Below are 49822 nucleotides of genomic sequence, written 5' to 3'. Positions count from 1 at the left end.
GTGTCCATTCACGGGCCTGGGCGTCTGGGCCGCTGAGCTGGGTTGATGTGTTGGGGTGACACGCCGGGGCTGTTGCTTGATCGGGCCGGCGGTCTGGTGATGATCAGGGGTTGTGGCTGACCCGTCCGCGTCGTTGGAGTCGCGGGTTTCGGCTGCCGAAGAGCGGGTCGGCGAGCTTGCGGAGGAGAACCGGCGGCTGGCGGAGACGAACAGCCGGTTGCGGCGGGTGATCGCAGACATGGCGGAGCGGCACGAGGTGGAGCTGTCCGCGCAGCGCGCGGCGCGGGAGCGGCTGGAGTTGCAGGTCGCGGAGCTGGCGCGGCGGGTCGGGATGGACAGCTCGAACTCCTCGACCCCGTCGTCGAAGGAGCCGTTGGCGGCGAAGGAGCGCCGGAAGGCGGTGCGGGCGGCCTCGCAGCGGGTCCGGTCGAAGGACCGGAAGCCGGGTGGGCAGTCGGGGCGTGACGGTGCGCGGCTGGCCCCGGCCGAACAGCCGGACCGGACCGAGACGGCGGACCAGCCGGACCAGTGCTCGTCGTGTCAGGGTGACCTGTCCGGCGGGCGGGACGTCGGCGCGGGCTGGGCGCAGGTCTGGGACGTGCTGCCCGCGGTGCTGGAAAGGGTGCACTGGGTGCTGCCGCGGCGGCGTTGCGGCTGCTGCGGGAAGGTCACGACCGCCGGGGTGCCGTTCGCCCGGCCGGGCTGTGTGACCTACGGGCCGAACCTCAACGGCGCGGCGGTGCTGCTGGTCTCGGAGGGCAACGTGCCCGTCGAGCGCGCCGCGGCGCTGGTCGACGGGCTGGTCGGGGTGGCGGTGTCGTCGGGGTTCGTCGCCCGCGCGAACGCCCGCCTCGCCGAGCGGTTGGCCGCGGTCGGGTTCGACGCGGCGATGAGGGCGGCGCTGGGTGCCGAGCCGGTGCTGTGCGCGGACGAGTCCCCGGTCAACCTGTGGCACAAGGACACCGACGCCGCCGGCGTGGACCTGGCGGGCAGCCCGCACGTGGTGACGGTGCGCACTCCCGGGCCGGGGCTGGTCTGGTACGCCCCGGTCCACTCCCGCTCGTCGAAGGCGCTTCACGACCTGGGCGTGCTCGACGGGTTCACCGGCTACCTGGTCCGCGACGACTACTCCGGCTGGGCGCAGTTCGACGCCCAGCTCAAAGGCGTCCAGCAGTGCCTGGCCCACATGGTCAGACATCTCCAGGGCGTCTGGGACCTGCACCACGACGAGCAGCGCTGGGCCCGCCGCGTCCAGGACACACTGCGTGAGGCGCACGCCGCCGTTCTCGCCGCGATCACGGCGGAAGCCGACCAGCTCGACCCCGACCTGCTCGAAAGCCTGCGCGCCCGGTACGACAAGGACGTCGAGTGGGGCCGGATCACCAACCGCTGCCGCGACTGGCACGACGGCAACCACCCCGGCCTCAAGCTCGCCCGAAGACTCGCCGACAAGGCCGGACAGGTCTGGCTGTTCACGACCAACTTCGCCGTCCCCTGGACGAACAACCCCGCCGAGCAGGCACTGAGAGGACCGAAACGCCACCAGGCGGTCTCGGGATACTGGCACACCCAGACGACCCTGGCCGCCTACTGCCGCGTGCGCTCCTACCTCGTCTCTGCCAGAGACCACGGTGTCCGCGCCCTCGAGGCCATCCGCACCGCCCTCACCGGCAGCCCCTGGCTACCAGTCCCAGCCACCGCCTGAAACAACATCAACACGGTTACCCCCGTGAATGGACACGGGGCTATCCGTACACTCCTCGGCTGTGATCGGACTCCTCACCGGCTATGCCCGCTGCTCGACCGACACCCAGGACCTCACCGCCCAGCGGGAGATCCTGATCGGCCTCGGCGTCCCCGAGGACCGGCTCTATCTCGACCGCGGACTGACCGGCACCCACCGCAATCGGCCGGGCCTGGACCAGGCCCTGGCAGCTGTGCGCGCCGGCGACACCCTTGTAGTGCCCAAGCTCGACCGCCTCGCCCGCTCGGTGCCCGATGCCCGCGACATCGGCGACTCCCTCGTGGCCCGCGGCGTCAAGCTCTCCCTCGGCGGCACCCTCTACGACCCGGCCGACCCCATGGGCAAGCTGTTCTTCAACATCCTGGCCACCTTCGCCGAGTTCGAGGTGGACCTCTTGCGTCTGCGGACCCGGGAGGGAATGGCGGTCGCCAGGGCGAAGGGCAAGCTGAAGGGCAAGCAGCCCAAGCTGACGGCCCGGCAGCAGGCCCACCTGATCGAGCAGCACGCCACCGGCGAGCATTCCATCGCCGACCTCGCTGAGCTGTTCTCCGTCAGCCGGGCGACGGTGTACCGCGTCCTCGAACGCGCCGCTGTGGCGGCCCAACCGAAAACCCGCGTGTGACCGCCATCCAAGACGAAGCCGACGACACTCTCGGCCCCGCCTGGTGGGCCGAGGACCCCGAGCGCTGGGACCTCCTGTGCTTCGAGGCAGCCCACGACGAGGCTGGCCTGCCTCTGGACCGGTGGTGGAAGGACCGCAGCGACGTCCTGGAGGCCCTCATCCTCGCCCCAGGACCAGTCGACCACGACTTCGCCTGCTTCCTGCTGGACCAGGAGACACGGTTCCACCGCCACTGCTGGGGCTTCAGCCACAGCATCGAAGTCGCCGCGCTCCTACTCACCGAGCACCGCCGGTCCGACGATGTCTGGCGTCTGTGGCTGGCGATCACCGCCAGCTTCGACACCTGGTGCGGCCTGCCCCACCGGCTGCTGCTCGCCGGGGGAGGGACGGCCCGCACGGTCGCCCACGTTGCCGGCTCCGGCCACGACCAGCGGCACAACTTGCTGCAGCGCCTGCAGGAGATCCCGGAGGCGACCGACGACGATGTCACCGTGCTCATCGCCGAACGCCGCCGGTACTACTCCGACGCCCTCCGCGAGCTGGACGCCAGCCCGGAGCCGGACGATGAGTGAGGAAGGGACCCATGGAACCCCTGTGCCGTCTCCAGGCGATGTCGCCGCCTGGTTCGCACTCGGGTTCGGTTTCCGCGCGTACCCCGTGGTGGGCGGCGCAGTGGCTGGCCGACGGCCAGGACGGCGAGGCGCTTCGCGAGATGGCTGCGCTGAACAGCCGCGACGTCTGGGACATCCGCGACCTGCTGCCCGCGGTCCTCGCCGAGTTGGGCGCGGACCCCCTCCCAGGAACGGTTGAAGCAGCGGCGACGGTCTTTCAGAACCTCGCCGCGGACTGCCTGGCCGGACGGTTGGACGAGCGTGCGGTCGCACAGCAGGTCGAGGCAGTCGTCCTCACCTGCGACTACGCGTCCGAGATCCTCGATCTTCCGCTCGGGCAGCTCTACGGCCTCGACGACGAGTGGCAGGGCGGCTGGGGCGCCACCGTAGAAGAACTGCGCAAGACAGTCCGTGCGCGATGCGCTGACCAGCTGGCCTCGCCGCGACCGGGTCTCGCTGTTGACGAACACACCGGGACCACCGCCTGAATCCACAGGTCAACGAAGACGGGAGGCGCCATAGCGGCCGGTGACACGTTCGTCAACGGCACTCCAAGCAGGCCAGACCGCCGACGACGTTCTCGAGCCCCTGCACGAGGCCGGGTTCCACACCTACCGCCAGCGACCGGGCCGTTAGGCCGCCCTGCAGCCGCTATCGCCACTGACCGTTCGGTTGCTGCTCAAGCCCCGACTCCGCGGTCGAGTTCTCCCGGATGGGCGCACTCTGGCCAGCGCCGACGGCACGGTGCGGCTGTGGCAGCTCCCGTGGGCCATGCGCAGCGCGTGTCAACCTGAGTGGAACTGGTCTGCGGCGCTTGCTCAGGTGGATCGGACGGTTTCGTTCCGATGTTCCTCAGGCCTGGGGAATCGGATCCCCCCATGCCCCAGCGCCCGCGCCTCAGCCGCCATCACCAGCCGGCGCTGCCGCTCATCCAGATGCGGGAACTTCGCCCCGAGCACCCGCCGAACTCCTCCATGCAGGCCATACCTCGCCAAGACAGGCGAACCCGGAAGCTACGGGTTATTTTTCCGCAAACCCTGAACGGCATTGCTATCTGAGCCATCCCGGCGCGCTGGATGGTCAGGCGATAGCCCTACGGCTTGCGGGCGACGCCGATGACATGCGCGCTCGTTCCGAGCATCGACGGTTCGGTTTCGGTCAGGCGGACGGCCCTGAGCAGATCGGCGGGGTCGGTCATCCGCTGCGCCAGGTCTCCCAACAGCCAGGCGAAACCCTCGACCGCGACGAGGCGGATGTCTCGATAGCCGGCGAGGTCGAGCTCCGCGCGCAGTTCCTCAGGGTGGTGAAAGTAGGCCCAGAAGCTGCCATCGGCGGGCCGGTCCGGGTCCTGGCTGAGGCCGACACGCAGGTTGCGGTCAAAGTTGTCCCAGATCTCGCGGCTTCCCAGCAGGCCCTTCAACGTCGCGTCGAGGACCCAGGCGTGCCGGGCGATGACCTCGACCAGAACATCACCGCCCGGCTGAAGGACCCGGGCCGCCTCGCGCAGCGCCGCGACCCGGTCATCCCGCTGGACAAGGTGATAGAGCGGGCCCATCAGCAGAACGGCATCGGCCGTCTGATCGGGCACCGGAAGACGACGGGCCTCACCCAGCTCGGCTCGAAACGGCGCGTGCGGTTGCGCCCGGGATCGGGCCTGCGCCATCTCGACATGGCGGGCAACCGGGTCAACAAGGAGAACGTCATGGCCGCGCCCGGCGAGGTGCGCGGCGTGGGTCCCCGGACCGCCACCGACGTCCACGACGCGGCCGTGCCCGGGCAGGAACCGCGTGAAGATGTCCCAGGTCCGCAGCCGGACCAGGTCGCCCAGGCCCGGCCGCCACAGACGGTCGTCCTCGTCAACCCGCTCATACTGGGCCGTCATCCGGCTATCGATCTCCACCCTGCCCAGTATGAAAAGCCCGCCCCCGCCTGGCGATCAGTTTTGCCTGCCCGCCGCGACCGCAGCTTTCCGCTTCGCGACCATTGCCACCGCGACCTGCCGCAGATCCAATGACAGATCAAGACCTTCAGCCCTACCGGCCTATCTGAGGCATCGCAGCTCACGCCATGGCAGACCCGACCGGCGAGGTTGGAAAGATCACGAATCCCAGACCAGCCCGAGGAGACAGATCAATTGATCATGAACCGAGATGGTGACGCGCGGGAGCTGTTCGCCGCGACAGCCTGGTACTACGCGCGATTTCGACCCGACTATCCTTCGGCATTCATCGATGACGTGGTGCGGCGCTTCCGTCTCGACGGCACCGGCCGGCTCCTCGACCTCGGCTGCGGCACTGGACAGCTGACCCTCCCGCTCGCCCGTCACGTCGCCGAGGCAGTCGGCGTTGACCCGGAGGCAGAGATGCTGCGTGAGGCAGCGGCGCAGGCCAGGGCGGCCGAGGTCGCCAACGTGACATGGACGCTGGGCCGTTCCGACGACCTGCCGGGAATGTTCGGGCGGTTCCGGCTGGTGACGATGGGCCGGTCGTTCCACTGGATGAACCGGGACCAGGTCCTCGCCGCTCTTGCCGGCATGGTCACAGACGACGGCGGCATTGTGATCGTCGGTGACTCCTGCCTGGTCCAGGCGAGCACTCCCTGGCAGCGCACGGTCGACATGGTGCGGCAGCGCTTCCTCGGGCCTGACCGCCAGCCCGCGAACACCACGCCCACGCAGGCCGCCGAAGGCGCCGAGCCGGTCCTAGCCCGCTCCGCGTTCCGGCATGTCGAACGCCTTACCTATGAGTTCTCCCGGCACTGGACCATCGAACGGATCATCGGCTACCTCTACTCGACGTCGTTTCCCCTGCGCCATCTCCTCGGCGACCAGCAGCCTGCCTTCGAATGCGCCCTTACCGACGCCCTGCAGGAACTCCCCGACGCCGACCTCGTCGAAGCTGTCACGGTCCGGGCGCTGATTGCAATCAGGGCATAGCCAAACGACGCCACGGATCTCAGCCAGAGCGAGCACCTTCGACGAGGTGACGCGAAAGATCATGCTCTCCGGACCAGATCCAATAAGACAGGCCAATGGATCATGGGCAGCTTCAGCGGCCTGCGCAGCGGGTCCGAGCGCACCAAAGGAATCACGGCACATCGGGTTCGTCGCGGAAGCCCACAGAACCACGCCGCGTTCCTGGTGCGCTGGGCCGACGGCCCTGTTCTCGACCGTCATGGTGAGTAGCAGCGCTACCGGCATGCGCTGGCCGCCGCCGGGTTCGGCGTGGTCCGGGATTGAGGCGACGAGGGAAGGCCGTGGGTGCGGCCCGCCGGGGTTCGACCGCGCGTGCCGCGGCGCTGAGCGAGGATCGACAGCGTGACCGATCAGACTTCGGCGCAGGACGGGTTCGATGTGACCTTCTTCCTGCGGCTGCTGCTGGGCGTCGGGGGGATCCTCGGGACGGCCATATACCTGTTCGACGCGATGCTCATGGCCAGCAATTTTCCTCCATCCGACGAATTGCCGACCCGAGCCGCCATCCTTTCCGGCGATCGGGCCCTGATCCGCGCCGCCGTCATAGTGGCCGGCGCACCCCTGGCCGCGCTCGTGCTGGCCTGGTTGGTCCACAACCGGGGCGCCGTCAAGCGATGGACGGTCGCGTTCGTCCTCGGGCTGATAGCCGCCGGCCTGATCCTCGATAGCCGGCACGACTACCTGCACCAGTGCCTGTTGACAGCGACAGAAGACCGGCTGGGGAAGCACTGCGTCGAGTACACCGACGCCTGGAGGTATGCATCGTCGGGGTACGTAGACGGGGCGTCCGCCCTGGTCGCGAACGCTCGTAGCTCGATGGAACGGGTCGCATGACCGAGGTTGGGCTACGGCCAGCGACATCCGGTGACAGCGAGTTCTGCTTCGCGCTGCACCGCGACGCGATGGGCAGGTACGTCGAGCAGATCTGGGGCTGGGACGACGCCCTCCAACGCGCCCACCACGAGCGGACCTTCGACCCGGCGCGGACCCAGATCATCACGGTGGACGGCCACGACGCCGGCTCGATCAGCGTCGAACGCCGGCCGACCGAGACCTACCTGGGCCGGATCGAGATCCACCCCGGCTACCAGGGGCAGGGCATCGGCAGCCGCCTCATCCAGAGCCTCCTCGACGAGGCCGCTCGCCGCGGCCACCCCGTCACCCTCGACGTCCTGGCCGTCAACCAGCAAGCGCACGCCCTCTACCGGCGGCTCGGCTTCCACGACGTCGCTCGGCACGGCCAGAACAACATCAAGACCAGAATGAGCTCCGCCCGACCCCGCGAAGAATCGTCGTCCGTCGCGGCGAGGCGGCCGGATCGCAATCGCTCACGCGGTTAAGTATCGGACGTCCTGAAGGGCCACGATGACCCACCGGGGATCTTGTCGGCAAACGGTCGTCTGTCGACACCGGTGTGCCGTCTCACCGAACCTGCTTCGCGATCAAGGGCCTTGAGTTGGGCAGCGCGGATTCGCTGAGACAGTCCGTGGTGCGCCGTCTTGCTGAACCAGCTCTGCGACGCGGGTTCTGCGCGGACGTTTCACCAGATCTGCTCCCTGGAACGGGTCTGGAGGGCGGACCCGGCGACGGCGGTGAAGGCGCCGTCGTGCAGGAGGGGCACGGCGGTGTCGGCGTCGAGTTGGGCGGCGGCCTCGATGTCGTCGTCCCAGCCGAGTTCCAGCAGTTCCCGCCCGGAGACGGAGCCGCGCAGTTCGTCGTGCAGGACGGGTGCTGCCGCGTCGAACGCCGCCCGGGCGGCGCGGGCTTCCGGGGACAACTGGGTCCGGGTGAGGTCGCCGGCCTCGGGCGATGACCGCGCCGGCGCCGAGGAGGTCCTCGACGGCTGGGCGCAGCGGGCCGGCGTGCGCGGTTCCCGACGGGTCCGGCCAGCGTTCCCCGGCCGCGATCACCGCGACGGAGCGGCCAGCGGCGACGTTGTGGGCGAGCAGGTCGCCGACGGCCGCGGCGTTGCGCAGGCAACCGGCGACCGGTGCGGCCCCGTATGCGCTGGCGGCGGCGGACAGCGTGGCGCCGTTCGGGGAGGGCAGGACCAGGCGTCGAGCATGACGAAGAAGCCGAGGATTCCCGTGACCACCGAGAGGCCGTCGCGTCCGAGTGGCCCCGTCGTGGCCCAGCGCCGGATGGTCAGGACGCCGGCCCCGAGTGGTGTCAGAGCGACGGCAAGTCCGGCCGGTCGGGGCGGTCGTGCATCTGGTGGCCGCCGCTCATCGAGGAGGGCCGGGACCTGTCCTCGATGAGCGGCATCCTGGCCGACAGCTCCTATCGTCTGCCGCCGGCCTGACGGCCGGGCCTCACTTCAGGTGCCGGGCGAAGAACCGGCTCCCGTTGTCCCCCTCGAACTGCGGGACGCCGGTGTGCCCGCCCATATTGGCGTGCAGCGTCTTCTCCTTGGAGCCGAGGGCGTCGAACAGGTCCAGGGCCATCTGCCGGTCGTTTCCCTCGTCGTCCCACTGCAGGAGGACGTGCAGCGGAATGGTGACCTGCCGGGCCTCCTCGAACATGGTGCGGGGCACGAAACTCCCGGCGAACAGAAGGGCGGCCGAGATGCGCGGCTCGACCACCGCCAGCCGGACGCCGATGGCGATCACCCCTCCCGAGTACCCGACCGGGCCGCCGATCTCGGGCAGCGAAAGGACGGCGTCCAGGGCGGCCCGCCATTCCGGGACCGCCTTTTCGACCAGCGGCAGGACGAGCCGGTCGACGATCTCGTCGTCGACCGGCTCGCCGGCCGCCAGCGCCCGGCGCAGGTCGGCGCGGGCCTGCTCGGCCGCGGCGGAACGGGGCCGGTCACCGCTCCCGGGGAGCTCGATGGTGGCCGCGGCGAAGCCCTCCGCCGCGGAGTGCCGGGCCCGCTCCACCAGTCGGGGGTACATCCTGTGCAATCCGCCGGGGTGGCCGACCAGGATCAGCGGGGCAGGTGCGGACGCGGATGCGGATCCGGGCGTCCACAGGATGCCGGGGATGTCGCCGAGGGCGAATTCGCGCTCGAGAACACCGTCGTCGAGGCGCTTTTCAGAAGTGAATCGCATGGTCGTGCCTTCCGGGAGTGCTCGTGAACGGCGCTCCCGGACGACCTATCGTCCGACCGTGACCCCGGAGGGGAGCACCCATGTCGATACTGCGTTCACGGGTACCACCTCCTCGTCCTCTCGCACGGCCTCCGGAAAACTAGCAGTGGTCGCCGTGATCCGCCAACAGGTTTTTGCGGAGGCCCCGCGGCCGGACACCACGGAGCCACTCGCCGCGCTCCGCCAGCCCGATTTCGCAGGTCGAGTCATGGACTGTGCTCGGCAACGACCAGGCCCCGCCCCGGTGGAGCCGGGGGATCGCTGAGCGGACTGTGACCGTCCTGCCGCGGTCCAACGTCAATCGGGCCCAGGCCAAGATGGGGATCTCCCGAACCGTCCCGGCCAGCGCAGAACTGATGCGGCTCTATGCCGACTACCTCACCGAGCGGGAGGTGTTCCTCGCCGATCCGGGGCCACCGCTGAGAGGTCGCTGCCGGCTGACCGGGTGCGCGGTGGCGACCCGCCGGTTAGGGACGTCCGGCCGAGGCCTGTGCACCCGACGCCGGGAGCGGTGGCAGCAAGGTGGCCGTCCGGATCCGCATGCCTGGGCTGCGACATTCGGCCTATTCACTACGGAGATCGTGGCTCAACGGGATCTGATCAAGGACGGCTGGCAGGTCAACTACTTCACGTTCCGGCTGACCCAACCGCCTGGCGACAGCATGACCTCCGTCACATGACTCGAGCCGGAGATCCACCCGCCCATGACCGCCGGGTGAGCGGAAGGTGCGTGGTTCATCCTGGTCATCCGTTGGCACAGGATTGGCGGCATGGCACTGCGACTTGTTCAGGTGAATTTCAAGGCTCGGGATCACTCGGCGCTCGGCGGGTTCTGGGCGGAGGCGCTCGGCTGGGGCGTTTCCAGCGAGGGACCCGGTGTGACCAACGTTGAACCCGTGGGCTTCGCGTGGCCGGACCCCGCCGCGGTCTGCGTCGATGTCGTCGCCGTCCCGGACCCCGAAACGGTGAAGTACCGCGTGCACATCGATCTCGCCACCACCTCCGCGGCCCATCAGACGGAGCTGGTCGCGCGCCTGAAGGAGCTCGGGGCGACGCCCGCCGACGTGGGCCAGGGCGTCGTCCCGTGGACGGTCCTGGCCGACCCGGAGGGCAATCTGTTCTGCGTGCTGGAGCCTCGGGAGATCTACCGGGACACCGGGCCGATCGCCGCGGTGGTCGTCGACTGCGCGGATCCGCGCGCCATGGCCCGGTTCTGGGGTGAGGCGATGGACTGGACCCTGCACGAGGTGACCGACGATCACGCGCGCCTGCGCTCCGCCAGGGGCGTCGGCCCGTATCTGGAGTTTCTCCGCACGCCCGATGCCCAGACCGCGAAGGGCCGCGTCCATCTCGACCTGCTGCCGTACCCCGGCGACGATCAGGAGGCGGAGGTGGCCCGACTGAAGGCCCTCGGCGCGACGCTCGCCAATGTAGGCCAGGGCGACGTCCCATGGACGGTCCTGGCCGACCCGGCGGGCAACGAGTTCTGCGTCCTCGCCCCGCGGCCTGACATGTAGCCGCCTCGCTGACCAGTCGGCGGTTCCGCGGTCGGTGGCGGGATGCGTCAGGCGGCGGTGCGGTCGCTGACGGGTCGACGGCGCAGGCCTGCCTGCTGGAGCGCTGGCGGTAGGTATGCCTGGTCGAGGGTGCCGACGTCGGTGCCCGGCGGGACGATCTCGTCGATCCGGTCGAGGATGTCGTCGGTGAGTGCCACGTCGATGCCGGCGAGAAGGTCGTCGAGGTGGCTCATCGTGCGCACCCCGGCGAGCGCGCTGGTCACGCCGGGATGGGCGATCGCGAACGCCATGGCGAGATGGGTCAGCGGCAGGCCCGCCTGCTCGGCCAGGGAGATGAACCGCTCGACGGCGTCGAGACGACGTTCGTCGTTGAGGTGCCTGAAGTAGCCGGCGCGGCGCAGCTCGTTCTGCTGGCCCTTGCGGACGCGCCCCGTGAGCAGTCCCTGCCCGAGCGGGCCCCACACCAGCGTTCCCATCCCATAGCGCTGAGCGACTGGCAGCGCCTCGCGTTCGATGCCGCGGTTGAGTAGCGAGTACGGCGGCTGCTCTGTGCGGAACCGTTCCAGACCGCGCCGCTCGGCGACCCACTGGGCTTCGATGATGTCGGACGCCGGCATCGCGGACGTCCCGATCGTACGGACCTTCCCGCTGTGGATCAGGTCGGTGAGCGCGGAGAGCGTCTCCTCGATGTCCGTGGCCGGGTCCGGCCGATGTATCTGGTAGAGGTCGATGTGGTCGGTCCGCAGCCGGCGCAGCGAGTTCTCGACCGCGGTCACGATCCAGCGCCGCGAGGCGCCCTGCTGGTTGGGGTCGTCACCTGTCGGGCGGCTCACCTTGGTCGCGAGGACGACGTTGTCCCGTCGTCCCTGGAGTGCCTTGCCGACGACCTCTTCGGAGTCGCCGTAGGCGTCGGCGGTGTCGATGAGGTTGATTCCCGCGTCCAGCGCCTTGTGGATGATGCGGGCCGAGTCGTCGGGGTCGGGGTTGCCGACGGACGTGGCGAACATCAAGGCGCCGAGCGCGTAGGGGCTGACCTTGATCCCGGTCCGGCCGAGCGTGCGGTACTGCATGCGAAATCTGCCCTTCTCCGCAAAGAGATATCCAAATAGCCAGCAACGCCGACAAGTCAGCGGCGGGCGGATGTGGCTGTCGCGCAGGTGCCGCAGGTGGCACGCGACACCTCTCCGGTGCTCGTCCCGTCGCGCCGACGGGGCGCCGCCGGTCCGCCGAGCCGGATTCCAGCGTGCGGCGGTGCGGGCGCCGTCGGGAGAGACGTCCTTATCCGGGGACGGGCCGTCCCTGGCTGCGTCTGGCATCCCGGGCATGGTGGAGGGGTGGACAGAACCGAACTGGCCGACTTCCTGCGCCACTGCCGTACCCGGCTTGCCCCTGCCGACGTCGGGCTGTCGCAGGGCGCGCGACGCCGCACCCCGGGACTGCGCCGCGAGGAGGTGGCGCAGCTGGCGGGCATGTCCACCGACCACTACACGCGCCTCGAGCAGGCCAGGGGCTCACGCCCGTCCCGCCAGATGCTCGCAGCCGTCGCCCGCGCGCTGCGGCTGACCGGCGACGAGCGGGACCACCTCTTCTATCTGGCCGGCGAGGAGCCTCCGCGCAGCCGGCCGACCTCGGAGCATGTCCGCCCCGGCCTGCTTCTCGTCCTCGACCGGCTGACCGACACGCCCGCCCGGGTGGTGAGCGACCGCGGCGACATCCTCGCGCAGAACGCGATGGCCACGGCACTCCACGGTGACGCGTCCGCCCGCCCCGACGCGGAACGCAACGTCGTCTGGTGCTACTTCACGGACCCCTCCGCGCGGGAGCTCTTCCCGGCCGAGGACCGCGACCATGCCGCCCGCGCGGCAGTGGCGGACCTGCGTGCCGCCTCCGCCCGCCGCCCGGACGACGCGCGGCTGGCAGGGCTCGTACGTCGGCTCCGCGCCCACAGCGAGGAGTTCTCGGCGCTGTGGGACACCCACCACGTCGCCGTCCGCCGAGCCGACACCAAACGCTTCCTGCACCCGGTCGTCGGCCTGCTGGAGCTGGACTGCGAGGTACTGCTGAACCCGGAGCACGACCAGCGGCTGGTCGTCTACACCGCCCGTCCCGGCAGCAGCTCCTACGAGCGGCTGGAACTGCTGCGCGTGGTCGGTCTCCAGGATCTGACCCGTGGCTGAACCGCTCCGTCGGGTCCGCCGGCGTCCGCGGCAGCGATACCGCCTGCGCCCCGCGGCCCGCTCACCCACCCGGCTCACAAACAAACAAAGCCGAAATGCCGTCGGCTAACTCCAGTCAATCCCGAAGTCAAGGAAAAATCCACCAGCCTGGCCGGTTACCCCCGGTGAACACCTACAGGCGATATGGTTAGGCTCATGGGCATGTCGGGACTTTTTGGCTGGTTCCGTCGTCGTCGCGAGCGGGGCGATGCAGCGGCGGCGGCCCATCTCTACTTCGTGCGCGGACGAGTCGCCGCCACCCCAGGCGCGGCGCTCGTGCACGTGCTACAGGTCTATCAGTACGCAGCGCGGGGAACGAAGGCGATTGTCCGGGACGACGCGAGCGGCTATGCCTTCGACGCCTGGTTCTGGTGGGCACGAGTCGGTCCTGGGCAAGCCGTCGCTGTCCATGCCGGCGCTGGGTGGGGTCCGCACACCCAGCGCGACAACGTCCTCTACGTCGGGCAGGAAAACGGGGCCTCCGGCGTCCTGGAAATTCTCCCCGCCGGCATTGTCGCTCGGGCCGCACGGCACGCCGGGCGCCATCTGTGAACGCCAGCGTCAGTAGCTGATGTAGCTGGGTATGTTCCTTGGCCAGTGCCCCGGCCGGCGGCCGACGGAGACCTCCTGCGCGAACTGGTTGGACGGAATCATCGAGCACCAGTGCTGTGCTGGAACTCCTGTAGGCGTCGATCCCCGAGGGTACTTCTCCCATCTGCCTTCCTTCCCATGTCACAGGCAGCTGGGGCCGGGACTCGGGTCCGTGTCACCGCGGTGAACGCCTTGTGTGTATTGAGGTACCAGACGATGGCCCGTTATCCGAAAACGGCTGCGACCCTCTTGGTGGCCTCTCCCTCGATCTCGATGTACCGCCTGCAGCCATTTGGTGCTGCCCGGATCGGGTGAGGCGGCTGTTGCGTCGTGACCGACGCAGTCACACGGTCGGGGTTGGCGGCGGAATATCGCTGGTGTCGGAGTGGTGGCGGCGGGCGGCGAAGATCAGATGCGTACCGCCGTTGAGGCAGCCTGACTGACGGCACGCCCATGTCTCGTTGTCCAGGAACCGCGCCCAGTGCGCCGGGTCGGCCTCCAACCGGGCCAGGGCCCCGATGTCGCCGAGCGAGGACCAGTTTGATGCCGACATCCCGATCAGCAGGCCTCCGGCCTGCGCGACCAGGCCGGGGATCTGCTCGGAGCGGTACATGGTGCAGACATGGCCGGCGGGCTGAACGGGCCGCAGGTCTCCAGTACTCAGGACCACGTCGTTGGCGTCGTCGCCGTAGTCCATGATGATGTCCACCACGCCGGGCATGAGGTGCCGGTAAGCGCCCAGGGTGGACATCACCGACGCGACTACCGTGCCGCCCGGGCGGGTGACCCGAAGCAGTTCCCGCAGCGCGGCCGGCGCGTCCTCGAAGACGTAGGACAGCGGGCCGCCGTAGGCCACCGCAAGGTCGAACGAGCCATCGGCACACCAGGACAGATCCCGCACATCCGCGACCCGGAAGTCCTCCACCACGCCGCCCAGCTCGGCCTCAGTGATCCGCCGCTGGTTGTCCACCAGCTGCACAGAGGAGATGTCGGTGACGGTGAGCTGGGCGCCGCGCCGTGCCAGGTACTGGGTGAAGATCCCGGGACCGGCGCCAATCTCCAGCACCCGTGGAGCGGACGTCAGATGCTCATCGAGGAAACGGCGGTGGATCTCGAAGGAAACCCGTCCGGCGACATCCTTGTGCAGCCGCTCCCATTCCTCGCCGAAGGCGTCAAAGACCTCCCGCACCCGCGCGACCGACTCATCCGTCCCTGGCGACATCACCCATCCCCTGTCACACACCCAGCCAGCACGGCGGCAGGCCCACCTCACGCAGTACAGGCAATTCCGTACCCGGTCGCAACTGGATTTTCCGGCACATCCGCCCCAACCTGCCGCCGCGGCTTCTCTTCAACGAGGAACGTCGCTAGGCCAGCCGCGTGCTGGGTCAGCTCCTGCTCCTGGCTCACGACACCTCCTCCGTCAACGGTCGTAGCGCGTCGAGGTGGCTGGTCATGTCCAGCTGGAAGCGGCCGTAGAGGTTGACGTGGGTCCAGAACAGGGCGGACAGGCCGCGCTGGTCGGCGTCGGTGAGCCTCGCCGTCCAGGCCGGGTCGGTCAGGACGCGTTGGTCAAGGACGGTGTTGACGTAGGCGACGGCGGCCTGCGGCAGGTGCAACGCGAGCACGGAGATCTCCACGGATTCGCGGTCTGCTCCGGTGAGCTGGCCGTCCTTGCCATGGCTGAACTCCCCTCCGCGATCCGCGAGCACCTCGACCGGATCCAACGACCTGTCATCGACGACCCGGCGCTCGCGATCGGCAGCGCGAAGGAACTCATCGAGAGCACCGCGAAGGTCGTCCTGACCGAGCGCGGTCTCCTCGTCGACGAGAAGGCCGACGTCCCCGCGCTCATCCGCCAGGCCCAGCAGGCCCTCGGCCTCCAGGACTTGACGCGTGTGGCTGAACCGCTCCACCGGGTCCGCCGACGCCCGTGACAGCCATACCGCCTGGGCCCGGCGTCCGGTCGTCGATGTCGCCCTCCACTCTCTGCGCGGGCGACATCGGCGACATCGACGACCAGGCCAGGGTGCATCTCGAGTTCGCGCACCGGGACGATGCGGGCGGGCTGCTCGGTACAGGATCCTCCGGTCAGGCGCCGGAGGAACGCGGGATTGGCGCAGCACGGCCGCCCGTGCCAGCCGTCCCAAACACACATCAAGAGGCTGCACGCGCCCCGTGAGCGGCGCGGTACCGTCCCACCAGGTGATCGCGGCTATCTCGTCGTTAGGGGTGAAAGGGGTGCCCGAGGCGGCGCGTCCGGCGTACACCGCCGCGTACTCGGTACGCTGCTCGGGGCCCAGAATGAACCGGGCGAAGCCGGCGAAAAGGAGCCGCTCGACCTGGTAGCCGGATTCCTCGTGTAGCTCCCGTACCGCCGCCTGCCGCGCTGTTTCATCTGGGTCGATCCTCCCTCCTGGCAACTCCCAGCGCTGCCGATGACGGTCGAACACCAGCAGGAGGCGGCCGTCATCGGTCCAGAGCGCGACCAACGAGGCGGGCAGCGGAGCGTCACGGAGGTCGGCATTCTCGCCGACCTCGTGGAACGCCACCAGGAGGTTCCCGTTCTCGTCCGCGGCGAGGGGGACCAGATTCGCATCGCTCACGCGGACGAGTATCGGACGCCTCGCTGCTGCGTCGCTTGGAAGCGGCCACGGAGCGGATCCGCCGCCTGGAGGCCATGAGGCACGCTCGGCTCCATGGACAGCGTCTCCCCGCCGGGCGAGTCACCCCGCGACCTCAGCACCTGGACCTTCGACGAGGTTCGGGCATGGGCCCAACGCCCCGACCATCACGGCCAGGACCTGGAGCACATCAGGACGGCCGCGGTTTTCCACGCGCAGGACGACCGATACGCTTCCGAGGACCGCAAGAGGTGGGCCAAGCTGGCCTTGCAAGTCAATGCCCGGCACGCCCGGAGACAGCCCATGGGAAAGCGGTCGACCAGGCGGCGAGTGCGCGTGAGGGCGCCCACGTGGGGCGCCGCCGGCAGGAATCTCGTGTTCAAGGTCGGCTGGCGCCAGAAAGATCATGACTCGTTGCGCCGGCTCCGGCCCCGTCAGCACAAGGCGCTGGCTGCGTGCACATCGCGGAGGGTTTGCCGCGCGACTTCACTGAAGTCGTCGCCGTTGGTCGTGTCGCTCCAGCGCTCATAGGCGATTTTCAGGGCGAGTGCGCCCAGTTCCGCGGCCACGCACGAGGTCAGGTCGGGAACGTCGCGCCGCCTGAGCGCGTCGGTCATCGATGCGGTGAGACCGAGGCCCTTCAGCGCCTCGCGTTCCTGCAGTTCCGGGTTGGTGGCGATCACTGCCCGCCTGCGGGCGCTGAATTCGCGGCGAGCGGGTGTGAAGGCCTCCCGCCCGACCGCGTCCAGAGCATGAGCCACCGCTTCAAACGGCGTGGCGGTCGCCGGCGCCGCGGCGATCCCCCCGACGAGCAGCCCGGTCATCGTGTCCCCACCGAAGAGGACTTCCCGCTTGTCCTGGAAGTGCCGGAAGAAGGTGCTCTTCGTCAGCCCCGCGCGCTCCGCGATCTCGACCACCGTCGTGTGCTCATAGCCCCGGTCCTCGAACAGTTCGAGTGCGGCGGCGACGAGTCGCTCCGATGCGTTGGGTTGCCAGCGGGCCACGAGAACAGGGTACGGCACTCGGTCCCGTCACCTGTGTACAGTGATGGGACCAAGTTCCATCACGCGTCCGTCTGTCCATCGGGAGGCCCGCCCATGAGCCGAGCCATCGTCTATCAGACGTTTGGAGGTCCGGAGGTACTGGAGCTGCGAGACGTCTCGCAGCCGCACGCCGGCCCGGGCGAGGTGCGCGTCCGCGTGACAGCCGCCAGCCTGAACCCGATGGACTGGGTCATCTCCTCGACCCCCGCGGCGGCGGCCGCATTCGGCGTCACCGTGCCGGCCGGGTTCGGGTACGACTTCGCCGGCGTCATCGACGAGGTCGGAGCCGGCGCCGACGGTTTCGCCGCGGGTGATCGCGTCTATGGCGGCGCGATGGCGAAAGCCGCCGCCGACTTCCTGGTAGTGAAGATTCCAGCTCCGGCACCCGACGTGCTTTTTCACACGCCGGACGGCATCGGCGACGAGGTGGCGGCCACGATTCCGGTGGCCGGCCTGACCGCCGCCGCCGCTCTGGAGGCGATCGGCCTGCGGGCCGGTGACACCATCCTGGTCGGCGGTGCCGCCGGCGGCGTGGGCGTGTTCGCCGTGCAGCTCGCGAAACTCGCTGGCGCCCGAGTGATCGGGACCGCCTCGGAGCGCACGTTCGAGTTCCTGCGGCAGTTGGGCGCCGAGCCTGTGGCGTACGGCCCGGGGCTCGCGGACCGGGTGCGGACGCTGGCTCCCGATGGCGTGACCGCGGCTACGGACCTGTTCGGTACCGAGACGGCCGAGACCGCGCTCGCGCTGGGCATACCGCCTGAGCGGATCTCCACGATCGCCGCGGGCCCGAACCCTCCCGGCGGCGTGCGCGCGACCGGGGGCAGCGAAGCCGGACCGGCCAACCTGGAGCGGATCACCGACGCGATCCTCGCCGGCAGGATCGCCGTGCCCATCGCCGCGACCTTCCCGATCGAGCAGATCCGCGACGCCGTCGCGCTGCAGGCCGGGCGCCACGCCCACGGCAAGATCGTGATCAGGCTGTAGCCACGCGCACGCGTCGCCGTCGACCTCCGGCCGTTCAGGCAGCGGCCTTGGAGGCAGCGCGCAGCTTCTGCACCGCCATGACCGCGCCGAAGATGCCGTAGCCGACGTAGCCGACCGCCTTGCCGCCCCACTCGGCGTAGAGGTAGTCGATGGCGTTGGTCAGGGCGGCACGCAGGCGGGGGCGGCTCCGCGTCAGGCCTCGGGGCGAGGACGCAGAACTCGTTACCCGCCGGGTCGGCCAGGACCGTCCATGGGACGTCGCCCTGGCCCACGTCGGCGGGCGTCGCCCCGAGCTCCTTCAAGCGCGCGACCAGCTCCGAACGATGGACCGGATGGTCAAGCGCGCCGTCTACGCCCGACTCGGGTTGGCGTCGTACTGGATCGTCGACCCGTCGCCGCGAACGGGCCCGGCTGTCACCGTGCTGCGCCTCGACCCGGCTGGCAGTGGCTATCAGGACGATCAGATCGTCGGCCCGGACGGCACGCTGGCTGTCACCGAGCCGTTTCCCGTCACGATTCGCCTCGCCGACCTGCACGGCATCTGACGAGGAGCGGTCCAAGCCGACCGGCGCCGACGATCGAGACGGCTGTCTACCCGTGGTCTCGACTTGGTTGGGCGGTGTCGTCCGAGGTTGTTTCGGGTTTGGTGTGGAGGACCTCACGGGCCTGTTCGGCGGCGCGGGTGATGCTTTCGCTGATGAAGTCGAGGAAGCGGGCGATGTTCTCCAGGCGGATGGCGGCGGGGGTGTTGGGGCCGAGGATGGCGACGCCTTGGCGTGCGGTCTCGACGAGCTGGTCGTTGGATCGGGCGCTGGCGATCGTCGCCTGGTAGAAGAGTTCGTCGTCGACGATGTAGCGGTCACGGCGGCGTTCGTCGCGTTCTCGGCGGACGAGGCTCTGGCTCTCCAGGAAGGCGATCGCCTTGGAGATGGACGCCGGGCTGACCCGGAGGCGCTGGGCGAGTTGGGACGCGGTGAGGCTGCCCGCGTCGGCGGTGAACAGGCAGGTCAGCACCCGGGCCGTCATCTTGGGTAGGCCCGAAGCCATGAGGACGGTGGTGAGCGTCTCCTCGTACTCGGCCACGGCCTCGGCGTCGCGTCCGTGTGGCTGGGGGGCTGACTCCGGCCCTCGGGAGGAGGCGGGCCCGCGCCGGTGAGCGCGGCGTTCGGTGGCGCGGTGGGCCAGGTCGGCGCGGTAGGCGGTGGCGCCGCCGTTGCGCATCACCTCACGCGTGATCGTCGAGGTCGGACGGTCGAGGCGTCGGGCGATCTCGGCGTAGGCGAGGCTGTCGGCCAGTCCCAGCGCGATCTGCTGGCGTTCCCGCTGGGTGAGCCTGCCTCCCGGCATCGCGATCTCCTTGGTGATCCTTCGTGATGGTCCCTGCTCCCCCACCATAGCGTTCACTCGTCGTCCATTGCAATGCTCGGAAGAGCCATCGTTGCGTTAATGGGGAGGTCGTTGCAACAGCTCTATGGACTTGACCTGCAGAGATGCAGATTCCATGCAACGAGCGTGTTGCCTGATCATGGAAAGCAACGTAGCGTTTCCGGTGTCAGAAACAACGAGCGAGCACAGGAGAGCACGATGCAGAAGTTCGACACCCCCGCCCCGATCTCGGCCATCCTGGACATCCCCGCCGGACGCATCCAGTTCATCGCCGCCGACCGCGCCGACACCACGGTCGAGGTACTGCCCGCCAGCCCCTCCAAGAGCCGCGACGTCCAGACCGCCGAGCAGACCACCGTCGCCTACGCCGACGGCGTCCTGCGGATCCACACCCCCGAGCCCAGGAACCAGCTCCTCGGCGCCTCCGGATCCCTGGAGGTCACCGTCCAGCTGCCCGCCGGCTCCCGCATCGAGGCCAAGGCCGCCAGCTCCGAGCTCCGCGGCGTCGGACGCCTTGGCGATGTCGTCTTCGAAGGCGCGTACCGCCAGATCAAGATCGACGAGGCCGCGAGCGTCCGCCTCACCGCGATCGACGGCGACGTCGAGGTCGGCCGGCTGGGCGGCCCCGCGGACATCAGCACCGCAAGGGGCGACATCCGGATCACCGAGGCTGTGCGCGGCACGGTCGTGCTGCGCACCCAGTCCGGCGACATCTCGGTCGTCGCCGCCGCCGGTGTCTCGGCCGCCCTGGACGCCGGCACCGGCTACGGCCGCATCAGCAACGCCCTCAAGAACGACGGCACCGCCGAACTCGACATCCGCGCCACCACCTCCCACGGCGACATCACCGCCCGCAGCCACTAAGGAGGAGAACCACGCCTATCTGGCCGGGCCCACCGTGATCGAGATCCTGTCGGTCGTCGCCGACGACGCGGCCGTCCGTCCCGCCGGAGGCGCGGCGGCCGCCGAACCGGGGGCTTAGCGCACGACGTCGAGAACCTGCTTCTGGACGCCGTTGGGGTAGGCCTCGAACTCGACGAGTTTCAGCATGGTCTTGTCCTTGTCGGTCTCGCTGAACAGCCGCTTCCCGGCGCCGAGCAGCACGGGGAAGACGAGCAGGTGGTAGCGGTCGACAAGCCCGGCGTCGGCGAGGCTCTGGCCCAGGGCCGCGCTGCCGTGCACCGCGATCGGGCCGCCGTCGGTCTCCTTCACTGCGGCCACGTCGTCGAGGGACCGCAGGATCGTCGCCGGCCAGCGCGGGTCGGCCTCGGCGAGGGTGGTGGACACGACGTAGCGCGGCATGGCGTTGTAGCCCGCGAACTCGGCCATCGTCGGCCAGACGGGGGCGAACACCTCATAGCTGGTCCGTCCCAGCAGCAGCGCCGTCGCCTCCTCCTGCTCGCGGCCCTTGATCTCGTAGGCGGCGGGGTCGAAGTCGATGTCCTTGAAGGTCCAGCCGGTGTTCCGGTAGCCGGACTCCCCGCCCGGTGCCTCCATGACACCGTCGACCGACACGAAGGCGGTCACGATCAGCGTGCGCATCTGGTTCTCCTCTGATGGTTAGCGGTTAGAGCGGTCAGCGGTCGTCACGGGGCCGAGCTGTTCGTCGCGTTCGGGGATTTCAAGCTGGGATGCAGGGCGATCATCAGGCGGTGGGGACGTCCGCCGGCTGCTGCCTGATCGTGGTATTTACCGACCAGCGCGGTGACGGCGTCAGACAGTTCCGCCGCGAACGCGGCCCGGTCGGCGGCGGTGGCGAAGCGGATCTCGCTGTCGACCGCGAAGGTCGCGAGCCGCTTGCGGGCCACCGTGGCGCCGCCGAGCAGCTCGCCCACCTCCCGAATGAGCCGGGCCGCCAGGGCGAGCATCCGCCGGGCCGACGTCTGGTCCCGGGCGCGGTCCGGGTCGGGAGCGACGTCGGCCAGCGCGTTGGGTGAGATGACGTATGAGCCGGCGGTCGCCCGCAGGACCCGCTCGGTGAAGTTGCCCCTGCGCCGCTCCTCGACCAGCTCGACCAGCCCGTGCTGCTCCAGCGTGCGCAGGTGGTAGTTCACCTTCTGCCTGGTCAGCCCGGTCCTCGCGGCCAGCGTCGTGGCAGACCCCGGTTCGGCCAGCGCGGCCAGCAGCCGCGCCCGTATCGGGTCCAGCGACGCCTCCGCCGCGAGCGCGTCCTCGATCACCGCCACATCCAGCATGCCTTCATCGTGCCGTTGACAATAAATCTTGTCAAGGAAGTAACACTTGTCTAAGGTGAGCGATGGAGATCGCGATGGAGGGTGGCATGCCGCTGGGCGGTCCGTGAGACGGAGGCTGGCACCCTCACCATCCCTGAGGACGGGGTCGCCGTAGCATCGGAGAAAAATCGGGCGGATATGGCTGACCTGCGGTGATGCCGAGCTACACCTGGTGGGGCAGGCTGGAGAGCGCCTCGGTGGCCTGGCGCACGGGAGAAGCGGGCCCCAAGCGGTGGGTCGCGGTCTTGCCCGCCCGCCGGGTAGCGGAAGAATTGCCTTGTGCTCTATCGGATCATCCAGCGTAGGCCTACGGGTGGTACCTACGGGCCCTGGCAGCCAGTCACCGACACGCTGCTCGTCTCTCTCGACCCAGCCGAGAACGAGATCGAGTTCTCGGCTGACGACCGCCGGCTGGACACCGACCAGGCGACGCCGTGCGACTGCAACCTCTTCCCAAGCGATCACCGGCACCGGGTGGGGGCGAGTCCGACAGGCATACGCGGCCCCAGGCCCGCCGACGACTGAGCGCCCCCAACCTCACCGGACGGCCCCGGCTATCCGGGGTCCCGGTAGGAACGGAACGAAAACCGGTGTTGCTGTCAAAATTTTTGACGGCCCGAGGTCGAGTCCGCCAAGGTGGCGAGGCCCGGGTTTGGCAGGTCGGCGTACCGGGCGCCGAGGACCTCCACGTGGCCGGAGGTGGCCGGGCTCAGGCCGACCATGATCCGCATGGTTGTCGACTTGCCGGCCCCGTTGGGGCCGAGGAAGCCAGTCACGCGGCCCGGTCGGGCGGTGAACGAGACGTCGTTGACCGCGGTCATGCCGCGATAGCTCTTGGTCAGGTGGTCAACAGTGATCATGACCGGAAGCCTCGCCGCGGCCGGCCTTCCGGCACATCGGCGTCGAGGCCGGACCCGCCTCTGCCATTGGGGGGAGCGGCGTCTCGTTCTTTCGGTGGGTCTCCGACGCCTGGGCTGTCTCTAGGCTGGGTGTGTGTTCACTACCGGCCTGCGCTCGCTCTGGGACGAGCCCCGCGCCGCGGACACGCCCGAACGGGTGTGGCTCGACCGGGTGCTGGTCGGCGTGGTGATGGTGGCGGCGTTGCTCGAAGGAACCCTCCGAGAGGACGTCACCTGGGGGCCGGTCGTGACGATCGTGACGGTCGGACTTGCGCCGGTGCTGCTATGGCGGCGTGCTCACCCGTTGGTCTGCGTCGTGGTGGGCTTCGGCACCGGGATGGCGTTAGGACTGGCGAGCTGGCTGGGCGGGACCCCAGGCGTGGGCCTAAACACGATGATCTACATCCTGGTGCTCGTCTATTCGCTGGTCCGCTGGGGCACAGGGCGTCAGATCGTGATTGGGCTGCTGGTGGTTGCGGTCGCCGCGGTGTTCAGCTTTGCGACCGACTACACCGGGCCAGCCGAGCTCTTCGGCGGGTTGGCGGTCCTGGCGGCGGCGGCAGCGGGCGGAGCGGCGTTCCGCTACCGCGCCGAGAGTCGGCGCCGGGCGCTCGACCAGGTCCGCAGCCAGGAGCGCGTCGGCCTCGCGCGCGAGCTGCACGACTCGGTCGCCCACCACGTCTCGGCGATCACTCTGCAAGCGCAGGCTGGCATGACGATGGCCGCGAAGCGACCTGAAGCGGCGCTCGAGGCGCTTGCGATCATCGAGGGGGAAGCGTCGCGGACGCTGGCGGAGATGCGAGCGATGGTCCGGGTGCTGCGTGACGGAGCGCCGGCGGAGTACGGTCCCCAGCCCGGCGTCGCCGACCTGGTGTTCCTCGCCCGCCGCGAACCGGACCCCGTCGTCGACGTGGAGTTGGCGGGTGATCTGGCCGGACTTCGGCCCCAGGTCGACGCCGCCGTGTACCGGATGGCGCAGGAGGCGCTGACCAACGCGCTGCGGCACGCCCGAAACGCCTCGCGTGTGGAGATCAGGGTCGTCGAGGGCGCAGGAAGGCTGCGGCTCCGCGTGACCGACGACGGCCAGATCGACCCGGCGCGGCCAGCGACCCACGGTTTCGGGCTGCTGGGGATGACCGAGCGCGTGCAGCTGCTCGGCGGCACGCTACGCGCTGGGCCGACGCCCGAGGGCGGGTGGGCGGTCGACGCCGAGCTGCCGATGGAGTTGCCCCTATGACGACGCGCGTGCTGGTGGCAGACGACCAGGATCTGGTGCGCACCGGCCTGTCGATGATCCTTGACGCCCAGCCCGACATCGAGGTCGTCGGCCAAGCCGCCGACGGCAAGGCCGCCGTCGAGCTGGCGCATCGGCTCCGCCCCGACGTGTGCCTGGTCGACATTCGGATGCCCGGGCTGGACGGCATCGAGGTGACCGAGCTCCTCGCAGGGCGGGGCGTAGCGGACCCCATCGCGGTGGTGGTGATCACGACGTTCGACCTGGACGAGTACGTCCACGGCGCGCTTCGGGCCGGAGCCCGAGGATTTCTCCTCAAGGATGCCGGGCCAGAGTTGCTGGTGCAGGCTGTCCATGCCGCCGCCGTCGGCGATGCCCTGATCGCGCCGAACATCACCCGCAGGCTGCTAGCGACCCTTGCCGCGGGGGCCTCATCGAAACGCCGTACCCAACCTATCGAGCCGCTCACCCAACGCGAGGAGGAGGTGCTGAAACTGGTCGCTGTCGGCCGCACGAACGCGGAGATCGCCGCCGAGCTGTTCATCAGCTTGACGACCGCCAAGACCCACGTCGCGAGCCTGCTGACCAAGATCGGCGCCCGGAACAGGGTCGAGATCGCGATGTGGGCCTACGACACCGGCCGGGTGGGGCACTGAACCGAACCTGACGTACATGCACGACGACTGGTCCCGGCCGGGGGCGACCGAGGCCCACAACGAGCGCAGCGCCTTCGTCACCTTCTGTCCAGTGTAGGGACAGCGCGGCAGCGGCGGATCAGCCGAAAGCACGAGAGAGAGACCATCTCATCGGCCAGGCGAACTCCGGCCTCCGGGCCGGTGTGCCCGCCGCCGGGCTCAGCGATCGTGGACGTACCGATCCTCACCAACGACGGAGCCCATGATGAGAACGCGTCAACCCACCACCACACTGGAGGACCAGCCGATCCCGGTGAGAGCCAAGCTCGCCGCGGCGTGGACCAGCTTCATGTTCCTGTGCGCCTACGTGGACATTCTCAACTTCTTCACGCCCGGCGTCATCGAAGACATCCTCGACGGCAAGGTCTTCGAGTTCGACCTCTCCCAGACCTTTTCGACCACGGCGCTGACCCTAATGGCCATCCCGATCCTCATGGTCGTGCTGTCGATGACGCTGCCCGCCCGGGCGACCCGCATCACGAACCTCATCGTGGCCTCGCTCTACGTTCCCGTCACGGCATTCAACGCGGTGGGCGAGTCCTGGCTGTACTTCTACGGCCTTGGCATCGTACTGGAACTGATCCTACTCGCCCTCATCGTGCGGTACGCCTGGACCTGGCCCCGCACCGCACCGTCGGCGACCAGCCCGGACCGTGAAACCGTTCGCGCCCAGCAGCAAGCGTGAACCCAAGAACGGTCCCCGTCCTGTTCGGAGCCATCTGCCTCGGTGCCGCGGTGTGGGCCTCTCGTGGCGGTGGGACACCAACTACCACCACTGGGACGTCGCGTAGGGGCTGGACAGCGCCTCGGTGGCCTGGTGCACGGCCGCGAGGCCGGGTTTGACGTAGCGCTGGACGGAGCGCAGCGACCTGTGCCCGGTCTTCGCCATGATCACGTTGGCGGAGGTGTTGGCGTCGCCGAGGTGGGTGGCCGCGCTGTGTCGGAGCTGGTGGAGGCGTAGGCCGTCGCCGTACTGGCCGAGCAGGATCCGGGCCCGGTCGTAGCCGAGGCGGGCCCGGCCGGTGTCGGGGCACAGGTCGCGCGGGTCGGTCGTCGCGCGCCGGTGCGGGCCGGGCCGGTGGGGGGCCTGGTCGGGGGTGAGGGCGGGTTTGCGGCCGGTGTAGACGCCGCGCTGCCTGGCGGCGGCGATGCCCTCGCGTTGGCGCTCGAGGATCAGGGCGCGCTCGAACTCGGCGAACGCGCCCATGACTGACAGCAGCAGGGTCGCCATCGGCGAGTCCTCGCCCGTGAAGATCAGGTTCTCTTTGACGAACTCCACCCGCACACCCTTGCCGGTCAGGGCTCGCACGGTGCGGCGCAGGTCGTCGAGGTTGCGGGCGAGGCGGTCCATCGAGTGCACGAGCACGGTGTCGCCGTCGCGGACGAACGCGAGCATCTCGTCGAACTTCGGCCGGTCGGTGTCCTTCCCAGACGCTTTGTCGGTGAACATCCGCTCGACCTCGACCCCGTCGAGTTGCCGCACGGTGTTCTGGTCGGCAGTGCTGACCCTGACGTAGCCGACCCGCATTCGCCCGGCCCCTTCCGCACCCGAAATGTCAGGGTGGACTCTAGGAACCGAGTGGACACACGCCAGGAAACGACGCGATGGACTCTAACCTGACGCTTCTCACGTCAGTTGATCGTGTGGTGTTGGGGTGTACCCGTACTGGACACACGTCGGCGTACCTGATGGCGCCCGGTTCGGATTACCAGGGGAGGGTGTTGTCGGCGTCGAAGTAGCCTCCGGTGGGGCCATCTGGGGGGCTCACCTGCGCCATGCGCACGATGATCTCGGCGCCCTGCTCGACGGTCTGGAGGCCGGTGTTCCCGTTCAGGTCGGTCTTGGTGAAGCCAGGCTCCACCGCGTTGATCCGCATGTTCGGGAACGCCTTCGCGTACTGCACGGTGATCATGTTGACCGCAGTCTTCGACGCCGGGTAGGCGACGCCCGGGTAGGCGTAGGCCGGGGTGCCCGGGGTGGTGACCCGGGTGAGCGAGGCCAGACCGCTGCTGACGTTGACCACGACCGGGGCGGTGGAACGCTGCAGCAGCGGGAGAAACGCGTGGAGGACGCGCACGGTGCCGAAGACGTTCGTCTCGAATGTCTGTCGCATCAGGTCGGCGGTCACGTCCGCGGCGCCGATCACGACGTTGTCACCCATCTCTTCTTGGATGCCGGCGTTGTTGACCAGCACGTCCAGCCCTCCGTCGGCCTCGATGGCCGTCGCCGCGGCCTTCACGGACGCGTCGTCGGTGACGTCGAGCCGGACTGCCCGTGCGCCTAGCTGCTCGGCAGCCCGGCGGCCGCGTTCGGCGTCCCTGCTTGCGATGTAGACGGTGTGGCCCGCGGCAAGGAGCTGGCGGGCGGTCTCGAAGCCGAGACCTTTGTTTGCTCCAGTGATCAGTGTTGCTGTCATGGCTACGACGCTAGGATCTAGAGCGTGCTCGAAGTCAAGCTGCGGCCGGTACCCGGGCCCGCTCGGTCCGACCCCCAGGCGGGCTTGAGCATCGCTGAGGCGGCCCGCCGCACCGGGGTCAGCGTGCACACTCTGCGCTACTACGAACGCGCCGGCCTGGTCGTCACTCCTGTCGACCGCACCGCCGGTGGCCGGCGGCGCTACCAGCAGCTAGACCTGGACTGGATCACCGTCTGCACCAGGCTGCGGGCCACCGGCATGCCCATCAAGACAATCCGGCGCTACGCCCAGCTCGTATCCGCCGGGCGCGGCAACGAGCAGGAACGACTTGCCCTCCTGGAGGCCCACCGCGCCGAGGTGACCGCCGCGCTCGCCCAGTTGCAGGAGAACCTCAGGCTCATCGACCACAAGATCGACGTCTACCGAGGCCGGCTCGACGCCGGCGACGCCGACCAGCTATGGGCGCCCAACCGCCAAGTGGACGCCCGCTGAGCGATCAGCTCACGAAACAGCACCGTCGATCGCATCGGTCCATTCGTCAGGTGCGTGCAATCGACCACGTTCTCGAGCCCCTGCGCGAGGCCCGGTTCCACATCTACCGGGTCGCCAACGACTACGCGCTGGAACGGGCACGCCAACGCCACTGACCGCTGCTCAAGCCCCGCGGCGATCTCGGCCATGGTGAACTGGCGGGAGTCGCACATCCGCTGGGCCTTGTCGATCAGCTCGGCGGTCATCTTGGGCTTCCGGCCGCCGGTGCGGCCCCCGGCCCGGCCGGATTCACCGTCGAGGACCTCACAGCCCTGCCCGGCGACGCCAACCGCTACGAGCTCCTCGACGGCGCGCTGCTGGTCCCCCGTCCCTGCGGCTTCCTGATCGTCGCGGAGCCGTTCCCCGTCACCATCCGCCTCGCCGGCCTGCACGGCCTCTGAGCGCGGCCGCCGCCGGGAGCCGGGGCCCGAGCCCTACAGCTCCCGCGACTCCACCCGGCTGGCGGCGGTCTGTGCCCCCTTGTGCGACCCGGCCGCCGCAGACACCGCCGAGGGGGGATGAGGCCCAGGTGTATTCAGCGGGTAGAGCGCCATCGCCGTACGCGCCGCGTCACCGCTTCGAGAGGAGCTTGCCCGTCCACAGCGGGGCGGGAAAAGACAAAGGCAAGGAGGTTGCCCACTCCTTGCCACTTTCAATATATAGCACATCGGGGGTCTTGCCGCAAGACCCGGGTCGTGCCGCAGAATCTCGACCGAAGCCAGAACCCGTGGGAGTCAGGGATTCGCGAAATACGCGCGGCTTTTGGCGGTGTATGGGTCCCGCGGGACGGCGAACCACCGGTGGGACTCACGCCGCGGTCGCGGGGACTCGGCGCGGAGGCGGGTGTGCGCACCGCCGGACTGCGCGCGGCGGCTGGCCAAATGCACCTTGTTGAATGGGGCGGTTTTCATGATTGACGTGATCGTTGCCGGTGGCGGGCCGACCGGCATGATGCTGGCCAGTGAGCTGCGCCTGCACGGTGTGCACGTCCTGGTGTTGGAGAGAGACACGCGGCCGAGCGTGCAGGCCCGCGGGCTGGGTCTGCACGTGCGCAGCATCGAGGTGATGGACCAGCGCGGTCTGCTGGACCGGTTCCTCGCTCTCGGCAGGCAGTACCCGGTCGGTGGTTTCTTCGCCGGCATCGCCAAGCCTGCGCCGGACCGGCTGGACACCGTGCATTCGTACACCCTCGGCATCCCGCAGAACATCACCGAGCGTCTGCTGACCGAGCACGCCACCGAGCTCGGTACCGAGATCCGGCGCGGTCGCGAACTGGTCGGGCTGAGCCAGGACGACCAGGGGGTGACCGCCGAACTGGCCGACGGCACACAGCTGCGCTCACGCTACCTCGTTGGCTGCGACGGCGGTCGCAGCACGGTGCGCAAGCTGCTCGGGGTCGGTTTTCCCGGCGAGCCCGCCAGGGTCGAGTGGCTGCTGAGCGAGCTGGAGGTGGCCGCGCCGCTGGAGACACTGAACGCCGTGGTGGCCGAAGTCCGCGAGAAGTATGTTCAGTTCGGCCCCGTGCCCCACGAGGACGGGATGTACCGCTTCGTCGTGCGCACCGAGGACGTGGCCGAGGATCGCATGGTCCCGCCGACCTTCGAGGAGTTCAAGCAGCGGCTGCGGGCGCTCGCCGGCACCGACTTCGGCGTGCACTCACCACGTTGGGTCACCCGCTTCGGCGACGCCACCCGGCTGGCCGAGCGCTATCGGGCCGGCCGCGTACTGCTGGCCGGCGACGCGGCGCATGTCCACCCGCCGATGGGCGGGCAGGGGCTCAACCTCGGCATCCAGGACGCGTTCAACCTCGGCTGGAAACTGGCCGCCGAAGTGGGCGGCTGGGCGCCGGAGGGGCTGCTGGACAGCTACCAGACCGAACGGCGTCCGGTGGCCGCCGACGTGCTGAACAGCACCCGCGCGCAGGCCGAGCTGCTTTCCCCCGAGCCGGGTTCCCAGGCAGTACGCCGGCTTCTGACGGAACTGATGGCCTTCGAGGACGTGAGCCGGTACCTGACCGAGAAGATCACCGCGATCGGGGTCCGCTACGACTTCGGCGAGGGGCACGAGCTGCTCGGCCGGCGGATGCGGGACATCGGGCTGAAGCGGGGGCGCCTCTACGCGCTGATGCACGGCGGCCGCGGACTGCTGCTCGACCAGACCGGCCGGCTCTCGGTGGCAGGCTGGGCGGACCAGGTCGACCACGTCGTCGACGTCAGCGAGGAGCTGGACGTTCCCGCGGCGCTGCTGCGGCCGGACGGTCACGTGGCGTGGGTCGGTGAAGACCAGCAGGATCTGCTCACCCACCTGTCCACGTGGTTCGGCGCTGCCGCCAGCTGAGCACGCGGTCGCGCCCTCGCGAGGGCGGGACCTTCCTCGGGGTGCCCGATCCGCCTCAGCGGTGGCCGGTCTCCGGCAGGTCCGCTCGGCCGTGCGCCCGACCAGGGCCCCGTCGGGAGCGAGCTAGAGGCGGGCCAGTAGCTCGGCCTTCTTGGCGGAGAACTCGTCGTCCGAGAGCACACCGCGTTGGTGCAGGTCGCTCAGCCGGTCGATCGTCGCCAGGATTACCTCTGGGTCTGTGCCTCCCGTGGCGGCCGCCGCCGGGTCGGGCTCGGGCGTGCCAACGACCGGGCCGGGCACGGGGGCCAGGTACTGCCGCGGTGCCGCGGACGCCGGGGGTGCCGTGCTCGCCAGCGGCAGGCTGTCGACGGTGAAGGTGCCGTGCTGACTGGAGAAGGACAACGTCCCGGGCGTGGCGCCCTGTTGCTGCTGCACGCCGCTGACGAGGTGGTCGAGGGTGTCGTGAATCCGGACCGGGCCGCCGCCGCTCTGCACAGCCAGCCGTCGCGCGGTCGGGAAGACGGCGTACCGGGAGTCGTTCTGGCCGCCGACAGAGCTGGGCTGCCCCAGGTCACCGGGCCACCAGGTGCTCAGGTTCGCCGGGTGGACCACGCCGGGCTGCCCGCCGGCGGCAGGCGGAGGCGGGGGCGGGGGCGCGGGCATGTATACCGGCATCGAGGCGAGCAGGTTCGACAGCTCCGAGGCGAGACCGCTGACCGTGGCCTTCAGGCCGTTGTTGAACATGTCGCCGATCATCGTCATGCCGCTGGCCATCCACTGCCCGCTGCCGCCGAGTTCGGGATGGGAGAACTGCGCCCTGGTGCCGTTGCCCTGCAGTACCGCTTCCAACAGCGTGCGCGCCGCGTCGGTGCTCACGCCGTACCGACGGGCGAGATCCACGACGGCCTGCTCGCCCTGGCCGGTCAACTTGCGCATGCGGGATCTCCTCGTGCTGTGAGGTTCTCTCAGCGACCCATTCTCTCAGCGGCCGGCATCGATATGGGCCTTTGCTCAGACGTCGAGTCCGGCGGATGCGTTATAGAAGGGCCGAACCGGGCAGCTGGGTGACAGGTGGCGCAAGGGCGCACACCGGTCAGAGCGACCCAGACGAAGGGGCCCGCCATGTGGAGCCGAACGGTGACGGCGGCGGCCGTCTCGCTGTGTGCCGCGATCGCGGTGACGGGCTGCGACGCCCTCAACAGCACGTCCGACAGCGCGGGGACCGGCGGTCCGTCCGGGACGGCCACGCCCGGCAAACCGACCACGACGACCACGACGCGGGAAGGGCCGTTCGCCCTGCCGGCGTCAGGGTGTGACCTGGTCGAGGCGGCCGCCGTCGAACAGGTCACGAACCGGGCGTCGGTGACGCTGACGTCGGTGGGCGGGTCGCCGGCCGGTTCCGGCCAGACCGTGCTGACCTGCGCCTTCACCGACGGAGCGGTCCCGGTCGGGCTGCTGACCGTCGACGTCCGTTCCGCCGACGAGAACAGGACCGCCGCCGAGGAGCTCGACGCCTCGGTCGCCGGCAGCCTGTACAAGTCCAGCACGACCGAGGCGGTTTCCGACCTGGGCGACGCGGCGAAGTACGGCACCGCCCTCAGCGTCGGCGGCCTCACCTATGCCACCGTCTGGACGATCGAACTGGGTGGCGGCAGCGTCGGAGACCTGTCGGTCACCGTCGCCTCCGACGCGCCGGCGACGGCGCGGCCGGGCATCGTCGACCTTGCCCGTACCGCGCTCACCCGGCTCGAGCCGCCCGGCGCCAGCCCGACGGTCACGGTCAACCCCGAGACCGGTCCCTGATCCCCGCCCGCGGGCGGGGATTGGCCGGACCCTCCGGCGTGGCGTGACCTCCCTTCCGAGGGGCCCGGGGGATGCCACGCCCGCCCACCGCCACGGGCGGTGGGCGGCGTCGGTAGGGTGATCAGCCATGTCGGCACAACCGCTGCGGGAACTCGTCGAACCGGGCTGGGCACAGGCCCTGGAGCCGGTGACTGACCGGATCGCGGCCATGGGTGACTTCCTGCGCGCGGAGATCGCGGCGGGGCGGAGCTACCTCCCGGCCGGCGAGAACGTTCTGCGGGCCTTCAAGCAGCCCTTCGACGAGGTCCGGGTGCTGATAGTCGGGCAGGATCCCTACCCGACCCCGGGGATGGCCATCGGATTCAGCTTCGCGGTCGCGCCCGAGGTGCGCCGGCTTCCGGGCAGCCTGGAGAACATCTTCCAGGAGCTGTGCTCGGACCTGGGCGTGCCGACGCCGGCGAACGGTGACCTCACGCCGTGGACCCAGCAGGGCGTGCTGCTGCTGAACAGGGCGTTGACGACGGCGCCGCGCCGGCCGGGCTCGCACCGGGGAAAGGGCTGGGAGGAGGTCACCGAGCAGGCGATCCGCGCCCTGGCCGCCCGTGGCAAGCCCCTGGTCGCGATCCTGTGGGGCGCCGACGCGCGCAGCCTGCGGCCCTTCCTGGACGGCACCCCGACGATCGAGTCCGCCCACCCGTCGCCCCGCTCCGCGGACCGCGGTTTCTTCGGTTCCCGGCCGTTCAGCCGCGCCAACGACCTCCTGCTCAGCCAGGGCGCCCAGCCCGTCGACTGGCACCTCCCGTAAGCCGGGCGTGTGGGCCGGGCGGACGGGCAAGCCATCCCCGGGCGGCCGGCCAGCATGAGCAGTCCGCGGGTGTGCGGGTGGATGCCCGGGTAAAGGGGGCGTGATGGACGAGGCGGGAAAGGCCGCCGAGGCCGAGCGGACCGCCGCCGACGGCGTCGAGGTACGGGCGGCGGGCGGAGTGGTGTGGCGGCCCGCCGCGGGCGGCGGGATCGAGATCGTGCTGGTGCACCGGCCGAGGTATGACGACTGGTCGCTGCCCAAGGGCAAGCTCGACGACGGCGAGACGTGGCTGGCCGCGGCCGTCCGCGAGGTCGCCGAGGAGACCGGGCTGGCGGTGGAGGTCGGCGCGCCCCTCGGTGACGTGACCTACCCGGTACACCGGCACGGGATCCCGGCGACCAAGGTCGTGCGCTACTGGGCGCTGCGTGCCACCGGCGGCACGTTCGCCCCGAACGAGGAGGTCGACCAGCTGCGCTGGCTGCCGCCTGACGCGGCCATGTCGCTGCTCGCCCACGACCTCGACCGGGAGATCGTGGAGCGGTTTCTCCGGCATCGGGCAGATAGCTGAGCCCGGACCGGCAGCGCCTGACTGGATCGCGCAGTGGGGCGAGGATCAGTCCGACGCGGTGAAGGCCCCCGAGGAACAACGGAACGAAGAGTCCCGGTAGTGGCCGGCGTGCGGGTGGCTTAACGGGGCTGGCCGTTCGTCTGTACCAAGTAGCGCGAATCGCATCGGATCCCGGGCCGGTGCGAGTGCGAGTGCGCGCCGTGCTGTATACGGCGTGGGGGTGTGCTGATCGCCGCCTCGGGCATCGCCATGCGGTGTCGGATTCGAGGAGCACAATCTTCATCTCTGGCGGTGCGGCCACCGCCAGCTAAGCCGTCACGAGAGAAGATCGGTTGCACCCATCGGTAGCCGGCGAGCTGGTGGACGGTGGCGGCGGCAACCTCGGGGTTGTCATCGAAAACGAGGCGTACGGCCAACGCGCGGAGTTGCGCAGCGCGCCGTCGGACTCGTCAACGGGTTTGTCACGACGGAATTCAACGACGGGTCAATGTCCGGTCAGCTCGGCGACGACAGGAGCGAGCGCATCAGCGGCGTTGGCGCCGACAACGAAGTAGGAGAAGCCGCTGTCCTCCCGCCGCCTCAAGATCTCCTCGGTGGCCGCCGCCGGGTCGCTCGGGAGTATCGCGAGCGAGTCCGCCGCGCGTAGCGCGGCCGGGTCCGTGTCGGGGGGTGTCATGAATGGGGCAACGGCGTCGCCGACCACCGGCACGTGGAGCGCGAGTTCGACGTCTCGGATTGCGCGGAAGTCGGCCGCCAGCCGCATCATCTCGGCCCGAGAGTCACCCGGCCACGCGGCGAACGTGACCGTATCCGCCAGGTTGGCCGCCAGCGCCTGGGCCTTAGGGCCACGTACGGCCATCACCACGGGCGTATGGAGGTCCGGGCCATCGAGTTCTCTGAGCGACGTGACAGTGTCACGCACCTGCAACAACCGCTCGCCTGGTGTCACCACCGGAAGGCCCAACTCGCGCAGTTCGTCCTCGATCCCGGGTCTCCCGGTGCCGATGCCCATCTCGAAGCGACCCTCGGTGAGCACCGACAGTGAGTGCGCCTCCCACGCCATACTCCAGGGCATGCGCAGCGGAGAGGCATACACCCACGTACCCACCCGCAGGTCGGCGAGAGTCGCCGCGACAGCCAACGTGGGTCCAGGCGCCGGCTGCCACTGCTGAACGTCGGGCATCAGAAGTGTCGAAAAGCCGCTGTCGGCGATACGGCGCACCTGGTCTCGCCACGCCGGTAGATCAGTTCTGAGGGGGGCGACTACCCCGAATCGAAACGGTCTCGTTCCGCCGGACGCCTGATTGTCGGCCATCGTCCTGTCCTTTCGCTGTCGCCCGAGCCCTGTGTCGGGGTTTCTACATCACATCGAACGGGCCCGGGCAGATTCGACAAACACAGTCTGCTCGGTAGACCTGCGCACCACCCGAAACTCATCGGCCGGCCGAGTCACCAACCGGCTTTCGCGGGCGCTCAGCCTGCTGTCACCGCCTGGCGGCACACAATCGGGCTGCCCGTCTGGATACGTTCGGTTGCGGACAGGGTCCGATGAGTTTTGCCCCGCCAGATCGTCCGTCTCTGAGAACCAACCATCGCCAACCCCGGAAGGACCCTCGTGAAGCGGATCAAGGTCAGCGGTGTCGAGTTGTGCGTGGAGGCCTTCGGGGACCTGGCGGACCCACCGGTGCTGCTGGTCGGCGTCACCATGCTGAGCTGGCCGGACGAGCTGTGCGCGGCGCTGGCCGGGCGGTATGTGGTGCGCTATGACCTGCGCGACGCTGGCCAGTCGACGTTCGTCGACCCGGACGCGCCCACCTACGACCTGCGCGACCTGGTCACCGACGCGTCCGAGCTGTTGGTGGCGCTGGATCTGGGACGTACGCACGTGGTCGGGGTGGGCGTTGGCGGTTTCATCGCGCAGCTGCTCGCGCTCGACCATCCCGACCAGGTCGCGTCGCTGACGCTGGTCTCCACCCGTCCGGTCGCGCCCGGTCCGGTCGATCCCGACTTGCCGGACCACGCGGCGGAGATGAGCAGGCAGCTGTTCGGGCGTCCGGCGCCGGACTGGACCGATCGCGACAGCGTGGTCGACTACATGACCGGTTCTGTGCGGGTGAAGTCCGGGTCGCGGGGATTCGACGAGCAGGACGTACGGGCGGCTGCCGGATCGGTCTTCGACCGAGCGGACCGGACGGCGAAGGCGCAGCGTGCGAGCCATCTCGGCAGCATGTTCGCGGCCATCGACTGCCAGCCGCGGTGGCGCGAACGGCTCGGCGAGATCACCGTACCGACCCTGGTGGTGCACGGGGACGAGGATCCGTTCTTTCCGCACGGCAACGGGGTGGCGCTGGCCGCGGAGATCCCGGGCGCCACTCTGCTCACACTGCCCGGCATCGGCCAGGGCGTGCCGCGCGTGACGTGGCCGGACGTCGTGGACGCCCTGCTGCGCCACACCTCTGACACTCCACGGGGAACCTGAACGGGGCACCCCTGGGGGGCGTGACACAGGAGATCCCAACAGGACGCAATGGGATCCCCCAACGAACACCGTCAGGGCGTCGCGCCGGCGGCCTCACCGAAGATCAACCGGTATTCAAAGGTGTCCTACGATCATCGGTATGGCGGATGAGGCGGGCGGTCACGCACCGGTCAACCGGCGGCAGTGGGACGAGCACCTGTCGGCCTGGTTCGACCGGTACGCGCATCGTCGCTGGGCCGCGGACGAACCGTTCTGGGGCATGTGGTGCGTCCCCCAATCCCGGCTGCCGGTCCTGCCGGCGGACGTGGCTGGTGCCTCGGCGATCGAGCTGGGCTGCGGCAGCGCCTACGTGTCGGCCTGGCTTGCCGGTCGCGGCGCACACCCGGTCGGTGTCGATGTCTCGGCCCGGCAGCTTGCCACCGCCCGCGGCATGCAGAACGAGTTCGAGCTGCGCTTTCCGCTGATCCACGGGGACGCCGAGCGGGTGCCGCTGACCGACGCCTGCGCCGACCTGGTGATCAACGAGTACGGCGCGGCGGTCTGGTGCGATCCCTACCGCTGGATCCCGGAGGCGGCCCGGCTGCTGCGCCCTGGCGGCCGGCTGGTGTTCTTGACCCACTCTCCCTTGGCCCGGCTGTGCATGCCGGAGACCGGACCGGCCACCGATCGCCTGGTACACAGCCTGTTCGGACTACACCAGCTGGCACGCCGCGGCGGCTCGGGCCGGGAGTACCGGCAGTTCGCACTGCCGCACGGAGAATCGATCCGACTCATGGCCGCGTGCGACCTCGTCGTCGAGGACCTGATCGAGGTTCAGGTGCCGCCGGATGCCACCAACAACGACTTTCCGGAGTTCCCACCCGAGTGGGTCCAGCGTTGGCCCGCCGAGGAGGTCTGGTTCGCCCGGCGCCGCTGATCCGTCGGGCCCTCGGCGACGGCTCCCACCAAGGGGGAAGCCTGGGGTGAACCGGCGGCCCGTCCGACCGTCAGCCGTGCTCCTCGCCAGGGGCGTCGGGGTCGCGGAGTTCCCGCATCCCGCCGGCGGGCAGGTCGGGCAGCGCGAACGAGTACTTCCCGAGCACGTTGAGGTGGCTGCGGGTGAAGGCGGACAGTCGGGCGACGTCGGCGGGGTCGACGGGGTGGCCCTGGGCGCGTAGCGAGTCCAGGGCGAGCTCCAGCACTCGTCCATGATGGCGCGGTCCCCGCCACGAGGCGCTGCCATTCACCGGATCTTACACCTCTGTAATGTGCGGGCGGCCACGCGCGACGGTACGAAAAATCGCGCGGCACAGATCCTTAACAGTGTCCTCTAACGTGCCCACAGGATTCCCACGGCCCCGGCACAGGGAGCCGAACTAACGTGTCGACTGTGCCGCTGAGCTGGGAAAGTACATCGAAATAACATCCCCGCCCGGTCGGCGGAAGTGGTCCGGGAATCCGGACGTGAATCGTTCGTTTCGCATGCTGAGGAGAAGTCCTGTGCGCGTTTCCAGGAATGTTCGCCGTTCCATTTCCGTGACGCTGGCCGGGGCGGCGGTCGTCGGGGTGGCGGCGCTGCCCGCCAGCGCGGCCACCGCGTCCCCGGCGACGCGGCCGGCGGCGGTGGCGTCGGCGAACCCGGCCCATCAGCAGGTGCGGGTGGACATCGCCATCGAGTCGGCGTCGCTGCCGGCGGGGGCACGGGCGGTGCTGGTCCGCAACGTCACGACCGGCACGGTCGTCGGCGTCTACGCGCTGAGGACGGGCACGGTGACCCATCTGACGGTGACGGTGCCAGCCGGGACGACACTCGACATCTCGGCGCTGACCGCGGCGAACGCGAACCGGCCGGCACAGCTGGGCACCGTGCGGGTGGTCGTGGGCGCGAAGGGCTCCACGGACGCGGGCAACACCGTGACGGTCACGTTCCGCCGGGGCGCGAAGCCGCGGGCGACGGCGAGCGCGCAGCTGGGCCGGCAGGGCGCGAGGGTCTCCGTGCGCTGATCCGGGTCGGCCGGGTGCGCGACGCAGCGGGGAAGCATCGCGCGCCCGGCCGGGCTGGTCCGTGGGTCCGCCCGCCGTGCCGTCAGGCGTGTGGCCGGGGCGTGCTGGTGCCGGGCGCCGGCGAGGCGTCCCGCGCGGCGGGTGTGCCGTCCGGCCCGACGCAGGTCGCCTGCTGGCCCGGCTCCTGAGTCCCGGCCACCCCGGCCGGGACGGCCACCGGGCGGCCGCCGCGCAGCGCGGCGACGGCGAACACCACGACCGGGCCGTGGTGGAATGGCCCGGAGATCAGCCAGATGATCAGGATGAACTGCATCCCGCCGCGGCCGCCAGCACGTCCGCCCCGTCGGCGGCGAACGAGACGCGTACCAGCAGCACTGGCAGAATCGAACGCTCGACCCTGGCGCCTGGCTGCCGTAACGCCCGCGCGGCCGCGGGCCGGCCTCCCTCGGTGGCGTCGGCCGGCTTGGGCGGAGGGACGGCCGGCCGCGCTGGTCATCCGCCGCCTGTCGGACACCGTTGGGCCCCTTTCCTCCGGGTTCTACCGATAACGGCCGAGCTCTCCGAGGCAAATTGATGGAAATGGTGACACTCAATGCTGATGAGCAGTAACCTGTCGCCAGCGATCAGGTGACTGCTCGGCTACGGGCTCTCGGCCGTGTCCTTTGCTGGTGACAGCGCCCCATCACACCCCTCCGCACCATTGATTGATTATGCAACTGACACGCCGCATCCCCCGGCGTGCCGGGCCGCTCTGCCGTCAGCCGAACATCACACCGAACGCGGTCACGCACGACGCGAAATTCCCTGGTCTGTCAGCAGAGGAGTTTTTGTGCGCCACGCGAACGAAGCCGGCGAAGGCCGGGTACCCGATCACCTGGATGCTTCGCCGAATCCAAACCGGCGAACAGCTGTTCTGGGCGCCGCCGCCCTGGGGGCGGCCGCGCTGACACCGTTGGCCTTCCAGGCCACCAGCGCCGCCGCCGACACCCCCAGCCCCGATACCGCCAGCACCAGCACCCTCGGTTCCGCCGGCCGCATCGACGTGCACCAGCACGCCAATCCGCCCGCCTCCCGCCAGTGGCTGATCGACCATGGGCTTCTTCCTCCCAGTGGCGGGCCGCCCTGGGCCCAGTGGGACCTGGCGAGCACCCTGGAGATCATGGACCAGACCGGGGTCGCCGCCGCGGTGCTGTCCGGTCCGGTCCCGGCGGAGTTCCTGGCCGGCCTGACGGCGGACCTGATCCGGGAGATGACCCGGATCGGGAACGACGGGTTGGCCGAGGTCGTCCGCGGCCAGCCGAAACGCTTCGGCTTCTTCGCCTACCTACCGTTGACCCAGGTCGACGTCGCCCTCGAAGCCGCCGCATATGCGCTGGACACGCTGAAGGCTGACGGTGTCTCGGTGAACATGCACGCCGCGGGCCTCTACCTCGGGGATCCGAGCTTCGACCCGGTCCTCGCCGAACTGAACCGGCGCAAGGCCGTGGTGTTCACCCACCCGTTCAACCTGGCCGGATGCGGGGGGACACCCGTGGCCGAGTTCCTCGTGGACTTCCTGGCCGACACCACCCGCGCCGCGGTCAAGATGGTGCTCGCGGGTACCCTCACCCGCTTCCCCGACATACAGTGGATCCTCCCCCACGGGGGCGGCTTCTTCCCTTACATGGCCGGCCGGCTGCAGCTCGGCACCTACCTGGGTGCCGGCGTCGACGAGGCCACCGCCGTGCGAGCCCTCAAACGGTTCTACTACGACACCGCCATGCCCACCTCACCACACGCCACCCCGTCGCTGCTCGCCGCCGCCGGCAGCGACCGGATCCTCTACGGCTCGGACTGGCCGGCCGCGACCGCCGACGGAGCCAGGCTGAACGCGCGGGCGGTCGACACCGACCCGTTCCTCGACCCGGCCACCCGCCGACGCATCAACCGCGAGAACGCGCTGCGGCTCCTGCCCGCGCTGGCCCGCCGCATGGGGGGCTGACACCCTCCTCCCACGGAGCGCCAGGTCACCCGCCGACGCCGGTCGGCGGGTGACTCGTGGCCTGGCCGCCCGTTCAGCCGTCGAGCGCGGCGAGGTCCAGGTGGCGCAGGCGGTCCGGGCCGGACCAGGCGTCGATCTCGGTGATGCGGCCGCGGACGACGGTGAACGCCATGACGGCCTGCGGCCGGCCACCGACGGTGGCGACGACTCCGGCGAGGCCGTTGACCAGCACCGGGCGCAGGGCGGCGGCCGGGTTGGCGAACATCAGGGCGCTTCCCGCGACCTCGCGTGCGCCGCGCCGCACGCCGGCGGCGGCGAGCGCGGGCGTCGCCTGGGCCCCGAGGTCGGTGCGCAGCACGGCGTCGGGGTCGAGCACGGCGAGCAGTCCCTCGAAGTCGCCGCCGCGGGCGGCGGCGAAGAACGCGTCGACGACGGCCCGCTGGCGTACCCGGTCCGCCGGTGGCACACCGCCCGCCGCGTCCACGGGGTCACCCGTGTCGTCGGCGCCGGGAGCCTGCGCGGTCGTGGCGGTGCCGCGGACCCGGCGGCGGGCCCGGCTGGCGAGCTGGCGGGCCGCGTCCGCGGACCGGCCGACCATCGGGGCGATCTCGTCGAACGACACCCCGAACAGGTCATGCAGCACGAACGCCAGCCGCTCCGGCGGGCTCAGCGTGTCCAGCACGACCAGCAGCGCCAGCCCCACCGACTCGGCCAGCACGGCCTCCTGTTCGGGCCCGGCCGCGTCGTCGGGCCGGGTGACCACCGGGTCGGGCAGCCGGGCCTCCAGCGGCTCCTCGCGCCGGGTCGCCCGGGAGCGCAGCGCGTTCAGGCACACCCGGCCGACGACCGTCGTCAGCCAGCCGCGCAGGTTGTCGATACCGTCGGCGTCGGACCGGGCGAGGCGCAGCCAGGTCTCCTGGACGGCGTCGTCGGCCTCGGCGAACGAGCCGAGCATCCGGTAGGCGACGGACCGCAGGTAGGGCCGGTTCTCCTCGAACCGCCCGGCCAGCCAGTCCCCCGCGGCCGTCTCCTCTCCGACCGCGCCGGGACCGCCACCGGCCTCGTCGACGCGGCCAGTGCCGCGCGGGTCATCGTCCCGCTGCACGCCGTCGGACTGGCCCTCCTCGCGCTGGTCGCCGCCCGCAGGGGCATCACCGAGGTCGGCATCGTCCTCGCCAGAGCCGAGAGCCTCGCCGTGATGGCTGTCACGTTCGCGCATCTGTCACGTTCCTCCGTCGCGTCGGGTCATAGCACTGACCGTCGGCGCCAGGCGGATGTGACCGCGCCTGGCGCGAACCGCAGGAGGTTCTCGTGGAAGCACGCATGAAGCACCCGGTGTATGTCGTCCCGGCCGCGATGAAGGCGCTGGCCGCGCTCAGCGAGGCGGTGAAGGACACCGGGCTGCCGGAACAGACGATCGAGTTGGTCAACCTGCGCGCGAGCCAGATCAACGGCTGCGCGTGGTGCCTGCAGATGCACGCGGCCGCGCTGCGCAAGGCCGGGGAGCCGGACGAGCGGATCGACACGGTGGCTGGCTGGCGGGACGCGGCGTTCTTCACCGACGCCGAGCGGGCCGCGCTGGCGCTCACCGAGGCCGTCACCCGCATCGCCGACCGCGGCGACCCGGTGTCCGACGACGTGTTCGACGAGGCAGCCCGGCACTACGACGAGGCCCAGCTCGCCGCGCTGCTGCTCGCCATCGGGCAGATCAACGTGTGGAACCGGCTCAACGTCGCCACCCACCACGTCGCCGGCGCCTAGCACCGTCGCCGGCGGCGTTCGCCCGCCCTAGGCGGGAAGATCGCCAGGACTGTATCCGGATCCGAACCGCGAGCCCTCGCCAGTTCGGATCCGGATACAGAACCGCTGACCAAGATCACGGTGTGACGATGTCGTCGGGCCAACCCTTAAGGCCACTTGGAGGCCACAGCAGCGCGGGTGGCGCCGCCCGCGGAACCGTCGCGGCATCACGCCGGGTGCGCCCTCGTCGACGGCGACCCGCGGATCCACATGTCAGGACAGGTAGCGGCGGAAGCCGACGGCGGAGCGGGCGAAGCCGAGGGACTCGTAGAAGAGGTGGGCGTCGGCGCGTTCGGCGCGGGACAGTAGCTGGATCTTGTAGCAGCCCGCTTCGCGGGCCTGTTCGACGATGTGGGCCATCAGCGCCCGGCCGACGCCGAGCCGGCGCGCGTCCGCCGCGACGACGACGTTCTCGACGATCGCCCAGGGCTGGCCGCCGTGTGTCAGGTTGGCGATGACGAGCACCTCGGCGGTGCCGACGACGCGGCCGTCGGCGTCGGCGACCAGCAGCTGACGGGCCGGGTCGGCGAGGATCCGCGCCAGGATCGGCCCGGCGGCGGCAGGTCCGGCGGGCTGGGACTCGGGCCGGTCGCCGGCGAGCTGCCGGTACAGGTCCAGCAGGGCGGGCAGGTCCTCGGCCACGGCGGTCCGGATGCGTGGGCTGTCCACGCCCCCGATCCTCGCGCGCCGCCCACGGCGCCGGCCGCGCCGGTCCCCCGGAGCCGCGCCGGGCCGGCCAGCCCGGAGACGTCAGCCCAACGAGGACGCCGGGTCGGGATGCCCGCGTGCCGCGTGGGGCGGGCCCCGGTCACTCCGGCGGCCCGGGGCACGCGCGCCAGGTCAGCCGGAGCGGCGGGACTCGCGGCGGGCGCGGCTGCCGAGCGGCATCTGGGCGAGGTCCTCGGCCGAGCTGCGCAGGTTCCGGTAGCCGTAGCCGCGCTCGTCGAGCCACGCGCTCGCCGCGGCCTCGGCGCGGGTCACGGCCGCGGTCAGCGTGCCGGCCGGGTCGTCGTCGGCTTCGCCCGCGGGGCGGGCGTCGAGGTAACGGAAGGCGAAGAACGGCCGGGCGTCGAGGTCGTAGGTGAGGTTGCCCTCCGGGGTGAACGCCGCCAGGAACAGGTCGTGGTCGGCGGCCTTGGCGAGCAGCTCGGCGCGCTGCGCCTCGGACAGGCTGTCGAACATGCCCCTGACGGTCACCCGGAACGTACGTCCGCTCATCGCCTGATGGTAGTCACCGCTAGGGGTGATGCCCTCCAGTCGGCGAGGTGCGTCAGGTAGGCGGGTTCCACGCCGGCAGTGTCCCCCGTGGCCGGCACAGTGTCTTTCGTGCCCACGCCGACCGTCCTGGACGGCATCCGGTGGGATGTTCGGAGCCCGGGCCCGACAACTCCACCAGATCACCCGCGGCTTCGGCCCGACCCGTCACCAGCGGATTTCCCTCGCCCACGTGGCCAGCCCAGATCTACGCTGATCACGGGTGGGATTCGCCCGCGCCGGGGCGTGGAAAACTCCGCCAGATCACGGCTCACCCACCGCCGCGGGGTGGGACGGCGGGCCAGGTGTCGCCAGGGCGACTCGGGTCCGGCCGGTCCGGTTCGCGGCCACTAGGGTGCGGCTGTGCGGATACGAGCGGTGGCACCAGCGGCACTTGGACTGTTCCTCGCGGCCGCACTGACGGCCTGCTCCGCGGTCAGCGAGAGCAACGAGCCGGCGACCCCGGCGTCGACGACCGGGGGTGCGGCCTCGACCACGACGGCCACGCCCTCCGCGGGCACGTCGCCGAGCACCACGGCCAGCCCCGGCGGGCCGAAGCCCGGCTCGTTCACCGTCCCCAAGTCCACCTGCGACCTCGTTGACGCCGCGTCGCTCGAGCGGATCAGCGGCCGGTCCGGCCTCAGCCTGCGGAATGTCTCCGCCGCCTGCACGGTCACCGACGGTTTCCTGCCGGTCGGCGCGGTGACGCTGGTTATCCGCGCCGCCGACACGGGCAAGTCCGCCCAGCAGGAGCTCGACGACACCGTCGCCGACTCCGTCTACGGCAAGGACAAGGCCGAGGACATCCCCGGCCTCGGCGCCGCGGCCCGCTACGGCACCTCGCCGAGTCTCGGCGGCGTGACGTTCGCCTCCATCTACGTGGTCGACCTGCGCGGCACCCAGGTCGCGAGCCTGTCGATCTCCATCGACGCCAAGGACCCCTCCACCGCCAAGGACCCGCTCGTCGCCCTCGCCCGCACCGCTCTCGGCAAGATCTGACAGTTCCGGAGAAGCCGTGGGCCGTGGCCGCGGGTCACCGGTGCTCTGGGGCCGGCCGCGGGTGTCCACGGCCGGTCGGTGTGGGGCGCCGGGGGACACTGCTGGCATGGACTGCTCACACCTGACCCACATCGCCGCCCCGGCCGGGGTCGCCCCCGGCGTCGGCTACACCCACGTGGTCGCCGGCACGGGCCGGCTGGTCGCCGTCTCCGGGCAGGTCGCGCTCGACGAGAACGGCGCCGTCGTCGGCGTCGGTGATCCCGCGGCGCAGGCGGTTCAGGTGTTCGCGAACCTGGGCCGTTGTCTCGCGGCCGCGGGCGCGACGTTCGCCGACGTGGTCAAGCTGACGTTCTTCGTCGTCGACGTCGCCCACCTGCCGGCCGTCCGCGCCGCCCGCGACGCGGTCGTCGACACGGCCCGGCCGCCGGCGAGCACGGCCGTCCAGGTCGCGGCCCTGTTTCGCCCCGAGCTCCTGCTGGAGATCGAGGCGTTCGCCGTCGTCGCCTCCTGAACCGGGTCAGCGCGGGCCGCGAGCCCCGGACACGTCGAGGATCGCGGCCTCGACAGCCGGGTCCAGGCCGACCGGAGGGCGGTCGGGGCGGTGCGGGGCCTGGCCGCCGATCTTCTGGAGCCAAATCCAGGTGTCGGCCACGGTGTCGAGGACCGGGCGCGCGCGCAGTCCGGCGGCGAGTGCCCGGGAGACGTCGGCGAGGTGGAACGCGGCGTGGTACTCGCCGGGCGGGAACCAGCCCGGCAGCTCGGTCCACGGCCGCACCCCGGCGGCGAGGATCGGCTCCGGGTCGGTCCAGACCAGCTCGGCGTCGGAGCCGGTCGTCGTCACGCAGGCCGACAGCACCGAGGCCGTGGTCGCGTGCCCGGGCGGGCTCTGCAGGTCGAAAGGGCCGGCGTCGCCGGCCGCGGCCGCGTCGAGCAGCCAGCCCGCGAGGTCGCGGACGTCGAGGTACCCGAACGGCAGGTTGGCCGGGCCGGGGGCAAGGACCCGGCCGCCGCGGACGACCCGGTTCAGCCACCACGGCAGCCGGCCGATGTTCTCCCCCGGCCCGAGGATCAACCCGGGGCGGGGCAGCAGTGTGCGCCCGTCGCCGAACACGGCGAGCGCGGCCAGCTCGCCGCCGCGTTTCATCCGGTTGTAGGCGGCGAGGCCGCCGTCCTCGGCGTCGTCGGGGGACGCGTCGACGACCGGGGCGTCCTCGGCCAGACCGGTCGCCCCCGGCGGGCGGGGGAACGTGTAGACGGAACGGCTGGAGACGTAGACGTAGCGGCCGGCGCGCGGCTCGAGCAGCCTGGCGGCGTCGCGGACCGCGGCCGGTGCCCACGACCAGGTGTCGACGACTACGTCCCACTCGCCGTCGGCCTCGGCGAGCGCCGCCAGGCCGCCGGGCGCGGTCCGGTCCCCGCGCAGCGCGGCCACCCCCGGCGGCGCCGGGTGCTGTCCCCGGTGGAACACCGTCACGTCGAAACCCCGTTCGAGCCCCGCGTCGACCACCGCTGTACCGACGAACTCCGTCCCACCGAGCACCAGCAGCCGCATACCGCGACTATCGCCGCCGGGCGGGCCGGTGAGAACCTCGGCCTGCTGTAAGCAGAACCCGGGCACGGGCGATTCGATGAGGACGATCTTCCACGGGCGCCGCGGCGAGCTGTGCCAGGCCTACCGGAAGGCCGGGAGCACCAGACGGATGGACGTGCGTGCGTGTCAGCTGTCTGGGTGATCGGTTTCTGCCAGATCGGAAGGCAACGCCAGAAGAGCAGCCGTCACACTCGCGCGCCGGGCAGTACGGCGGCGGCCTGACGCGGGGCCTCGGTGACCCGGGCCCGCTGACGCCGCCAGCGGCTGGTCGCGCCGTTGACGAGCGCGCGGCGCACGTAGGCCTCGCGCCTGTCCTCGGCGATCTTCGTCCAGTGCCGGTAGGTCCGTTCCAGCGCTCCCTGGAGCAGGTCCTCGCAGGCGGCCCAGTCGCCGGTGACCAGCAGGGTCGCGCTCAGCAGCAGCCGTTCGGCCGATCGGGCCACGAACTCCTCGAACGCCGGTTCGTCATCCGCACGCACCCCTCGCCTCCCGTCCAGGTCGGGTATCTCGCGATCCCAGACGCGGCAGGGGCTGGCGCGCCATGAGCGCCTGCTCCCTGTTTTCTCCCCGTGGCGTTCCTGGCGCCCACGGGCGGAGATTGACAGCCCGGCGGGAGCGGGTTAGAACGAGTTTCAGTTTTGGGTGACGTGGCTCACGGCCCGCGGCCGCGCGTGGCCACGGGCCGCGGGGCGACGGCCGCGGCTGTGGGCCGTCGTGGCTTCGAGAAGCAGTGGCCTGGAGAAGGGGACCGGCGTGCAGGCACAGGAACGCGACCCTGAGTTAACCCGCTCCCGGCTCGCCAGCTGGCTGGCTTCCCGGCTGCCGGGCGCCAACGGCGGCGGCGTGGACGTCGGGCCGCTGACCAGCCCGGAAGGCCTCGGGTTCTCCAACGAGACGCACCTGTTCGACGCGACCTGGGGCGACGGGCCCGACCGTGTCACCCGGCGGCTGGTGCTGCGGATCGCGCCGACCGTCTATCAGGTGTTCCTCGAACCGCGCTTCGAGGAGCAGTACCAGGTCATGACCGCGCTCACCGGCCAGGACCCGGGCCTGCCGATGCCGGAGCTGTTCGGCCTCGAGCGGGACGTGTCGCTGCTGGGCGCGCCGTTCTTCGTGATGGGCGCGGTAGACGGCCGGGCACCGGGCGACAACCCGCCTTACCACGTCGGCGGCTGGCTGCACGACGTCTCGCCCGCCGACCGGGCCGCGATGTGGTGGGGCGGCGTCGACGTCCTCGCCCGCCTGCACCGGCTCGACCCGGACGCCCTGGGCCTCGGTTTCCTTGACAGCCCGCGGCGCGGCCGCACCGGCATCGACCAGCAGCTCGCGTACTACGAGGAGATGCTCGACTGGGCGGCGGCGAAGGTGTTCGACACCCCGCCGGAGCCGCTGGCCAGCGCCCGGGCCTGGCTGCGCGCGCACCAGCCCGCCGAGCCCGGCCCGCCGGTCCTGCTGTGGGGCGACTCCCGGATCGGCAACATCCTGTTCGACGACGCGTTCCAGGTCGCCGCGGTGCTCGACTGGGAGATGGCGACGCTTGGCGCCCCGGAGACCGACTTCGCCTGGTTCCTGTTCCTCGACCGCCACCACTGCGAGGGCTGCGACGCGCCGCGCCTGGAAGGGTTCCCGTCCCGCGAGGAGACGGTCGCCCGCTACGAGCGGCTCCTCGGCCGGCCGGTACGCAACCTGGACTACTACGAGGTGTTCGCCGCCTACCGCTTCGCCGTCATCATGCTGCGGATCCTGGCGATGTTCGTGGAACTGGGGATGGTGGACCCCACCACCGACATGATCACCAACAACACGGTCAGCCGGATGCTCGCGAAGCTGCTGGGCCTGCCCGCCCCCGGCGCCCCGCCGCCCCGCGGCGAGCCCCGGACCGCGCCCGCCGGCGCCCCGGCCGCGGCCGGCTGACGGCCCCGGGCCACGCACCGCGCACCCGCCCCCGAGACCTCCAGGAGCGCCTCCGTGCTGTCGCCGCTCGATGACTACCCCGTCCACCAGACCGCCGCGCCGGTCCGCGAGGTCGCCACCTCCGACCGCAACTTCTACGACCGCTACTACTTCAACTGCGGCTCCCACGACGGCGACACGTTCCTGGTCCTCGGCCTGGGCCAGTACCCGAACCTCGGCACCGCCGACGCGTTCGCCCTGCTGCGCCGCGGCACCGAGCACCGGGTCGTGCGCGCCTCCAGGGAACTCGGCACCGACCGCTCCGACACGTCGGTCGGGCCCTTCCGCGTCGAGGTCGTCGAAGGCCTCAAGAAGCTGCGGTTCGTCCTCGAACCGAACGACCTCGGCCTGTCCGCGGACCTGACGTTCGAGGGCGCCATGCCCGCGACCCTCGAACCCCGCCAGATCATCCGCGGCGCCGCGGACCGGGTCATCATCGACGCCTGCCGCCTCGCCCAGACCGGCCGCTGGTCGGGCACCTTCACCGCCGACGGCCAGACAACCGACGTCACCCCCGACCGCTGGTGGGGCACGAGGGACCGCTCCTGGGGGATCCGGCCCGTCGGCGAGCCCGAGCCCGCCGGCCGGCCCGCCGACTTCCACACCCTGTTCTGGCTGTACCTGCCGATCCAGTTCGAGGACCACTCCGTCATCGTGATCCTGCAGGAGGACGAGGCCGGCGGTCGCTCCCTGGAGGAGGCACTGCTCGTCTGGCCCGCCGGGACCGGCAAACCCGCGGAGCAGCTCGGCCGCCCCGACTACACCATCGAGTTCCACCCCGGCACCCGCGTCCCGAAGTCCGCGGCCATCCGCTTCACCCGCCGCGACGACAAGCTCCCCGAGATCACCGCCGAGACGCTGGTCACCGCCCACCTCGGCGTCGGCACCGGCTACGGCTTCGACCCCGGCTGGAAGCACGGCATGTACCAGGGAGCGCTCAAGGTCGACGGGGAGACCGTCGACACCGCCGACCCCGCCCAGCAGGGCCGCCTGCTCGGCATCACCGACACCTTCGCCCGCTTCACCCGCGACGGCCAGGTCGGCTACGGCCTGTTCGAGCTCCTCGCCATCGGCCCGCACCGCCCCACCGGCCTTACCGGCTTCCTCTAAAGCCCGGGATGCCGTAGAAAGCCGGCATGCCGGGAATCGTCCGCCCGCCAGCCGGAGGGGGCCGGCGGGCGGACGATTCCCAGGCGGCCCGGCGGCGGTGGCGCTGGCCGTGATGTACGCCCCCGCGGCGGCTGACCGGCCCCCGGCCCGCCCGCCTGCCCATCCGGGCCTGGGCCGGCCGCGCTCGCGCACCGGGCATGGCCACGCCCGCCCGGACCCCGTCGTCCACGGGGCCGAGCCGGGCGCGGGTCAGCCGGAGCGCAGCGCGTCGGTGAGGCGGACGCGGGTACCGGTGCGCTTGACCGCCCCGGCGTAGATCCGGCCCGTCAGCGGCACCAGCCCAATGATCGTGGCGATGGTCAGGGCGGTGCCGAGCGCGATCTGCCAGGCGGCGGCCGTGCCCGCGGCGATGAGCATCGGCATGATCAGCGGCGCGGACAGCGGGACCAGCGACAGGACCCGCAGCAGGCCGCTGCCCGGGTCGCCGGGAAGCACCGAGATCCCGATGACATACGGAATGATGATGATCATGATGAGGGGCATGGTGACCGCGGAGGCGTCCTCCTGCCGGGACACCAGCGAGCCCGCGGCCGCGAACAGCAGCGCATAGAGCGCGAAGCCGAGCAGATACCAGACCAGCGACCAGCCCGCCGAGGCGAGCGCCGTCACCAGCGACAGGCTCAGCACCCCCGTCGCGACCGCCAGCGGCACGCCGACCGCGGCATACAGGGCCATCTGGATCAGGCCGATGATGCCGATCCCGATGACCTTGCCCGACATCAGCTGCCAGGGCCGGACCGTGCCGAGCAGGAGCTCGACGACCCGGCTGGACTTCTCCTCGACGACCCCCTGCGCGACCACCGGGCCGAAGATCAGCAGCGACAGGTAGATCAGGACACCGGTGACGGCCCCGAGCCCGATCCGCGCGTTGTCGCGCTCCTTGGGCGCCTCGAGCGCGACCACGTCGACGCCGGCCGCGGCGACGGCGCCATCAACCCGGCCGAGGTCACCGCCAAGCGCGACGACCTGCGCGTCGAGGGCCTGCTGGCGGGCGACGGCGGTGAGCAGACCCCGGCCCTGGTCGTCGAGGGTGTGCCGGACGATGACGCGAAAACCGTCCGGGCCGCTCGCCGTGACGGCGGCGTCGAGCGTCCCGTCCCGGACCTGGCGCTCCGCCTCGGCCGCGTCGGCGACGGTGACCGCGCGGACGTCGACGCCCGCGGCGTCACCGACAGCGGTGAGCGCCGCTCCGTAGCGGGCGTCCTCGGGCAGGAAACCGACCGAGCTCGGCGACGAGCCGCCGAACAGGGCGGTGACGCTGATCCCCGCGGCGAGCACGACGACCAGCAGCGGCGTCATGATCCGGAACGCCTTGGAACGCAGCCGGGTCGACACCTCGCGGCGCACGACGAGCCACAGCACGCGGCGCGACCGCACCGCCGCCGCGCCCCCCGCGTCCTCGCCGCCCCGACCAGGACGGCCGGCGCCGCCGCTGGGAGCTCCGGAGGCGTCGGCGGGCCCGGACGGCTCGTGGCCGGCGGCGCTGGTACCAAGGTCGATGGTGCCGCTCACCGCTGGCCGCCCTTCACCCGCACCAACGCGCCAACCCCGACACGTCTCCCCCGGCCACGCCCGCGCCTGGCCTTGCCCTGGCCGTCGTCCGACGGCCCGGCCGACACCGGGTCCGAGCTGACCACCTCGCGGAACAGCTCGGTCAGCGTCGGGCGGCGGTGCGCGAACTCGTGGAC

54 protein-coding genes and 5 pseudogenes are annotated in these 49822 nt (G+C 70.7%); 33 read left to right on the top strand and 26 right to left on the bottom strand.

The window, feature by feature from the left end; genetic code table 11:
- Positions 1-112 precede the first annotated feature (112 nt).
- Genes tnpC through BCD48_RS23185 form a run of 4 tightly spaced genes read left to right on the top strand, consistent with a single transcriptional unit; the run spans position 113 to position 3465 of the window.
- Positions 113-1705, top strand: a complete 1593-nt coding sequence (gene tnpC / locus BCD48_RS23200) for an IS66 family transposase (RefSeq protein ID WP_071047798.1) — start codon at positions 113-115, stop codon at positions 1703-1705.
- A gap of 28 nt (positions 1706-1733) precedes the next feature.
- Positions 1734-2366 carry a recombinase family protein gene (locus tag BCD48_RS23195; protein WP_071050496.1) on the top strand — a complete coding sequence of 211 codons (633 nt, stop codon included), beginning with the start codon at positions 1734-1736 and terminating at the stop codon, positions 2364-2366.
- Positions 2363-2938, top strand: coding sequence for a hypothetical protein (locus BCD48_RS23190; RefSeq protein WP_071050495.1), 576 nt, complete (start codon positions 2363-2365; stop codon positions 2936-2938). The genes BCD48_RS23195 and BCD48_RS23190 overlap by 4 nt, the downstream gene beginning before the upstream one ends.
- Positions 2939-2949: 11 nt before the next feature.
- Complete coding sequence (locus BCD48_RS23185) at positions 2950-3465, top strand: hypothetical protein (protein WP_198543358.1); 516 nt, start codon at positions 2950-2952, stop codon at positions 3463-3465.
- 605 nt (positions 3466-4070) lie between these two features.
- On the opposite strand, the gene BCD48_RS56830 is transcribed toward BCD48_RS23185, so the two are convergent.
- Both BCD48_RS56830 and BCD48_RS56825 read right to left on the bottom strand, forming a co-directional pair.
- On the bottom strand, positions 4071-4397 hold the full coding sequence (locus tag BCD48_RS56830) for a hypothetical protein (RefSeq protein ID WP_397428806.1): 327 nt from the start codon (positions 4395-4397) through the stop codon (positions 4071-4073).
- 15 nt (positions 4398-4412) lie between these two features.
- Positions 4413-4859: pseudogene (locus tag BCD48_RS56825) on the bottom strand (class I SAM-dependent methyltransferase); the annotation flags it as partial.
- A 258-nt stretch (positions 4860-5117) separates the two neighbouring features.
- Between BCD48_RS56825 and BCD48_RS23175 the strand changes: the two are divergent.
- The 3 genes from BCD48_RS23175 (at position 5118) to BCD48_RS23165 (ending at position 7291) form a co-directional block, all read left to right on the top strand.
- Positions 5118-5912 carry a class I SAM-dependent methyltransferase gene (locus tag BCD48_RS23175; protein ID WP_071050493.1) on the top strand — a complete coding sequence of 265 codons (795 nt, stop codon included), beginning with the start codon at positions 5118-5120 and terminating at the stop codon, positions 5910-5912.
- Positions 5913-6293: 381 nt separating this feature from the next.
- Positions 6294-6785: a hypothetical protein gene (locus BCD48_RS23170; protein WP_071050492.1), complete on the top strand. Its 492-nt coding sequence runs from the start codon at positions 6294-6296 to the stop codon at positions 6783-6785.
- On the top strand, positions 6782-7291 hold the full coding sequence (locus BCD48_RS23165) for a GNAT family N-acetyltransferase (RefSeq protein WP_071050491.1): 510 nt from the start codon (positions 6782-6784) through the stop codon (positions 7289-7291). The genes BCD48_RS23170 and BCD48_RS23165 overlap by 4 nt, the downstream gene beginning before the upstream one ends.
- 200 nt (positions 7292-7491) lie before the next feature.
- Here BCD48_RS23165 and BCD48_RS55870 read toward each other — a convergent pair whose 3' ends face one another.
- Entirely contained in the window at positions 7492-7728 is a 237-nt protein-coding gene (locus BCD48_RS55870) for a hypothetical protein (RefSeq protein ID WP_312624367.1), read from the bottom strand.
- Between the two features lie 535 nt (positions 7729-8263).
- Positions 8264-9001: an alpha/beta hydrolase gene (locus BCD48_RS23155; protein ID WP_071050490.1), complete on the bottom strand. Its 738-nt coding sequence runs from the start codon at positions 8999-9001 to the stop codon at positions 8264-8266.
- A gap of 311 nt (positions 9002-9312) precedes the next feature.
- Between BCD48_RS23155 and BCD48_RS52450 the strand changes: the two genes are divergently transcribed.
- The gene (locus BCD48_RS52450; protein ID WP_198543357.1) at positions 9313-9720 is read left to right on the top strand and encodes a site-specific integrase; all 408 of its coding nucleotides are present in this window, start codon (positions 9313-9315) and stop codon (positions 9718-9720) included.
- A gap of 90 nt (positions 9721-9810) precedes the next feature.
- A complete protein-coding gene (locus tag BCD48_RS23145) occupies positions 9811-10557 on the top strand; it encodes a VOC family protein (protein WP_071050488.1) in 747 nt (248 codons plus the stop codon).
- 47 nt (positions 10558-10604) lie between these two features.
- Here the strand turns inward: BCD48_RS23145 and BCD48_RS23140 are convergent, their stop codons facing one another.
- Positions 10605-11627: an aldo/keto reductase gene (locus BCD48_RS23140; RefSeq protein WP_071050487.1), complete on the bottom strand. Its 1023-nt coding sequence runs from the start codon at positions 11625-11627 to the stop codon at positions 10605-10607.
- 264 nt (positions 11628-11891) lie between these two features.
- Between BCD48_RS23140 and BCD48_RS23135 the strand changes: the two genes are divergently transcribed.
- Together BCD48_RS23135 and BCD48_RS23130 are read left to right on the top strand one after the other, a co-directional pair.
- The gene (locus BCD48_RS23135; RefSeq protein ID WP_071050486.1) at positions 11892-12734 is read left to right on the top strand and encodes a helix-turn-helix transcriptional regulator; all 843 of its coding nucleotides are present in this window, start codon (positions 11892-11894) and stop codon (positions 12732-12734) included.
- A 195-nt stretch (positions 12735-12929) separates the two neighbouring features.
- On the top strand, positions 12930-13325 hold the full coding sequence (locus BCD48_RS23130) for a hypothetical protein (RefSeq protein WP_131804097.1): 396 nt from the start codon (positions 12930-12932) through the stop codon (positions 13323-13325).
- Between the two features lie 382 nt (positions 13326-13707).
- Here BCD48_RS23130 and BCD48_RS23125 read toward each other — a convergent pair whose 3' ends face one another.
- Positions 13708-14586: a class I SAM-dependent methyltransferase gene (locus BCD48_RS23125; RefSeq protein ID WP_071050484.1), complete on the bottom strand. Its 879-nt coding sequence runs from the start codon at positions 14584-14586 to the stop codon at positions 13708-13710.
- 184 nt (positions 14587-14770) lie between these two features.
- Positions 14771-15076, bottom strand: a complete 306-nt coding sequence (locus BCD48_RS56820) for a Tn3 family transposase (RefSeq protein ID WP_071050483.1) — start codon at positions 15074-15076, stop codon at positions 14771-14773.
- Between BCD48_RS56820 and BCD48_RS56815 the strand changes: the two genes are divergently transcribed.
- The gene (locus BCD48_RS56815) at positions 15044-15301 is read left to right on the top strand and encodes an abortive infection family protein (RefSeq protein ID WP_071050482.1); all 258 of its coding nucleotides are present in this window, start codon (positions 15044-15046) and stop codon (positions 15299-15301) included. The genes BCD48_RS56820 and BCD48_RS56815 overlap by 33 nt on opposite strands.
- Positions 15302-15574: 273 nt before the next feature.
- Here the strand turns inward: BCD48_RS56815 and BCD48_RS56810 are convergent.
- Positions 15575-15916 (bottom strand): annotated as a pseudogene (locus BCD48_RS56810) (NUDIX hydrolase); the annotation flags it as partial.
- Between the two features lie 506 nt (positions 15917-16422).
- The gene (locus BCD48_RS23105) at positions 16423-17010 is read right to left on the bottom strand and encodes a TetR/AcrR family transcriptional regulator (RefSeq protein ID WP_241841934.1); all 588 of its coding nucleotides are present in this window, start codon (positions 17008-17010) and stop codon (positions 16423-16425) included.
- A 75-nt stretch (positions 17011-17085) separates the two neighbouring features.
- On the opposite strand from BCD48_RS23105, the gene BCD48_RS23100 reads away from it, so the two are divergent.
- Together BCD48_RS23100 and BCD48_RS51500 are read left to right on the top strand one after the other, a co-directional pair.
- Positions 17086-18015 carry an NADP-dependent oxidoreductase gene (locus BCD48_RS23100; RefSeq protein ID WP_116271630.1) on the top strand — a complete coding sequence of 310 codons (930 nt, stop codon included), beginning with the start codon at positions 17086-17088 and terminating at the stop codon, positions 18013-18015.
- A gap of 332 nt (positions 18016-18347) precedes the next feature.
- Entirely contained in the window at positions 18348-18560 is a 213-nt protein-coding gene (locus BCD48_RS51500; RefSeq protein WP_157910555.1) for a Uma2 family endonuclease, read from the top strand.
- Between the two features lie 46 nt (positions 18561-18606).
- Here the strand turns inward: BCD48_RS51500 and BCD48_RS56805 are convergent, their stop codons facing one another.
- On the bottom strand, positions 18607-19362 hold the full coding sequence (locus BCD48_RS56805; RefSeq protein ID WP_071050502.1) for a helix-turn-helix domain-containing protein: 756 nt from the start codon (positions 19360-19362) through the stop codon (positions 18607-18609).
- Positions 19363-19599: 237 nt separating this feature from the next.
- On the opposite strand from BCD48_RS56805, the gene BCD48_RS23085 reads away from it, so the two are divergent.
- Positions 19600-20265, top strand: coding sequence for a DUF4097 family beta strand repeat-containing protein (locus BCD48_RS23085; protein WP_071050478.1), 666 nt, complete (start codon positions 19600-19602; stop codon positions 20263-20265).
- A 114-nt stretch (positions 20266-20379) separates the two neighbouring features.
- Here BCD48_RS23085 and BCD48_RS23080 read toward each other — a convergent pair whose 3' ends face one another.
- Positions 20380-20943 (bottom strand): dihydrofolate reductase family protein, encoded by a 564-nt coding sequence (locus tag BCD48_RS23080; protein ID WP_071050477.1) that lies wholly within the window; start codon positions 20941-20943, stop codon positions 20380-20382.
- 44 nt (positions 20944-20987) lie between these two features.
- Complete coding sequence (locus tag BCD48_RS23075; RefSeq protein WP_071050476.1) at positions 20988-21596, bottom strand: ArsR/SmtB family transcription factor; 609 nt, start codon at positions 21594-21596, stop codon at positions 20988-20990.
- 318 nt (positions 21597-21914) lie between these two features.
- Between BCD48_RS23075 and BCD48_RS23070 the strand changes: the two genes are divergently transcribed.
- Positions 21915-22160, top strand: a complete 246-nt coding sequence (locus tag BCD48_RS23070) for a hypothetical protein (RefSeq protein ID WP_071050475.1) — start codon at positions 21915-21917, stop codon at positions 22158-22160.
- 74 nt (positions 22161-22234) lie between these two features.
- On the opposite strand, the gene BCD48_RS23065 is transcribed toward BCD48_RS23070, so the two are convergent.
- Positions 22235-22495, bottom strand: coding sequence for an ATP-binding cassette domain-containing protein (locus BCD48_RS23065; protein WP_071050474.1), 261 nt, complete (start codon positions 22493-22495; stop codon positions 22235-22237).
- Positions 22496-22628: 133 nt separating this feature from the next.
- On the opposite strand from BCD48_RS23065, the gene BCD48_RS23060 reads away from it, so the two are divergent.
- From BCD48_RS23060 to BCD48_RS23050, 3 genes are all read left to right on the top strand, one after another.
- Complete coding sequence (locus tag BCD48_RS23060) at positions 22629-23771, top strand: sensor histidine kinase (protein ID WP_071050473.1); 1143 nt, start codon at positions 22629-22631, stop codon at positions 23769-23771.
- Complete coding sequence (locus tag BCD48_RS23055) at positions 23768-24424, top strand: response regulator (RefSeq protein WP_071050472.1); 657 nt, start codon at positions 23768-23770, stop codon at positions 24422-24424. Before BCD48_RS23060 ends, BCD48_RS23055 begins: the two co-directional genes overlap by 4 nt.
- Positions 24425-24665: 241 nt before the next feature.
- Positions 24666-25148, top strand: coding sequence for a DUF6326 family protein (locus BCD48_RS23050; protein ID WP_241841933.1), 483 nt, complete (start codon positions 24666-24668; stop codon positions 25146-25148).
- 81 nt (positions 25149-25229) lie between these two features.
- Here BCD48_RS23050 and BCD48_RS56800 read toward each other — a convergent pair whose 3' ends face one another.
- Positions 25230-25991 carry a recombinase family protein gene (locus tag BCD48_RS56800; RefSeq protein ID WP_083419067.1) on the bottom strand — a complete coding sequence of 254 codons (762 nt, stop codon included), beginning with the start codon at positions 25989-25991 and terminating at the stop codon, positions 25230-25232.
- 178 nt (positions 25992-26169) lie between these two features.
- Positions 26170-26880 carry an SDR family NAD(P)-dependent oxidoreductase gene (locus tag BCD48_RS23040; RefSeq protein WP_071050471.1) on the bottom strand — a complete coding sequence of 237 codons (711 nt, stop codon included), beginning with the start codon at positions 26878-26880 and terminating at the stop codon, positions 26170-26172.
- Between the two features lie 24 nt (positions 26881-26904).
- Between BCD48_RS23040 and BCD48_RS23035 the strand changes: the two genes are divergently transcribed.
- Both BCD48_RS23035 and rox read left to right on the top strand, forming a co-directional pair.
- The gene (locus BCD48_RS23035; RefSeq protein WP_071050470.1) at positions 26905-27372 is read left to right on the top strand and encodes a MerR family transcriptional regulator; all 468 of its coding nucleotides are present in this window, start codon (positions 26905-26907) and stop codon (positions 27370-27372) included.
- A 948-nt stretch (positions 27373-28320) separates the two neighbouring features.
- Positions 28321-29748 carry a rifampin monooxygenase gene (gene rox, locus BCD48_RS23025; RefSeq protein ID WP_071050468.1) on the top strand — a complete coding sequence of 476 codons (1428 nt, stop codon included), beginning with the start codon at positions 28321-28323 and terminating at the stop codon, positions 29746-29748.
- A 123-nt stretch (positions 29749-29871) separates the two neighbouring features.
- On the opposite strand, the gene BCD48_RS23020 is transcribed toward rox, so the two are convergent.
- On the bottom strand, positions 29872-30684 hold the full coding sequence (locus BCD48_RS23020) for an SHOCT domain-containing protein (RefSeq protein ID WP_071050467.1): 813 nt from the start codon (positions 30682-30684) through the stop codon (positions 29872-29874).
- 201 nt (positions 30685-30885) lie between these two features.
- On the opposite strand from BCD48_RS23020, the gene BCD48_RS23015 reads away from it, so the two are divergent.
- The 3 genes from BCD48_RS23015 to BCD48_RS23005 all read left to right on the top strand — a co-directional run bounded on the left by BCD48_RS23015 (position 30886) and on the right by BCD48_RS23005 (position 32924).
- A complete protein-coding gene (locus BCD48_RS23015) occupies positions 30886-31551 on the top strand; it encodes a hypothetical protein (RefSeq protein WP_241841932.1) in 666 nt (221 codons plus the stop codon).
- Positions 31552-31678: 127 nt separating this feature from the next.
- Positions 31679-32356 (top strand): uracil-DNA glycosylase, encoded by a 678-nt coding sequence (locus tag BCD48_RS23010; RefSeq protein WP_071050465.1) that lies wholly within the window; start codon positions 31679-31681, stop codon positions 32354-32356.
- Between the two features lie 103 nt (positions 32357-32459).
- Entirely contained in the window at positions 32460-32924 is a 465-nt protein-coding gene (locus BCD48_RS23005) for an NUDIX hydrolase (RefSeq protein WP_071050464.1), read from the top strand.
- Between the two features lie 484 nt (positions 32925-33408).
- Here BCD48_RS23005 and BCD48_RS23000 read toward each other — a convergent pair whose 3' ends face one another.
- The gene (locus tag BCD48_RS23000; protein ID WP_071050463.1) at positions 33409-34239 is read right to left on the bottom strand and encodes an LLM class flavin-dependent oxidoreductase; all 831 of its coding nucleotides are present in this window, start codon (positions 34237-34239) and stop codon (positions 33409-33411) included.
- Positions 34240-34539: 300 nt separating this feature from the next.
- Here BCD48_RS23000 and BCD48_RS22995 point away from each other — a divergent pair, with 300 nt between their 5' ends.
- Together BCD48_RS22995 and BCD48_RS22990 are read left to right on the top strand one after the other, a co-directional pair.
- The gene (locus BCD48_RS22995; RefSeq protein ID WP_071050462.1) at positions 34540-35403 is read left to right on the top strand and encodes an alpha/beta fold hydrolase; all 864 of its coding nucleotides are present in this window, start codon (positions 34540-34542) and stop codon (positions 35401-35403) included.
- A gap of 139 nt (positions 35404-35542) precedes the next feature.
- On the top strand, positions 35543-36319 hold the full coding sequence (locus tag BCD48_RS22990) for a class I SAM-dependent methyltransferase (RefSeq protein WP_083419066.1): 777 nt from the start codon (positions 35543-35545) through the stop codon (positions 36317-36319).
- 70 nt (positions 36320-36389) lie between these two features.
- Here BCD48_RS22990 and BCD48_RS22985 read toward each other — a convergent pair whose 3' ends face one another.
- Positions 36390-36629 (bottom strand): Tn3 family transposase, encoded by a 240-nt coding sequence (locus BCD48_RS22985; protein WP_071050460.1) that lies wholly within the window; start codon positions 36627-36629, stop codon positions 36390-36392.
- 253 nt (positions 36630-36882) lie between these two features.
- Between BCD48_RS22985 and BCD48_RS47110 the strand changes: the two genes are divergently transcribed.
- Entirely contained in the window at positions 36883-37386 is a 504-nt protein-coding gene (locus BCD48_RS47110; protein ID WP_071050459.1) for a transcriptional regulator, read from the top strand.
- An 82-nt stretch (positions 37387-37468) separates the two neighbouring features.
- Here the strand turns inward: BCD48_RS47110 and BCD48_RS22975 are convergent, their stop codons facing one another.
- A complete protein-coding gene (locus BCD48_RS22975; RefSeq protein WP_071050458.1) occupies positions 37469-37699 on the bottom strand; it encodes a hypothetical protein in 231 nt (76 codons plus the stop codon).
- Between the two features lie 516 nt (positions 37700-38215).
- Between BCD48_RS22975 and BCD48_RS22970 the strand changes: the two genes are divergently transcribed.
- Positions 38216-39367, top strand: a complete 1152-nt coding sequence (locus BCD48_RS22970; RefSeq protein WP_071050457.1) for an amidohydrolase family protein — start codon at positions 38216-38218, stop codon at positions 39365-39367.
- 73 nt (positions 39368-39440) lie between these two features.
- Here BCD48_RS22970 and BCD48_RS22965 read toward each other — a convergent pair whose 3' ends face one another.
- The gene (locus BCD48_RS22965; protein WP_083419063.1) at positions 39441-40586 is read right to left on the bottom strand and encodes a sigma-70 family RNA polymerase sigma factor; all 1146 of its coding nucleotides are present in this window, start codon (positions 40584-40586) and stop codon (positions 39441-39443) included.
- Positions 40587-40678: 92 nt separating this feature from the next.
- Here BCD48_RS22965 and BCD48_RS22960 point away from each other — a divergent pair, with 92 nt between their 5' ends.
- The gene (locus tag BCD48_RS22960) at positions 40679-41128 is read left to right on the top strand and encodes a carboxymuconolactone decarboxylase family protein (protein ID WP_071050456.1); all 450 of its coding nucleotides are present in this window, start codon (positions 40679-40681) and stop codon (positions 41126-41128) included.
- 252 nt (positions 41129-41380) lie between these two features.
- On the opposite strand, the pseudogene BCD48_RS22955 reads toward BCD48_RS22960, so the two are convergent.
- A pseudogene (locus BCD48_RS22955) lies at positions 41381-41866 on the bottom strand (GNAT family N-acetyltransferase); the annotation flags it as partial.
- A gap of 141 nt (positions 41867-42007) precedes the next feature.
- The gene (locus BCD48_RS22950; protein WP_071050455.1) at positions 42008-42385 is read right to left on the bottom strand and encodes a DUF6204 family protein; all 378 of its coding nucleotides are present in this window, start codon (positions 42383-42385) and stop codon (positions 42008-42010) included.
- Positions 42386-42799: 414 nt separating this feature from the next.
- Here BCD48_RS22950 and BCD48_RS51490 point away from each other — a divergent pair, with 414 nt between their 5' ends.
- Positions 42800-43420 (top strand): hypothetical protein, encoded by a 621-nt coding sequence (locus BCD48_RS51490; protein WP_071050454.1) that lies wholly within the window; start codon positions 42800-42802, stop codon positions 43418-43420.
- Between the two features lie 106 nt (positions 43421-43526).
- Positions 43527-43931 (top strand): RidA family protein, encoded by a 405-nt coding sequence (locus BCD48_RS22940; RefSeq protein ID WP_071050453.1) that lies wholly within the window; start codon positions 43527-43529, stop codon positions 43929-43931.
- 6 nt (positions 43932-43937) lie between these two features.
- On the opposite strand, the gene BCD48_RS22935 is transcribed toward BCD48_RS22940, so the two are convergent.
- Positions 43938-45038, bottom strand: a complete 1101-nt coding sequence (locus tag BCD48_RS22935; RefSeq protein ID WP_241841930.1) for an NAD-dependent epimerase/dehydratase family protein — start codon at positions 45036-45038, stop codon at positions 43938-43940.
- Positions 45039-45235: 197 nt separating this feature from the next.
- Positions 45236-45490 (bottom strand): annotated as a pseudogene (locus tag BCD48_RS22930) (sigma factor); the annotation flags it as partial.
- A 235-nt stretch (positions 45491-45725) separates the two neighbouring features.
- Between BCD48_RS22930 and BCD48_RS22925 the strand changes: the two are divergent.
- Together BCD48_RS22925 and BCD48_RS22920 are read left to right on the top strand one after the other, a co-directional pair.
- The gene (locus BCD48_RS22925) at positions 45726-46925 is read left to right on the top strand and encodes a phosphotransferase family protein (protein ID WP_206745028.1); all 1200 of its coding nucleotides are present in this window, start codon (positions 45726-45728) and stop codon (positions 46923-46925) included.
- A 54-nt stretch (positions 46926-46979) separates the two neighbouring features.
- Entirely contained in the window at positions 46980-48074 is a 1095-nt protein-coding gene (locus tag BCD48_RS22920; protein ID WP_071050451.1) for an Rv3169 family protein, read from the top strand.
- A 249-nt stretch (positions 48075-48323) separates the two neighbouring features.
- Here BCD48_RS22920 and BCD48_RS22915 read toward each other — a convergent pair whose 3' ends face one another.
- Both BCD48_RS22915 and BCD48_RS22910 read right to left on the bottom strand, forming a co-directional pair.
- A complete protein-coding gene (locus BCD48_RS22915; RefSeq protein ID WP_083419060.1) occupies positions 48324-49646 on the bottom strand; it encodes an ABC transporter permease in 1323 nt (440 codons plus the stop codon).
- Positions 49643-49822, bottom strand: a pseudogene (locus BCD48_RS22910) (ABC transporter ATP-binding protein); the annotation flags it as partial. The pseudogene BCD48_RS22910 and the gene BCD48_RS22915, both read right to left, overlap by 4 nt.

The organism is Pseudofrankia coriaricola (assembly GCF_001854805.1).
Taxonomy (GTDB): Bacteria; Actinomycetota; Actinomycetes; order Frankiales; family Frankiaceae; genus Pseudofrankia.
Note: the sequence above shows the minus strand (reverse complement) of the source record. Positions and strands in the feature narration are given on the sequence as shown.

Coding starts and splice junctions, on each gene's coding strand:
- BCD48_RS23195 (WP_071050496.1), top strand. CDS start 1,734: ATGGACACGGGGCTATCCGTACACTCCTCGGCTGTGATCGGACTCCTC.
- BCD48_RS23185 (WP_198543358.1), top strand. CDS start 2,950: ATGGAACCCCTGTGCCGTCTCCAGGCGATGTCGCCGCCTGGTTCGCAC.
- BCD48_RS23175 (WP_071050493.1), top strand. CDS start 5,118: ATGAACCGAGATGGTGACGCGCGGGAGCTGTTCGCCGCGACAGCCTGG.
- BCD48_RS23165 (WP_071050491.1), top strand. CDS start 6,782: ATGACCGAGGTTGGGCTACGGCCAGCGACATCCGGTGACAGCGAGTTC.
- BCD48_RS23155 (WP_071050490.1), bottom strand. CDS start 9,001: ATGCGATTCACTTCTGAAAAGCGCCTCGACGACGGTGTTCTCGAGCGC.
- BCD48_RS23145 (WP_071050488.1), top strand. CDS start 9,811: ATGGCACTGCGACTTGTTCAGGTGAATTTCAAGGCTCGGGATCACTCG.
- BCD48_RS23140 (WP_071050487.1), bottom strand. CDS start 11,627: ATGCAGTACCGCACGCTCGGCCGGACCGGGATCAAGGTCAGCCCCTAC.
- BCD48_RS23130 (WP_131804097.1), top strand. CDS start 12,930: ATGGGCATGTCGGGACTTTTTGGCTGGTTCCGTCGTCGTCGCGAGCGG.
- BCD48_RS23125 (WP_071050484.1), bottom strand. CDS start 14,586: ATGTCGCCAGGGACGGATGAGTCGGTCGCGCGGGTGCGGGAGGTCTTT.
- BCD48_RS56815 (WP_071050482.1), top strand. CDS start 15,044: ATGGCTGAACTCCCCTCCGCGATCCGCGAGCACCTCGACCGGATCCAA.
- BCD48_RS23100 (WP_116271630.1), top strand. CDS start 17,086: ATGAGCCGAGCCATCGTCTATCAGACGTTTGGAGGTCCGGAGGTACTG.
- BCD48_RS51500 (WP_157910555.1), top strand. CDS start 18,348: ATGGTCAAGCGCGCCGTCTACGCCCGACTCGGGTTGGCGTCGTACTGG.
- BCD48_RS56805 (WP_071050502.1), bottom strand. CDS start 19,362: ATGCCGGGAGGCAGGCTCACCCAGCGGGAACGCCAGCAGATCGCGCTG.
- BCD48_RS23085 (WP_071050478.1), top strand. CDS start 19,600: ATGCAGAAGTTCGACACCCCCGCCCCGATCTCGGCCATCCTGGACATC.
- BCD48_RS23080 (WP_071050477.1), bottom strand. CDS start 20,943: ATGCGCACGCTGATCGTGACCGCCTTCGTGTCGGTCGACGGTGTCATG.
- BCD48_RS23075 (WP_071050476.1), bottom strand. CDS start 21,596: ATGCTGGATGTGGCGGTGATCGAGGACGCGCTCGCGGCGGAGGCGTCG.
- BCD48_RS23065 (WP_071050474.1), bottom strand. CDS start 22,495: ATGATCACTGTTGACCACCTGACCAAGAGCTATCGCGGCATGACCGCG.
- BCD48_RS23055 (WP_071050472.1), top strand. CDS start 23,768: ATGACGACGCGCGTGCTGGTGGCAGACGACCAGGATCTGGTGCGCACC.
- BCD48_RS23050 (WP_241841933.1), top strand. CDS start 24,666: ATGATGAGAACGCGTCAACCCACCACCACACTGGAGGACCAGCCGATC.
- BCD48_RS56800 (WP_083419067.1), bottom strand. CDS start 25,991: ATGCGGGTCGGCTACGTCAGGGTCAGCACTGCCGACCAGAACACCGTG.
- BCD48_RS23040 (WP_071050471.1), bottom strand. CDS start 26,880: ATGACAGCAACACTGATCACTGGAGCAAACAAAGGTCTCGGCTTCGAG.
- rox (WP_071050468.1), top strand. CDS start 28,321: ATGATTGACGTGATCGTTGCCGGTGGCGGGCCGACCGGCATGATGCTG.
- BCD48_RS23020 (WP_071050467.1), bottom strand. CDS start 30,684: ATGCGCAAGTTGACCGGCCAGGGCGAGCAGGCCGTCGTGGATCTCGCC.
- BCD48_RS23010 (WP_071050465.1), top strand. CDS start 31,679: ATGTCGGCACAACCGCTGCGGGAACTCGTCGAACCGGGCTGGGCACAG.
- BCD48_RS23005 (WP_071050464.1), top strand. CDS start 32,460: ATGGACGAGGCGGGAAAGGCCGCCGAGGCCGAGCGGACCGCCGCCGAC.
- BCD48_RS23000 (WP_071050463.1), bottom strand. CDS start 34,239: ATGGCCGACAATCAGGCGTCCGGCGGAACGAGACCGTTTCGATTCGGG.
- BCD48_RS22990 (WP_083419066.1), top strand. CDS start 35,543: ATGGCGGATGAGGCGGGCGGTCACGCACCGGTCAACCGGCGGCAGTGG.
- BCD48_RS22975 (WP_071050458.1), bottom strand. CDS start 37,699: ATGCAGTTCATCCTGATCATCTGGCTGATCTCCGGGCCATTCCACCAC.
- BCD48_RS22965 (WP_083419063.1), bottom strand. CDS start 40,586: ATGCGCGAACGTGACAGCCATCACGGCGAGGCTCTCGGCTCTGGCGAG.
- BCD48_RS22950 (WP_071050455.1), bottom strand. CDS start 42,385: ATGAGCGGACGTACGTTCCGGGTGACCGTCAGGGGCATGTTCGACAGC.
- BCD48_RS22940 (WP_071050453.1), top strand. CDS start 43,527: ATGGACTGCTCACACCTGACCCACATCGCCGCCCCGGCCGGGGTCGCC.